A 57,671-nucleotide genomic window follows, 5' to 3' on the forward strand; every position below is an offset into this window, starting at 1 on the left:
GCCCATGCTTTGGGTAAGCCTGACTTGACTAGCTTCAGGATAGTCAGCAGCAAGTTCTACAATGGAGTAATCCACATCTGCTAAATCTATTTTGGCTTGCTCACTCTTAGCCAATGTTTCGCCGTGTATATAGTGAATATCCATAGTCACCATATACACACCAGTAATAGACCAAAACAGAAATTGTATTCCGACAAATGCCATAAGCCATTTGTGATATTTTCTAACTCTGCTAAGCATTATTCTCTAGCTCCAAGTTAGAAAGCCCTGTGTTAAAGGCATTTACTTCAGGCTTTTTAACGATTGAGTAAATCGCAGGAAGCACAATAAGAGTGAGCAGCACAGCACTTGTCATTCCGCCTACCATAGGTGCAGCAATACGACTCATAACCTCTGAGCCAGTTCCCGTACCATATAAAATAGGCATTAAGCCGATAATGATTGTGGCTACCGTCATCATTACTGGGCGCACACGTAAGCCAGCACCGTGTAATAATGCATCTTGGTACGCGTCATCTGATATAAGTTCCGCTCGCTCCTCGGCTTTTTCTTTAAGCTCAGCAAGTGCTTGATTGAGGTAGACCAGCATGATCACGCCAATCTCAACCGCAACACCAGCCAACGCAATAAAGCCCACTCCGACGGCAACTGAGAAATTAAAGCCTTCCAGATACATTAACCATAAGCCACCAATCATTGCCATCGGCAGCGTAACGATAATGATAGCCACTTCACTAAACGCTCTGAAATTTAGGTAAAGTAAAATCACAATAATGGCGAGTGTTAAAGGCAGTACATAGGTGAGCTTTTCTTTTGCTCTTTCCATATATTCGTATTGCCCAGCCCAATTAATTGAATATCCTGCTGGTAAAGTCAGGTTACTTGCTAAGTATTCCTTGGCGTTTTCAACATAAGTACCAACATCAACGCCATCGATATCAATGAAAGTCCAACCATTGATTCTGGCGTTCTCACTCTTAATACCCGGAGGACCATTTTCCACTCGAATATCAGCAACATCACCTAGTGCAATGCGTTGACCATTTGGTGTTACAACGGGTAATCGTGATAGCTGCTCAGGAGAATCTCGGTAATCTTGCGGATAACGTAAGTTAACAGGGTAACGCTCTTGACCTTCTATCGTTTGAGTTACATTCATTCCGCCAATAGCAGTAGAAACCACTTGTTGGACATCTTCGATATTTAACCCAAAGCGACTTGCCTTATCTCGTGAAATATCAACCTTGATATATCGTCCACCTGCAACTCGCTCAGAGTAAACTGACGCTGTGCCTGTCACTTCTGGCAATAGTTGTTCTATTTGTTGGCCGATTTCCTGAATTACATCAAGCTCTGGTCCGGCGACTTTTATACCCACAGGCGTTTTTATACCTGTAGCTAACATATCGATGCGGGTCTTGATTGGCATAACCCAAGCATTCGTTAAGCCCGGAAACTTAACCAACTTATCAAACTCTGCTTTTAACGACTCAGTTGTCACGCCTTCTCGCCACTGTTCTTGTGGCTTCAATTGAATAAAGGTTTCAATCATAGTTAGAGGCGCTGGGTCCGTTGCAGTTTCGGCTCGTCCTACTTTACCGAAAACATTTTCAACCTCTGGTACAGTGCGGATAAGCTTGTCCGTTTGCTGTAATAACTCTCTTGCTTTACCAATGGAAATACCGGGATAGGTAGTAGGCATATACATGAGATCGCCTTCATCCAATGGAGGAATGAATTCACTACCAATTTTATCGACAGGCCAAAAACCAACGATCGTCACTAATACTGCTGCTACTATTGTCGATTTTGGAAACTTCATGACCTGCTTTAAAACAGGCATGTAGATAGCAATCAATAATCGGTTTAACGGGTTTTTCTTTTCAGAGACGACTTTGCCTCGAATAAAGTAACCCATCAAAACAGGCACCAATGTTATTGCCAAGCCTGCTGATGCTGCCATTGCATAGGTTTTAGTATATGCAAGAGGTGAGAACATTCTGCCTTCTTGCGCTTCCAGAATAAAAACAGGCAAGAACGAAACAGTAATTATCAGTAAGCTAAAAAATAATGCAGGTCCTACTTCACTCGCAGCCTTAGCGACAATTTGCCAGCGGTTTTCATCTGTTAGCGGTGTTTTCTCCATATGTTTATGCATATTTTCAATCATCACTATTGCACCATCAGTCATCGCACCAATCGCAATAGCGATACCGCCCAACGACATAATATTGGCATTGATGCCTTGCATATACATGATGATAAACGACACCAAGATGCCTAATGGTAGAGTAACAACTGCAACAATTGATGAACGAAGATGAAATAGGAAAGCAACACAGACAATCGCAACGACTGCAAGTTCCTCAAGCAACTTACTCCAAAGGTTATCAACAGCACGATCTATTAACTTCGATCTGTCATAAACAGGGACAATCTCTACCCCCTCTGGTAGAGAAGATTTCAGTGACTCTAGCTTTTCTTTTACACCATTTATGGTTTGTTGTGCGTTTTCACCAAAGCGCATAACGACAACACCACCAACAACTTCGCCTTCACCATTTAGCTCTGCGATACCACGGCGCATTTGTGGTCCTAAATTCACGGTAGCAACATCACCAATACGCAACGGTGTACCTTGCTCGTTAATGCCAAGCGGAATTTTCTCTATGTCACCAACTGATTGAATATATCCCGTTGCAGTAACCATATACTCAGCTTCCGCCATTTCCACAACGGATGCGCCAGTTTCTTTATTGCCTCGTTTAAGTGCCATTTGAATATGACTTAACGGCACGTTATAAGCTCTGAGCTTGTCGGGATCGACTTGCACTTGATATTGCTTAACCATACCGCCAACGGCTGCAACTTCTGACACGCCCGGAACAGTTTGCAATTCATACTTTAAAAACCAATCTTGAATACTTCTTAATTGGCTTAAGTCATGGTTACCTGACTTATCTGTTAAAGCATAAATGTATACCCAGCCAACGCCTGTTGCATCAGGTCCTAATTGAGGCTTTGCTGAATCAGGTAAGCTTGATGCTACTTGGCTTAAGTATTCAAGCACTCTGCTTCTCGCCCAATACAAATCAGTATCATCATCAAAAATGATATAGACGTAGGAGTCACCAAAAAATGAGTAACCACGAACAGTTTGCGCTCCCGGTACAGACAACATGGCTGTAGTAAGAGGGAAAGTCACTTGATCTTGCACAACCTGTGGCGCTTGTCCCGGATAGCTTGTCTTAATAATGACCTGTACGTCTGAAAGGTCTGGAATTGCATCTACGGGCGTTTTTTGTAAAGAATACAAACCGCCAAAAGCAATAATTAAGGTAACCAGCAACACAAAGAAACGATTGCCGATTGACCATCTAATAATTGATTCAATCATCACTTATCTCCCAACTTAATGATTCGAATGGTCAACAGCACTTTTTTGTTCATGCTCGTGTTGATCATCAGATTCAAGGGAAATTTCAGTTATCACTAAGTCATCTCTTACCTCAAAGGTGAAAGTGACATTATCACCAACATTGAAATCAGCCATTTCTATATTGTCCGCGACGATAAAATCCATCGTCGCAGAAGGTCTATCCCATTTCTCTATTGGGCCTCTGCTAATATTTAGAATCCGTGTATCAATATCAATCGCATTGATCAAACCTGATACGGTTGCTGATGATACTTCAGGCTCACTCATGATATGAATTCCAGTAACTTCATATCCACCGTCTTCGGTTTTGCTCACTTCAAAGTGCAAAGATTGACCAGACTTCAGTGAATCAATATCTACCTTTTCACCCACATCGAAGTCCATTGTCATTTCAGGCCAACCCCAAGCCTCAGCAGGGCCATGAGTAATATTAACCATACGATGCCCCGCCATGACGCTGTTGATTTCGCCTTCCATCCAAACAGAGTTAGGCACTTGGTCATGAGTCATTCGTTTAAAATCAGAGTTTTTACTTGATTCAGAATCAATCAAGAATTGAGCAGATGTCACCACAACATCATCTTCATTAAGACCCTCTAAGATTTCGATACTATCGATATCAACCCGGCCAATTGTCACTTCGATAGACTTAAATTGCCCATCCCCCAAGGCAAGTACAACTCTGTCTTGTTTACCAGTGCGAATGACGGCTTCTTTAGGTACGAGTATGGTGCTATCAGCTTGATTAGCGTGAATAGATACTTGTGCAAACATGTTTGGTTTTAATTGATAGTCTGGGTTATCAAACTTCAGCCTCACTCTGAGAGTACGCGTTTTACTGTTTAATGTTGGATAGACATAATCAACAACACCAGCCCAGTCTTCACCCGGTAAGTAATCCAGTGTCATTGAAACTGGCAGACCTTCTTTAATCAGGGCGGCATCCCGTTCAAAAACCTCAGCTTCAACCCAAACTTGATCTAACTGACCAATGCTTAGAAGAGTATTCCCCGGTTTGACGTAGAAGCCTTCTCTAACTTTCAGGCCATCAACAACACCCGCCTGAGGGGAGTAAAAGGTGATGGTTTGCTGTACCTTTCTTGTTTTTTCTAGCTTTTGAATAAAGTCTGCTGAAAGCTGCAACGCTTTCAGACGATCTTTAGCTGCTGAAATTAAAGAACTGTTATTGCGTTTTAACGCTATTAACAGTTCTTCTTGCGCGTTAACTAACTGAGGAGAATATAGCGTGTAAAGAGGTTGCCCTTTTTCTACAGGGTTACCTGCTGCTTTAATGTAAAGCTTTTCAATCCAACCATCAACACGTGGGTGGATATGAATTAGCTTATCTTCATCATATTGAACGTAACCTACCGTTGAGATTTCAGTATGCATATTTTTTAGTTCAACAGGTGAGGTGCGAACCCCAAGGTTATTCACGACATGAGGCGCAATTTTTACTGCTCCGGGGCCAAAGTCATCACCAGATGATTCTTCCTCATACACAGGAATTAAATCCATCCCCATAGGCGACTTACCGGGCTTGTCCCGGCGGTAATTAGAGTCCATCGGTGCTACCCAATACAGCGGCTTTTTCTCTGCTGATACAGCTTCATCAGTATTACTGTTTGAACCTGTACCTTGATATAAGCTCAATGCTCCTGCACCTAGTGCTGCCCCAATAATGACGGCAACTATTAGTTTCAAATTTGGTGTTTTAGAATTCGTTGACATTATTTTTCTCCAAATTGCTGATTGGATAAGTGCTGATTAGTTTTGTGCGAAGTGTGCATAGGCTTATGTTCAGCATTTGATTTAGATTGAGAATGCGCAAAGAAATAGTTGATGCGAGCTACTGTTTTAAGTGCGTCAACGTCAATTCTTAAGGCTGATATTCTGGCGTTTAATTCTGCGATTCTTGCACGAACAACTTCGGCAAAATCACCATCATCGTTTGTGTAGGCCGTCAATGACGCTTCCGCTTGGTCATGAGTTTGTTTAAGGAGTTGTTCTTGATAGATAGATTGTCTATCAGATAAACGTTTAAGCTGCCTAAGCTCCTTTTCCACCGCACTGATCATTTGCTTTGTCAGCAATAGTTTCTCGGTTTTAACAGCCTCTGAATCTGCAATAGAAGCGGCAACTTGCTTATCTTGTCTGTTCTCGGTAAACAACGGTAAATCAAACGTTACCCCAACAGAAAATAAATCAGCTCGGCTATCACCAGAAGGCATATTGTCACGATAGGCATAGCTCGCATTAACACCCCATTGCGGCTCATATTGCTGTTTAGCTAACTCAACTCCTTTTTCTGAAGCTTTGCGTTTTACATCAATTGCAAGTATGGCTGGATGATTAGCAAGTGCCTGAGCCAATAGATTTCTTGAGTAATTAGATGCTTTTAGGACTGTTGGATTAATCAATCGAATCAAAGGCAATTCTTTTGAGACGCTAAACTCTAGTGGTTGCGCATCAAAGTTGAATGATTCATTCAATCGGTCAGCATCGTAAATATGAAGCCACTCATTAAGGCGAGCGATTGTCGTTTCTAGTTTCTGCTTTTGCGAAGTTAATCTGTCATCTAACTGTACGATTTCCAATTGAGCACGAATAACATCTTGCTGTCTGGTTTTACCAACAACGTTTGAGTAGCTAGCTTTAGCCACTTCCGCCATCTGCTCAAAAAGCGCCCAATCTGCTTCAATCAATTTAATGGTTTGTTGGGCTAAGTACGCATCTAACCAAAGCTGTGACACTTGGCTTTTCAACTTCGCTTTACGATCCTCACGTAGCAATGGAAATTTCGTGGACTCAATTTTTAACTGGTCTTGTTTGATCTCTAGGCTATCTCCTCTCGGAAACATTTGAGAGACACCAACCTTTAGCTGAGTCATTCCTTCCTGATCTAAATCCCAAGTATCTGTTGGTAAATTCATTATCCCTAGTGATACTTTCGGATCAGGCAAAGTACCTGAAGCGATACTTCTATTCTCAACCGCACTTTGTTTCAATCGACTACCATGAAGCCAAGGATCATTTTGCTGGGCTAAGGTGATGGCTTGTTCAAGCGACACTACTTTTTCAGCTTGAGCAGAGAATACTGACAAGCTGAGCATTAGCGCAGTTGAAAGTGAAGTAAGGTTTGCAGTGTTCAATTTCATTAGAATTGCTCCTCGTAGCTCTTAACTTTTGCATAGACTTTGCTCGTTCCATCTTTAAATAGAATTAACACGTTGTATGGCATAAAGCGGTCACCGACTTCCATACCGGGAGAGCCAACTGGCATTGCTGGAACTGAAAGCCCAATCGCATTGGGATGTTCTTCTGATAAGAACTGCTGAATAAATTTAGCGGGTACATGACCTTCAAAGGCAAATCCATTTCTACTCACTGCCGTGTGACAGGAGCGGTAATTAGGCTTAATACCATACTTAGTTTTGATATTGCCGATGTTTCGGAAATCTTTGGAATGCGCAACGATCCCTTCGTCTTCAATATGAGTTATCCATTTTTTACAACACCCACAAGTAGGGGTTTTATAAACGATTAACTCTAAAGGTGTTACGTCGTGATTGTCTGTATGGTTATGTTCATTAGCGTTTGCAAACGCAGGTGAAAGCAGCATTACTACTGCTATTTTTAAATACTTATTGATCATTTTTGCCCCCAGACATCGCTGGAAAATATCTATAGCGCTACTACGCTATGTTGACTAACAGAAAAATTTATTACATGTGCGCGAAATTTGGGCGCACTAATCCTGTATTAGGCAAAAATCGGTGGACGATAAAGGGAAGTGGAAATTGAATGAGGTTGTTTAGATTGCAGAGCAGCTACAGATTCACTCAATATTTGAATATCTGTCGAATCAATACTGGAACTTAGTACTGTAGTAGATGAACAAGCATTTGCCGGACAAACACATTCAACATCACAACAATCTTCTGACTGACCATTACTGCTTTTATTCATATCACCATGATTCATTCCTTCATGATGACTCATCTTGGAATGATCCATGTTCATATGTGACTCGTGAGAGCCTGAAGACATTTCGCAAGACATAGCAGAATACGCAAATGCTTGCCCTACAAAGGCAATCAGCATAAGCGCTATTACTAAGACTTTTGAAAATGCTTTAGACATAAAATTCTCTTACAAGTACACAAATCCAATACTAATGTAAATTTTCGACTAAGTAAATTGATGCTGTGTAAACATATTATGAGTATTTGACTATCATCAATTTTTTCAAAGGGGTGAGTGACACATAATAATCTCGTTAGTCTTCTTAATATTCGTTATTTAATGACTTTTATTTTGAGACTTAAGTTGCTCTCTCATTTCTAAAACTCGATCTGCCGAATAAGCTCCTACTCTCATAACAACTAGTTCAACAAACGAAATATCAATTAACTTATGGTCAGCATCAATCACATAATAACTCCCATTATGTGTGATGATTTCTAATTTATCTTCGACATCAGATTTGCTAACAATCTTTGAAGTCACGATTTGCTCAAATGGCCTAAACCTGAATGTTTCATTGTCAATAACAACTCCTGATAAAAACTCGCCGAGAAATTGTTTTTCAAATTCTTTATAGTCGTAGACAGATACTATGCAGGCATCTTTCAAATGGGTTTTATCCATTTATTAACTCCCAATTAATAGCCAGTTGGGAGAATTTCCCGAAGTTCTAAAAGTTCCTCAGGAGAGTACATACACTCATGCATTAAATTGAACTCAAATATATTTACATCAAACTGTTTGGGTTCTGTATCTAATATATAAAAATCAGCGCCAAAAGTTCGGTACTCAAGACCATTAACTTCCATAATTTTTGTGGTGAACAAAGCCTCACCTTTTTTACCGCTTTCATTATCCTCAGAAAAAATAGCGTAAAGCACCTGTTCAACCTTATCTTCTAAGTCAGATTTAATTGAAATGAGTGTTGCTTTGGTTAGTTTTACTCTTGGTCTCATGCTTGTGCTTCCTTCTTATCTTCTAAGCAAAACGGACGGAAAAAACTAAGGTACTTAACTCCATCGGCTTTTAGTAAATTGTTGTCAGCATCAAAATGTGACAGAACACTAGATTGATACAAAGAAATGTATTTTTCATAATCAATGGTGTTAAAAAAATTTGTATCGACACGGCGTGCGTGGAAAACAAGAGCTTGCTGATCAATACGAACAATGAACTTTTGATCACCATCTAGATTCTTAACCCGTAGACATAAATCAGGTTTGTGCCAATCAGATACAAAGGAAGGAACCAGCGGGAAGCCATACACCAGATAGCGCATACCTTCGATTTTAAAGGTTGTTGGATTGAACTGAGCCTTATTTACTTTGCCGCTACTGAATAATTCAAGTGTCAACACCAGCCAGTGCTCATGCTTAGAAAATGTATTTCCTTCAGAAATACAGCCTTCGAACTCACCATCATGGTTTACATGATTGATGTACATGTATTTTTTAATGTTATCCAAGGAAAGCTTTTCAAACGGAAACTTTGAAGCTATGAGCCTGAAATAACAACCATGAACTTTTAAATCTGCATATTGAACTATCAACGGATCATCAAAGGCATCAAAGTATGGTCGCCACTCTAAGCGGAAGTCTGCTCCTGTATTTACAATAAACTTGGCATCTTCAGGTAACCCTAAAACTTGGTATATCACTGAAACTAACTCTAATGTATTGATATCTACCAGCATTAGGCTTTCGATACGGTTTGCCATTGACTCAATTTCTTTATGAAGCGATTCAATAATTTCTTGATCATCATATTCGTTGATCATTAAGTATTTCAGGGAATCGTGCTTTAGAATTGAGTCTAGATTATTATCGTCAAATACTTCCTTGAGGCGGATGTGAGTTTGTGAAAAGTCAGAACAGTTATAAACACCTATTGACCATAAACGCTCTGCATACAGGTCAGGAAACTCTAACAATAATGCAAAATTCTTGGCTTGGATATTAAGCTTATTCTTTAGTTGAGGTACTGAGATCATTTAGTTCTCCAAACAACATTTGCAAACAAACAATGGCCTACGAACACATTGTTTACTTGACTGTTTGAATCACCAAATTTTCACGGATGCTCCGCTTCACTGTTCACATTTTTCAAGGCGAAAAACATGTGTAGGCGTAGGCTGTCCGCACAACCTTTCACTCATAATATCGCTAAATTTTTAAATGGCAACTTACGGATTTGTACAAAATCAGTCAGAAATTTTGGCTTTGAACTCATCAAAGCTAAGTCCGAAAAGGGATATGACTAATTCTTCATTTATATTGGAACCGGGAAATTTTTTTTCAAAACTTCCGATGATGCTATCTAGGTGGCTAGCTAATATTTTTACTAAAAATATTTCCGAGTTTGGTGAGAGAGCAGACAGTGCTATCAATGGGTTGTCAAAGGATTCAGCTTTTATTTTTACTAGTAAATCACCGTAACTGCCACAGCCGTAAAGACAAATAGCTACCCCTTCTTGGGCCTGCCCAAGGGGAATAGTTAATAATTTAGATAATCGTTTTGCCTGCCTTTTTATATTTACTAGCAGGTCTTCTTTATTAAAAGACATCAATACACCCAAAAACGGCAACGCTAGGCCACGCACCTATGTCACTCAGTTTTTATGTGAATATTTAATCTTTTAGTTCAGAGTAAATCCATTTCGTCCTGTTTTCGTGGGAACGGGCTTCTCTGAGAAGCCATCAAATATATTTTAAGACAGCTAACGGAATTTTAAAACACCATTGAAGCAGCCAACTGGTTCTATTAATTAGATCTATGAGCACCATAGGCGGTGCGCTATCAACAAGAGCCTGTGTTGTATTTATATAAGACTAAATTATCTCAGGCCCAATTGTGCCAAGTGGCTCTTCAATTGATTTAGGTGGGTTTGTGAAATATTGAGGACCACCTTCAGTAAGATAAATGCAATCTTCAATTCGAACTCCGAACTCACCGGGGATATAAATTCCCGGTTCGTTACTGAAGCACATGCCTGCCTTTAATTTTGTTTTTTCGCCATGTACAAAGTTTATCTCTTCATGAATTTCCATACCTATACCGTGCCCAGTTCGGTGCGATAATCCCGGCGTTGCATAGCCCGGCCCGAATCCCTCTGATTCATAAAAGGATCTCACAGCATCATCCACATTAGTTGCTAAAACACCAATTTGAGCTGTCTTAAATACTATGTCTTGGCCTTTCCTTACAGTATTCCAAATTTTTCTGTGCCTGTTAGACGGTTCTCCAAAAACAAAAGTACGGCTAATATCTGAACGATATTCATGCACGTTACAACCGCTGTCCATTAGGATAATAGAACCCTTTTTCAAGATCTGAGGTTTCTTTGTTCCATGCGGTAAAGCACTTGATTCATTTGATAGTGCCATTGACCAAACACCATCGCCTCCCAATTGGGTTTGTGCAGAGTTCATTAGTGATTTTATGTCTTTCCCAGTCATTCCTTCTTCAAGGTTACTATATACATAGTTGTATGCAGCTAAGGTAATCTCATTTGCTTTTCTCATGAGTTGTAACTCATTTTTGCTTTTGAACATCCTGCATCCTTGCGTCACTGGATCAGCAGAAACATGGTTCATACTCGGCAATTCATTCATTATTCCTTCAAACACGAAATATCGTACCGACTCCTCAAAACCAATATTACCTTTTACAACTCCAACACTTTTCAAATGCTGAGCTAATGCTTTATAGGGGCTTTGATGTTCATTCCATGCTACAACTGCAATATCAGAATTAATACTTTCTTGGATAGTTGGTACTTCAAATTCTGGGCACACTACAAACCAATTGCCTTCACGCGGTATAACAACGGAAGTTAGCCGTTCACTTCGCCACCATTTCAAATCACTGAAATATGTCATGGACGCCCCCGGCTCCAGAACCAAAACATTAATGTCATAAATACTCATCAACTTTTGTGCTTTCTTAATTCGCTCTAGTCTCTCGAAGCTACTAATAGGTTTTACTGACGAAGTCAGATCTCTCAAAGCATTTTGGGAACTATTGCTAGTTGACGTTGAAGAAGCTGATGCAATCGGAACTAATCCAAGTGATGCTAAGGCAACTGCCGATTGCTTTAAAAAGGTTCTTTTTGTGTTTTGCATATTGATGCCTTAATCGTTAATCGCTTTTGTAGTTTAATAGTGATGTAATTGGTAGATAATTAACAGTTAATTGCACTGTGTACTATTAATAGAAGGAAATGTTCCACCTCACAATTCGTTAATATTTACCTCAAATAGTTAGCAAATTGATATCCAAATTAAATGATAGGGGTTTAATAAATATTTCTGAAAACAAGTCATAATAAAATGATAGGGAAAAAGTGATAGGGTAATATTACAAGACTTGATTCCCCACAAGTCTTGTAATACAATAGGTCTTGAATTGAGGATTTATCAACCTATCATTTCAGATTCTATAAAGCTTAGCCAGTCAAACCAATATGAGCCATGAGCATATCTGCTCGGCTGAAAGAAATCCCATAGCGTTGGCAATGTGTACTCTTCATGCCAGTCTGCGTTCATTTCACGCATTAAATCGCGACTTGCTTCATAGATTGTCATCGTAGGGTTAATGGTAAAGTCGAGTTTTAGTAGTTCATCACGAACCTTAATCCATTGCTCAGTATCTGGCTTGGCTGCTTGATCCCATAATCTTCCTGCTTCACCAAAACGATCTTGTTCATTATTGTAGTTATACTCTGGAGAGTAATTTTGGATGGTTTGATGCTCAAATAATGCTTCAGGTAATCCGTACCAGTGCTCCATTGTTGTTAATCCAAGGCGAGCAGAGTCGATGACATTCATGCTGGTTACTTCCAATTGTGCATGGTGCATCATTGAGCCTAAGCCTTGATTCTTCGCTTCTGTTAATGCTGCTTCCATGATTGCAGGTGGAGCACCAAAAAATTTAATACCTTTAGCACCTTGTTTGGCTATGTTTTTTACCCATTTAGTTGCTTGTTTGGGTGTGGTTATGGGGGTTTTAATTCCCATACCAAAACCAACATAAGGAACGATGCGTGGCGCAGCAATTTCATTGGCATTACTGCGTTTAACATGATCCATTACCCAATCAACGCCATTAAAACTGCCCGGTTCACGCACCGTAGTAATGCCATGCGCTAACCAAAGTTTAAAAACATATTCGGCAGGAATATTATCTGCGCTGCCGCCAATATGGCCATGCATATCAATAAAACCAGGCAAGATATATTGGTTAGTAACATCAATTACTTTATCATTTGGCCCTGCTTTAGGGCGCCTATTTGGCTTGATTGGCACGCCAGGGTTACCGACATTCACCATGCGTACTATGCGATCATTTTCAATCACTATATCCATAGGGCCTTGTGCTGGTGCACCTTCACCGTTAACTACTATCCCTCCTCTCAGAATAAGACGCTCGTATGGGCCATCACCTGTTTGGCGATTTGGCGCCTTTTCGCCGGGGGCTGCATGTAATAAAGCTGAGACAAGCATCAGCGATAGGGCAAATATTTTTTTCATTTTTATGGCGTTCCCAAAGATATAGTTATTTTTGTACACATTGAGTATAGCGTGATGTTTTAGGCAAACAATTGCTTTGCGTTTGAACAGGTTGTTAGTACGATAGATAACCAATGTTAATGTTGTTTTAACAAAAGATGAGTTGATAAGGAAAGTAGGTTTTGTTTAAAGAAAGCTTTAGTCCAAGGTTTAGTGATACTGATGCCTTAGGGCACATAAATAATACGTTAGTTCCGATTTGGTTTGAAGCGGCAAGAAAGCCAATCTTTGAATTGTTTATACCTGACCTTGATCCCAAAAAGTGGAACCTCATTCTGGCAAATATTGATGTTTCGTTTAAAGCACAAATGTATTTTGGCCATGAAATGGAAGTTCGAACGTGTATCCAACATGTTGGTAACAGTTCGTTCAAGGTGTATCAAGAGCTTTGGCAGCAAAATCAATGTTGTGCATCGGGCGCTGCAACCATGGTGCATTATGATTATAGCCAGCAAAAATCTGCTACGATTCCGCAGCCAATTAAAGAAGCATTGTCGGCACATTTATACGTAGAAAATAATTAATTTTTTTAGCTAAGTTGTAGGTAAAATTTACCTACAGTGGTAGAATCTTTTTTCCAATATTTTAGAGAAAAAGATCTCAAGCGAAGATCAGTCAATGTCAAATACATTGCCAACACCATAGGATAAATACATGGCCAGTCGTGGAATCAACAAAGTCATCATCGTAGGTAACTTAGGACAAGATCCAGAAGTTCGTTTTATGCCAAACGGCGGTGCAGTTGCTAATTTTACAGTTGCTACTTCAGAAACCTGGAAAGATAAGCAAACCGGTGAACAAAAAGAAAAGACTGAGTGGCACCGTATCGTAATTTATCAACGACTTGCGGAAATTGCTGGTGAATACCTGAAAAAAGGTTCTAAAGTGTACTTAGAAGGTCGATTACAAACACGTAAGTGGCAGAATCAACAAGGCCAAGATCAGTATACAACTGAGATCGTAGTAAACGATATGCAAATGCTAGACTCGCGTGGTCAAGGCCAAGGTGGTTTCCAACAGCAAAATCAAGGTGGTTACCAACAACAAGGTCAAGGCGGCTTCAATAAACCAGCCGCACAGCCAAGTGGCTATCAAGCACCTGCACAGCAAAGTGGCGGATATCAAGCACCAGCGCAACAAAGCCAAGCACCACAAAGTGGTTACCAAGCGCCAGCCCAGCAAAGTGGTGGTTACCAAGCGCCAGCGCCACAAAGCCAAGGTCAACAAGGTGGATACCAAGCGCCTGCACAGCAAAACCAAGGTGGTTTTAACAAACCTGCTGCACAATCAAATGCACCTAAAGTAAACCCACAAGAGCCAACAATTGACTTTGACGATGATATTCCTTTTTAGGACAGATGGTTAGGTTAAACAGTTTAAAGCCTCGTTCTAGCGAGGCTTTTTTTATCAATCAGAAAATATAAAGGCGAAACTACTTTGAATAGCAAGGTGTTCAACAGCGTTACATATATACTGTAAGAATGACATTAAACTCAGCTCTATACAGTGTATTTAGTGGGTAAAAACTAAAGTCATTTGACGCTAACTAATTATAACCTAATACAAAAGTTGCATTGGCCTCAACACTCGAAAAATGGGTGCGCTTTTGCTTTGATTGCTGTTTTCGTCGATCGGGTGCTAATGCATTTTTTGTGCAAAGGAACGTTTAGTGGTTTCTTGATTTCATTGGTGCTGTTGTGTGGTTAATCACCTTTTCGCTGAGTGTTATATGGTTGTTAACTTGATGATATTATATTTAATAATTTTGCCTAGTTTAGCTGTATATAAATGTATTGTTGGGGAAAAAAGAGTTCTCGCGGGTAGAAAAAAAGAGGCTATAAAGCCTCTTTATTAAATCATGCACTGGGGAAATTAATAGTACGTATCTTCTTTATTGTGTGCTTGTGGATCATCAATAATGTCTTCAAACGGGACCTCAAAACTGTGATTGTTTTCCATATTAGACATGTAAACCGTTTTAGTAGAGCCGTCAATCCAAGTGACTGTGCCACTACCTTTCTTGCTACCACATTTCATACCTATGTGTAGATCATTAAATTGCATCGCTCCTCCTCATTTTATTGAATTGGTGCAGGTGTTTAGATTGCCATAACGTTTATAAGTTCAGTTTTGTGATGTATTACAGCAAAAATACAGCAATCACGTTGCACGTTTTTCATACGGTTGATGATCGATTATAGAGGGATTTTTATACAACGCCAGTGGTTTTTTATGCAAAAAACTCAGTACCGAGTACAAGTGCTCTGCTAGCGCCCGTGACGCTTGGGATGTTACCAAAAATATTTTTATCATAAGCATAAGCAAACCAAGCAAAAGCCATCGCTTCTAACGCATCACCGTCTACACCTATACTTGAAATGACATCAAGTTTTTGTTGTGTAAGCTCTTGTTTTAAAAGGTTAAATATTTCTGTGTTATGGGCTCCGCCGCCACATAAATATACATTGCCTGACGTTGAAATTTGTTGAATTTGTTCACTAATACTCACCGCAGTTAGCGCGCATAAAGTCGCTTGAATGTCTTGCGGTGTAAGGGTTTTTCTTGTTGGAAATTGCGCTAATTTTGATGCTAACCATGCTGCATGAAAATATTCTCTACCTGTGCTTTTAGGTGCAGGTAAAGAGAAGTAATCGTCGGCTAGCAGTAGCGTAAGTAGCGCTTGATTTACGCTACCGGAATTTGCCCACTTACCATTTTCATCATATGACTTGTCGTTGTGGTGTGCGCAATACCATTCATCAAGTAATGCGTTACCTGGGCCAGTATCAAACCCTAAGATAGCTTCATTATGATCCGAAGGAAGGTAAGTCATATTGGCAATACCACCAATATTAACGACAAAGAGTGGTTCATTGTTGCTGAGCAGGGCGCGATGAAAAGCGGGCACTAATGGCGCGCCTTGGCCACCGTATGCGATATCTTTTTTTCTAAACTGACCGATGACCCTCACTTGAGTGAGCGCTGCTAGGGTGTGATTACAGCCTATTTGTAGAGTAAAAGGGTACTGTTGCGAAGAACTAGGCGGGCGGTGTCTAATGGTTTGACCGTGATTGCCGATTGCACTTATATCGCTAGAGGTTAAATTTTGTTCCATTAAGAAGCGCTGAACAGCTGCTGCAAACAACGTTGCCAATTCAACATCGAGTGCGCCCATATGCTCAATTTCATGGCTTGAAGAGTCATACAGTTGCGTGATTTTTGCACGCGTTTTATGACAATAAGCTTGGTAAAAACTAGCGATGAGTTCAGGCTTGTCAGCCGAAAAATCAACAAGCGCTAAATCAATACCGTCAGCACTTGTTCCCGACATAATGCCAATGTAATAGTTTGGTTTCATGTCGGTGGTTGCCATTAATCCTCAGCTACTAATGTTGCTAGTAACGCTTGTTTTGAACCTGATAGTTCATCAATGCGTTGTTGGGCGATTACTGCAAAAGCAGCTTTATGCTTTTTATCAATTGGTTGAGCATCAGGTAACTTTACTGTTCGAGGATTACGGTGAACACCATTAACCAAAAATTCGTAATGTAAATGAGGTGCTTGAGACATTCCTGTTGAGCCAACATAACCAATGACTTGCCCTTGTTTTACACGTTGACCTTTTTTTACCGCTCTTTTTGAAAAGTGAAGGTATTTAGTAATAATGCCTGATCCGTGCTGGATGAAAACATAGTGGCCATTGTATTTGTTATAGGTTGAATGAGTAACTTTACCATTCCCTGCTGCAACTACTGGTGTACCTTTCGCGGCTCTATAATCGGTGCCATTGTGAGCCTTCCAGCGTTTTTGAATGGGATGAAAGCGCTTTGGTTTGAAGTTTGAGCTTATATACTTAAAATTCACTGGTGCACGCAAAAAGGCTTTGCGCATACTTCTCCCTTCCGGTGAATAATATTCTCCATCGGTAAAACGTATCGCTCTAAACTCTTCATCTTGGTTAATGAATTCAGCAGCTAAAATGGCGCCATGACCAATGAATTCACCATCAACAAATTGGTTTTCATAAACCACATGAAATTCGTCGTTTTTACGAATATCTAGGGCGAAATCGATATCCCAACTAAAGACGTTTGCTAAATTAATGATTTGATTGTCTGTTAAACCGGCAGTCACACCAGCACTCCAGAAGTTCGACTTGATAACGCCATGTGCGATAGCTTGTCGCGTTTCTATTGTCTTTTCTTCGATATCGGCTTGGTAGTCTTTACCATCACCAACGATGTGCAAGGTTTTAATACGAGAGATTGGGTAATCTAAAGCGACTAAAGTATTTGTGTCATCTATCCCCAAGCGCAAGGTGTCACCAACCCTTAACTTTTTAAGTAAATCGATGTCTTTATGTTTCGTTTTAGTGATGTTGTAAGTGGTTGTTGCATTAAAACCGTGACGTTTTAGAATTTTTGCTAACGAATCACCACTTTTTACTTTAGCTGTTTTCCAATCAATTGAAGGTTCTTCTATAACAGGGGCAACTTCGATGTCTTGAGGGATGTTAGATGCAGATTCAGCTCCATCAATTGACTTTGCACTATCATCAAGTGGGATCTCAAGATCATAACGCTTGCCTGTTTCTAAGTAGTTATCATTATTTGATGGTGCAGGGGATTCTTCACTCGGTAGTAACGTTAACGAGATCAATATAAATAAGGTCGCCTTAAGAGACCAACGATGCAATTTTGGGAGCGATAAATATAAATTCTTTATATTTTTCAAAATATTACTACTTCAAATCTAAAAAACAAAAATCATATATCAAAGCACTATAACAAAAAAAAACAAATGTATCAGCTACAGGCTGTAACCCTAGCGTTTTTTAAAGTAGAATTCGGCTTTCAAATTATAATGTTATTGCCACTGGAGCCAGATTCATGACTGAAGTCAGCCAAGCGTTTGCTGAATTAAAACGCGGTGCAGAAGAAATTTTGCTAGAAGATGAATTATTAGAGAAGTTGAAAGAAGGTAAGCCACTTAAAATTAAAGCCGGCTTTGATCCAACAGCTCCAGATTTACATTTAGGCCATACTGTTTTAATCAATAAACTTCGTCAGTTTCAACAGTTAGGTCATGAAGTTATCTTCTTAATTGGCGATTTTACCGGCATGATCGGTGATCCAACAGGTAAAAATGTTACACGTAAACCTCTTACCAAAGAAGATGTTTTAGCGAATGCTGAAACCTATAAAGAGCAAGTTTTTAAGATTCTAGATCCTGAAAAAACAACCGTAGCCTTTAACTCAACATGGATGGAAGCACTTGGCTCTGCAGGTATGTTGAAGTTGGCATCGCGTCAAACTGTTGCCCGTATGATGGAACGTGATGATTTCAAAAAACGTTATGCTAATGGCCAATCAATTGCTATTCACGAGTTCATGTATCCACTAGTACAAGGTTGGGATTCTGTCGCGTTAGAGTCAGACGTAGAATTAGGTGGCACCGATCAGAAGTTTAATTTACTTATGGGTCGCGAATTACAAAAATCAGAAGGTCAACGTCCACAAACAGTCTTAATGATGCCTTTACTTGAAGGTTTAGACGGTGTTCAAAAAATGTCTAAATCGTTAGGCAACTACATAGGCATTACTGATGCGCCAAATGATATGTTTGGCAAGGTTATGTCAATTTCTGATGATTTGATGTGGCGCTACTACGACTTACTTAGCTTCCGTCCGTTAGAAGAAATCGCACAGTTCAAACAGCAAATTGCTGACGGCGCTAACCCGCGTGATATTAAAATCACATTAGCCAAAGAGCTTATTGCACGTTTTCATGATGACGCAGCGGCACAAGCAGCACATAACGAGTTCATCAATCGTTTCCAAAAAGGAGCGATGCCAGACGATATGCCTGAGCTTGAAATTACGCCGGAAGGTGGTCAAATAGCGATTGCGAATTTGTTGAAAGAAGCTGGCCTTGTGGCAAGTACTTCAGAAGCAATGCGTATGATAAAGCAAGGCGCAGCTAAAATTGAAGGTGAAAAAGTTACCGATAATAAGTTAATTATTAGCGCTGGTACGACACAGGTATACCAAGTAGGTAAACGTAAGTTCGCGAAGGTGACTGTTTCTTAATTGTATGATTTTGAGAAGAAAGCCAGTATTTTACTGGCTTTTTTTTTACATTAATTTTAACGTTGTAAATGTGATATTCATTTTACAGGCTAATTATGCGCATCTTGGCTATTTTACTTTTATTATTTTCGATTGTTAGTTGCTCGAACACCAATAAAGCGGAAACTAAACTACTTGTTCCGTTTGATTTCGATAGTGTCAAAACCTATGGCTTTCACCCGTTAAACAGTCAATATAGTCAACAACAAAATATGTCACATGCTATGCGCAATAGTATTGAGTTGGCTATAGAGCGAAACCTAGACAAACAAGGTTTTAGCTACGCGGAATCAAACCCTGATATTTATGTTGGCTATCGCTTATATGGTGTAAATGGCACGATATTTAATGGTAGAAAAGATCAAATCTGCCGTGATTGTAAGCCAACTAAACCGAGCAAAAAAATTGGCAAAAATTCACGTTCTAGTCAGTCAACAATTGGCGCAATTATGCTTGATGTGCAATCGGGTAAAACACAGCTTTCTGTCTGGCGGTCAACATACCCGCTTTCATTAAAAGGCGATGAAAGCAGTGTTGAGTTTAATGAAGAGCTTGATATGGGGGTTGCTGAAATTATTGCTAAATACCCAAGTAACAATCGTGAACAACAAGTAATTTTGCCTCAAAGAGATAGGTAAATAGCGATAATCAATATATAATCGCCGTGCTCATACTACTGGGCAATGACTTAAACTTTAGCATGTATTATTAAGGTAAATTATGGCTGCTTTCGATGAAACCACGCAAGTCTTAGAAGAAATGAAACAGGCAGGTGTCGATCTAGATATTGCACACGACGTGGTGTTTTTTCAATTATTTGAAAAAAAAGAACAAGGCCAACAAATGCTCGATTATTTGTCGACTGAATTACCTGAAGTCAACGCTGAACTGGTACCTGATGAATCCCCTAATGTTTGGGATGTTAATGTGACAGTGAATATGCTGCCAAGCTATCAAAATATTGTCGATCAAGAAGCGTTATTTGAACAAATAGCCGCTCAGTTCAGTGGCTACAATGATGGTTGGGGTATTGAGGCGTAACCATCATTTGATAGGTGGGCGTTTATCTATAATTTCAAATGCTGGCAATGACAGCTGCCAATATATGGCGGCTAATCTTAGTGACAATGCGCCAGCTATGGCGATGATCATCGCGTATTGCTGAGGTACTTCTAGGTATATTAGTCCGCAAAAAAGTGCCCCACCTAAAAGCGCGGCTATCGCATAAATTTCTTGGCGTAATATCATCGGTATTACATTACATAAAACATCTCGAATCATGCCTCCGGCTACGCCTGTAATAACACCCATTACCATGGCAATAGCCATGGGGGTTTCAAAGCTTAACGCCTTTTGCGTGCCGAGTACGGCAAATAAGGCCAAACCAAAGGCATCAGCAATCAATAAAAACCGACGAGGAATACGGCTTGGTTGACGAACCAGTAGAATAGTTAATAGCGCGGTCATAACAATGGTGAATAGATAACTTACATCGTGAACCCAAAATACAGGAACATCTAAAATGATGTCACGTATTGTGCCGCCACCGATAGCCGTTACTGCAGAAAGTACAATAACGCCGAAAGGGTCAAGTTGATAGCGTCCTGCCATTAGTGCACCGGAAAGTGCAAAAACGGCAACACCAAACAAGTCTAACCAGTATATTAATGTCATTTGGTTATCGGTAAGTTGCTTTGTTGCCACGCTTTTATATCGCCAGTTAAGTGGCGAACTTGGCTAAAACCACTGTAGCGAAGGATTTCTTCAGCCATTGCTGCGCGGCGACCTGAACGACAATGGACAACAATTAATGTTGATTTATCGCCAGCTAACTTTTGTGATAATAACGACAGCTTATCGGTTAACTGGTCGTGGCTAATATTGACAGCGTTGGGAATATGACCTGACATGTATTCTTCGTCACTACGCACATCAAGCACAATAAATTTAGGGGCTTTAGCTGCGGCTTGTAGGCTTAATAACTGATCCTGACTAATCTCTGGTGTCGCTTTCGCTATAGCAAAAGTACAGAGAGTACATGACATGATAAGCAGGGAAATGCTGACTAAGTGTTTCATTTAAGCCTCTTGAATCAAGTGTTTTGACGCTATAAGACAACACTAGCGTAAAGTCCTATCAGCTGACAATAGTTATGGCTGTGAAAAATAAGATTATAATCGTGCTAAATAACTGTAAGGTTAGTATTTGTTTGCTGGCGTGAATAACATCGCTGCCTTCTGATGGCTTAGCTGTTTCATTGAAGGTTACACGTCTTAGTTTCGTTTCATCGTACATTGCAACCCCACCTAAAACCGTGCCTACGTTCAAAGCAAACAAATGAATAATAAAATCATTATTTAGTTTAAAAAAGTGACCTTTGGTTAGTCGCCATTTTAAGAGAAAGTTTTGACCAATACTGGTCACTAACATCATAGCACCTAAAACTCGAGACGGTAGCCAGGTGATCATATTGATACAAAAATGGATGAAAAGACCAAAATTGATAAAATTTATCTGCTTAATATTCCACTGCTGATGCATCACTAACAGTAACCTATAGCTTAGTGCAAGTAGGCCACCAGAGCAGAGAAATAAAATAATAACAACAAACTGTTGTTGCAAAAAATGCAATAACTGCGCTTCAATATTGGCTTTAGTTAAGCCCAAAGGTGATAAGTTTGCTGTTTGCCTAAGAAGCATAGTTTGGGCGAGTTGCTTGGCTAAATAATGATTTTGGCCAGCGATTGCTTTTGCCAGCTTTAACGAATTAGCTTTTATGCCAAAGCCACCGAGCGCGAAATATAACAACATCGCTTGCCATAATTCAGGAACGAGTATGAAGTCAGCAAATAACCATAATATGACAACTAATGGCGTTAGCGTTACTAATACCGCTACTGTGCCTGATATAACTTGTTGTTTGGGCGTGTTTTGATTGGGTTTACTGACTTTATTTGCCAGCAATTTGCAATAAAATGCGAAGGCGTGCAGTGGTTCAACGGCAGATACTTTAGTAACAAGAGCTTTAACGATATAAACGATAACAACCAAAAGTACTTGGTTGGCAAAAGCGGGTATCTGATCTAACCACTGCATACTGAATTAAGCCAATGTTTTATCAGTTAATTCATCTAACATATTGTTGACTAATTGCGATGAATTGACAGATGCCGTTTCTAAATATGCTTCAAATGACGTTGGCGATTCTTTACCTGCAATGTCAGACATTGAGCGAATAACAACAAATGGTGTATTGAACTGCAGGCATGTCTGCGCAATAGCAGCACCTTCCATTTCTACTGCCGCCATTGTTGGGAAGTTTGTTCTTGCTTTGGCGATATCGTCATCTGCTGTCATAAACGTATCACCTGTTGTGATCAGGCCAACTAATGCGTTTATGTTTTCTAACCTATCAATACCTTTTTGGGCTGCTTCAACTAAAACAGGATGAGGAATATAAGCAGGCGGGTTTGCTGGTAACTGACCAATTTCATATCCAAAGGCCGTTACGTCAACATCGTGATATTTTACTTCTGAACTAACAACAATATCACCTACTTTTAGGCTTTGATCAAAACCGCCAGCTGAGCCGGTATTAACAACATAATCAGGGGCAAACTTATCAATTAAAAGACAGGTAGCTAGTGCGGCTGCAACCTTGCCAATACCTGATTGCACAATAACAACCTCATGATCATTTAATTGCCCTTCAAAAAAGGTAAATCCACCGTGTGTTGTAGACCTCATATTTGCTAATTGTGATTTTAAAATAGCAACTTCTGGCTCCATAGCGCCAATAATACCTGCTTTCATGATAGTTCTCATATAACGTGATAATAATCAGCAAATTATAGCGTTAGTCGGTGACGCTGTAACTAGCAAGCAATAAAAAAGCGGACATATGTCCGCTCTTCATCTTTTAATTAGTGGGGGAGGGCAGCACGCGGAGGTGCGCTCAATTGCGCTGGGTCTGCTGCCATACTTGTAGCAGCAGGAGCTACCACACCTGTATTTTTAGGACGAGCTCTCACCATGGGTGCTGGAATAACACGGCCTTTAAAGCGAGGTTTAGGCGCTTTGTTACCAAGTAGTTTAGAATTCACACATGCGCGTATTTCATCTAATGTGTAGCTACCTTTAACTTTAATGCGAATATGCGGGATAGCGGCAGCCTCAAGAGCGCCAGAAACAAACCAATCTTTCTTTATTTTGTAACCTTTACCTTGAGTATCAACTAAATCAAGTGTGCCAAGCAACGCCATTGTTTCTCTGTCACAAATGACGAAATCTAAATATTTGCTTTTAGCATTATTTGACGCCGCTTGTGAGGCTTTGGTCGATACGCCATTTCTTACCGTAACGATATCGCTTAGTTTAACGCGATTAATGACACGGAAATCGTCGCCTAATGCCTTTTCCAATAGTAAATGGAAATGCTTCTCAGCAGGGGTAAATACTGCTGACTTTTTATCAAAGGGAAACGGGAAACTATTGTCATTGAGCTTACTCGCTAATAGCGCAACAACAACAATTAAGCTGATCATGGCAAATAGAATTAGTTCCATAGATAACTCCTACAAAATTTTGACTCTTAGTCTAGTTATCTATGGTTAAGCAGTTAGCGTGCCAGATCGATTTAGATAAATGTTAATTAAAGAAATGCTGAGTGGATTTAAAAAGCAAAAAATAATCGAAAGGTGTTTTAAGAGGAGTCAATCAAAGACACTCAAGATTAACGTAATAAAAAGCCCTAATAACGAGGATGTTTTTAAGGCTTTATTTATTAAACGTTTAAACTAACTTGGGTAGTGTGCTTTTAAGGCGTCATATACCTGTGTTTGAAAGTCAGGGTGTGTCACATCAAGTGTGTTAACCACGTCAGCCAATACTTCGTTATCTTCTTTGCCACTCCATACTTTGATGTAAGTACCTTCTTTGTAACCATGATCTTGGCGGAAGAAGTTTAAGGTGTTTTTGCCAACGTATTGACGGAATAACTCAGTTAAATCCATATCCATTAAACGCATACAGTCAGCAAAGGCTAAGCCGTTAAATGCTTTATTGGCGACTGCATCTGCAGCTAAAGATTCTAGCGCTATTTTAAAATCTTGTTCATTACTACTTAAGGCTAAATCTGATGCAAGTTGATCAGTAACGATTGAAACGTCACTTTCAGCCATTAAGCGCAGGCTTAAACCAAAATGAAAAATATCGACTAACTCTAACTGTACCTGTGCAACGTCAATCTCTTGATGCTTCCACCACTTCCAACCGTGGTGATCTAACATTTCCGCACATTCAACCCAAATAGCGCGATACCATTCGTAATTATTTTCACGCCATGTTTCGCTGACGCGCGTATTCATCGCATCTTGCATTGCAAGCATTTGGCTGATTTGTTGTTTTGCAGTTTCTAAGTTTGTCATTTTTATCTCAACATCATTTTACATAACGCTAGTGTGCACAAAGCTGTGTAGTGAGACAAGTAAGATGTCGTTTTTTTATGATAAATCTATTGCTTTTTAAAAATTTGAGCTTACACTTGTTCGCTCAAATTTCAGTGTACACGTGTTAGCTTAAAAAATGAAAAGCCTTATTAATAGATTTTCTCGATGGGGAAGCCGCAATTTACTTCATCATGATTCACTCGGTGGGTATTTTGAGCCTGTTATCCAGTTATTTAAACCTAATTGGCGTGCCGGTTTGTATAGAGCCCAAGTAAGTGATGTTTCTTTGCTATTAGAAGGTGTCGTTGCAATCAACTTACGTGTTGATGATCGCTGGCCCATTCATCAAGCAGGCCAACATATTGATTTAACGTTGGAAATAGCAGGTAAGCTTGTAACGCGAGTGTTTACTGTTGCCTCAAGTCCCAATCTGGCAAAAACTAAAAATACTATTCGGTTAGTAGTTAAAATTCAGCCAGAAGGTGGATTAACGCATCAGTTACCGGTACTCACGAGAGGTGACTGGGTGAATATCTCTGCACCGCGTGGTGAGTTTGTCTTTGAAGAGTCTAAACAATCAAGCCTGTTCTTAGCTGCGGGCTCCGGCATAACGCCTTTTATCGCTATTTTATCTTCATTGCAGAAAGAGCGAGCGATAGCGCAGCCAATTCACCTAATTTACTACGCGAAACCCGAACAACACTTATTGGTTGATGAGTTGAATGAGCTATCACAGCAATTACCTCGATTTACTTTCGAGCTGATGAGTCGTGCGGTGCATGGAGATGTCTATGAGCAACTATCTGATTACATAAATGCAAAACTATTGGTATGTGGCCCAAATAAGTTTTATCAAAGCGCTAAAGAATTTGCGAAAATCTATGATTGTGCAATCAGTGCAGAGCACTTTTCTCTAATGGGAATTACCGAGTCAACAACGTCGGAATTTGAAGTTTCACTTAATGGAAAGCAATTGTCGTTAAAGAATACCAGCCCACTCTTGAACCAACTTTTAACGTTAGGCGAGCATGTGAACTATGGCTGTAAAATAGGTATTTGCCATCAATGTCAGTGCACTAAAAAAAGTGGCGTTGTTAAAGATATTAGAACAGGGCAAGTATCAGACCGCTCTGAAGAGTTAATTCAATTATGCGTATCTCAGGTGTTAACGGATTTGGAGCTAGAAACATGAGTAAGGTTAATCAACCAAATTATGCATTGTTAGGCGAACAACTTGATCAGCTTAAAGCGGAAACCATGGCTAAAGTTGGTCAAGAAGATGCTGACCATATTAGAAAAATGATTGTTATCCATCGTGTTTTTGAATGGAGTGGGCGTATTTTATTAATGCTTGGTTTTATCAATCCGTTCTTGTGGCTAGTTGGTGTATTGTCTTTAGCGCTAGCTAAAATACTCGATAATATGGAAATTGGTCATAATGTTATGCATGGTCAGTATGATTGGATGAACGATAAACAGATTAATTCTAAAGCCTATGAATGGGATATTGCCTGCGATGGCGGTAGCTGGAATCGCGTTCATAACTATGAACACCATACCTTTACCAATATTATTGGTAAAGATCGAGACTTTGGCTATGGGTTGCTAAGGCTTTCTAATGACTTTAGATGGCGCATTAAGAACTTGTGGCAGTTCGCCACTTACATTTTACTTAGTGTGATGTTTCAGTGGGGAATTGCCTACCATGAACTCGCTGCAGAACGCGTCTTTTTTGGTAAAAAGAACGACACACGAAAAAGCCAAATATCTGCTAAGCAATTAAAAAGAAAGTTTTTCAGTAAAGGTGCTAAACAACTGGTCAAAGACTATTTGTTATTTCCGTTACTGGCAGGGCCTTTTTTCCTGTGGGTATTTGCGGGCAACTTTTTAGCAAACCTTATACGTAACTTGTGGACATCAACAATCATTTTTTGTGGCCACTTCACTGGTGATGTTAAAACATTTTCAGAGCAGGAGTGCGAGAATGAAACAAGAGGGCAGTGGTATTATCGCCAAGCTTTAGGTTCATCTAATTTAAAAGGTGGTAATCTATTTCATATTCTGACTGGGCATTTAAGTTTTCAAATAGAGCACCATCTCTTTCCTGATATGCCAGCAAAACGATATCGGGAAGTTGCACCGAAAGTACAGCTGATTTTTGCGCAGCATAGTATTCATTACAATACGGGGAGCTTTATTCGCCAATACAGCTCGGTATTAAAGCGTATCTTTCGATATTCGTTTCCGTAAAAGAGTGCCATGATAAATAACATTGCTAGCGAGATAAAATATAGGCGTGAAAGTGGGGTTTTATCACTAGGTAAATAACTGGTTTATTGCTTGTTAATAAAGGCCTAGGTAGCCGATAAATTATAGCTCAACTGCATAGTTCAGGTTTAAAAAAGCACCAGCAACGCTAGTTGCTGGTGCTTTTGAAAAGCGAGCTTTATAAGGTTTTAAGACGCTTGCGTAAATTCACAATCAAGCACAAAGTCTAAAATGCCAAGTGCAGCTTTTCGACCTTGATCAACGGCAGTTACAACTAAATCAGAGCCAAGTACCATATCACCACCTGCAAATACATTTTGTTTTGTGGTTTGTAGCGCAAAATCCGATTGTTCACTTGCTTCAACACGGCCACGGCTATCAATCGTAACGCCGGCATCTAACATCCATTTTGGTGGGCTAGGTAAGAAACCAAACGCGATAACAACAGCATCAGCAGGCATAACAAACTCTGAACCCTCAATAGCTTCAGGAGAGCGACGACCATTAGCACCTGGAACACCTAATTGCGTTTTAACAAACTTAACGCCAGATACTTTGCCTTGAGCATCAACTTCAATATCTAAAGGTTGAATGTTAAATTCAAAGTTTACACCTTCTTCTTTTGCGTTTTGTACTTCTCTAGGAGAACCAGGCATGTTAGCTTCATCACGACGGTAGGCACAAGTGACTGACTCGGCACCTTGCCTAATAGATGTGCGCACACAATCCATCGCGGTATCACCACCACCCAATACGACAACTTTCTTTTTTGCCATATCAACATAAGGTAATGCACCGTCGGTGATTTTCATGACCTTTTGAGTATTGGCAATCAGGAAATCTAAAGCTTTGTGTACACCGGCTGCCGATTCATTTTCAAACCCTGCTTCCATTGCTGTATATGTACCTAAACCTAAAAATACTGCGTCAAACTCTTCACTGATAGAAGCAAAGTCGATATCAACACCAACATGGGTATTCAACCTAAACTCAATGCCCATACCTTCGAAAATTTTTCTTCGTCTAACAATAATCTCTTTTTCTAATTTGAACGATGGAATACCAAATGTCAGTAAGCCACCAATTTCTGAATGTTTGTCATAAACAACACAGTCAACACCATTACGTGTTAAAACGTCAGCACAGGCTAAGCCAGCTGGACCTGCACCAATAATAGCTACACGTTTATTGAGTTTAACCACTTGTGATAAGTCAGGTGTCCAGCCCTGCTCAAAGGCAGTATCGGTAATGTACTTTTCAATATTGCCAATCGTAACAGCGCCAAATTCGTCATTTAGTGTACAAGCTGATTCACATAACCTATCTTGTGGGCAAACACGGCCACACATTTCTGGCAGGCTATTGGTTTCGTGACATAAATCAGCAGCTTCAAAAATTTTACCTTCTGTGACTAACTCTAACCATTGCGGGATGTAGTTATGCACAGGGCATTTCCATTCGCAGTATGGGTTACCACAGTCTAAACAACGATCAGCTTGGCCCTTACTTTGCTCAGGGCCCAAGCCTTGATATATCTCAACAAAATCGATTTTACGTTGTTCAATTGGCTTCTTTGGTGGATCGATTCTTTTAACATCAATAAATTGATAAACATTTTTACTCATTATTTTTCCTTACCAATGTTTATTGAGCTTGAACGCGCAGCTCGGCAGAGCTTCTGCTGCGATGACCTAACAGCGACTTAATATCCGCTGATTTAGGTTTAATTAGTTTAAACTTGCTAGCAAACTCATCGAAATTAGTCAGCATATGCTGTGCATGTACACTGCCTGTCTCTTCAACGTGTTGGTTTATAATGCCACGCAAATGCTCTTGATGAATGACAAGGTCTGTCATCTCAACCATTTCAATAGACTCGGTATTTAATCGAATAGCTAAATCATCAGCTTCATCTAAAATGTATGCAAAACCGCCTGTCATACCAGCACCAAAGTTCAGACCTACTTGACCGAGAATAGTGACAATACCACCTGTCATATATTCACATGCGTGATCACCTGTGCCTTCAATAACTGCGTGGGCTCCCGAGTTACGAACAGCAAAGCGTTCACCGGCACGACCACAGCCATAAAGCTTGCCGCCAGTAGCACCATATAGACAAGTATTACCCATGATCATGGCTTTATTTGACTGATACTCAACGCCTTTAGGTGGCTTAATAACTAACTGTCCACCAGTCATGCCTTTACCAACATAATCATTTGCATCGCCAGTTAATGTCATGTGCAGACCACCCGCATTCCAAACACCGAAGCTTTGACCAGCTGTACCCTGTAAATGGATATTAATCGGGTTAGCCGCCATTCCCTGATCACCATGGTGGCGTGCAATTTCGCCTGATAGTGCGGCACCCACTGAACGATCCGTATTGGCAATATTTAAACGATATTCACCACCTGAACTATGAGCAACAGCATCTTTAGTTAACTCTACAAGTTGCTGATTTAGTAACCCTTCATCAAATGGAACATTAGCTTCTGTCTGATGTAATGCAGTATTACTATCAGCAACAACCGGCGCAATAATCGGCGATAAATCAAGCTTTTGCTGCTTGGCACTGATCCCCTTTAACGGCTCTAACAGGTCAACTCGACCGATAATTGCCGTTAAACTCTCGACACCAAGTTGTGCAAGAATTTCACGCACATCTTGTGCAACAAACTTAAAGTAATTCATGACTTGTTCTGGTAAGCCTTTAAAGAACTGCTCACGTAAAACTTCGTCTTGTGTTGCGACGCCAGTAGCGCAGTTATTTAAATGACAAATACGAAGGAACTTACAGCCTAATGTCACCATAGGTGCAGTACCAAAGCCAAAGCTCTCAGCACCTAAAATAGCGGCTTTTACAATGTCAGCACCCGTTTTTAAACCGCCATCAACTTGTAAACGCACTTTGTGACGTAAGCCGTTTGCTACTAATGATTGGTGAGCTTCAGCTAAGCCTAATTCCCACGGACAACCCGCATATTTAACCGATGTTAGCGGGCTAGCACCTGTACCGCCGTCATAACCTGAAATCGTAATAAAGTCTGCATAGGCTTTGGCGACACCTGATGCGATAGTGCCGACACCTGGGCCAGATACTAATTTAACTGAAATAACCGCTTTAGGATTAACTTGTTTTAAATCGAAGATTAACTGCGCTAAATCTTCGATAGAATAAATATCGTGATGTGGAGGAGGTGAAATTAACGTAACGCCAGGTACTGAAAATCGTAGTTTTGCAATTAATGGTGTTACTTTATCACCTGGTAATTGACCACCTTCACCAGGTTTAGCGCCTTGTGCTACTTTAATTTGTAATACATCAGCATTAACAAGGTAATGAGGAGTTACGCCAAATCTACCTGAAGCTATTTGTTTGATACGTGAGTTTTTCACCGTACCAAAGCGGCGTTCATCTTCACCACCTTCACCTGAATTCGAAAAACCACCTAATCGGTTCATTGCAATAGCGAGTGCTTCATGAGCTTCAGGGCTCAAGGCACCTATCGACATCGCCGCTGAATCAAATCGTTTATATAGTTCTGTATCAGCTTCTACTTTGCTGATATCTATCGACTTTGCATCTTGTTTAAAGCCTAATAGATCACGCAATGTAGCAACTGGTCGCTCGTTAACCTCTTTAGCAAACTTTTGATATTCACTGTAATCGCCAGATCGTACAGCTGCTTGGAGGTTGCTAACAACGTCAGGGTTGTATGCATGGTACTCTCCACCGTGTACGTATTTTAACAGGCCACCATGATTGATTTTTTGGTGAGGTAAGAACGCTTTTCTGGCTAAATTAAAATTATCTTGTTCGATATCTTTGAAGTCAGCCCCTTGAATTCGACTTGGTAAATCAGGGAAACAACGCGCCATAATATTTTGGTGTAGACCAATAACTTCAAACAAACCTGCACAACGGTAACTAGCAATCGTTGAAATGCCCATTTTAGACAATATCTTTAATAAACCTTTGTTAATACCATTGCGATAGTTAATTAACGCTTGACGTGGTTCAAGGTTGATATGACCTTTTTCACATTGTTGTTCAATGGTCTCATATGCTAAGAACGGATAAATAGCCGTTGCACCTAAACCAAGTAAAACAGCAAACTGATGTGAATCACGTGCTGAAGCAGTTTCTACAATAATGTTTGAGTCGCAACGAAGTTGTGCGTCAACTAAACGTTTTTGTACTGCGCCCACTGCCATCGCAGCTGGGATTGGTAATAACCCACGATGCACTTGGCGATCAGATAATACGAGGATAACCGTGTTCTTATCGCGAACAAGTTCTTCTGCTTCATCACATAGACGAATAATGGCGTTTTCTAGGCCTTCTTCAGGATCGTAATTAAGCGTTAGGGTATCTGAACGGTAATGCTCAGGATCAAGCTCTCGTATTTGCTTTAAGCCGGTATACATCAATATAGGGGTTTCAAAAATGATGCGATCAGCATGACCTGTCGTTTCATTAAATACGTTGTGCTCACGACCTATACAGGTAGAAAGTGACATAACATATCGCTCACGCAATGGATCGATTGGTGGGTTAGTCACTTGCGCAAACTGCTGACGGAAGTAGTCATACAGTGAGCGAGGTTTAGAAGACAGCACAGCCATCGGCGTATCGTCTCCCATAGAGCCCGTCGCTTCTTGACCATTTTCAGCTAATGTTTTTATAACCTGCTGAATTTCTTCATAACTATAATTAAATAACTTATGATATTGTGAAATTTGCTCGTCTGAAAATACACGTTGACCAACTAAAGACGCTTCAAGTTTGTCGAAAGGTACAAGGCGGCGAATGTTATTTTCCAACCAATCCCGGTAAGGATGGCGAACCTTCAAATCGTTATCGATAGCGTTAGAATCAAATATTTTACCTGTATAGGTATCAACCGCTAGCATTTCACCTGGACCTACACGGCCTTTTTCAAGCACTTCATCTTCACCGTAATCCCAAATACCAACTTCTGAGGCCAGCGTGATAAAACCGTTGCGCGTAATTACGTAACGAGCTGGTCGCAAACCATTTCTATCGAGGTTGCAGGCAACATGGCGACCATTGGTCATTACCACGCCGGCTGGGCCATCCCATGGTTCCATGTGCATCGAGTTAAATTCGTAGAACGCCTTTAAATCATCGTCAATGCAAGGGTTGTTTTGCCAAGCTGGTGGCATTAGTAGACGCATAGCGCGATATAAATCCATACCGCCAGCTAAAAACAGCTCAAGCATGTTATCTAAAGAAGAAGAGTCAGAGCCCGATTCATTTACAAATGGAGCTGCATCTTTTAAATCTGGTAATAATGGGGTTTGGAATCGGTAAGTTCTTGCTCGGCTCCATTGACGGTTACCGCGAATCGTATTAATTTCGCCGTTATGCGCTAAATAACGAAATGGCTGCGCTAAATGCCACTGAGGTGATGTATTGGTAGAAAAACGTTGGTGGAATACACAAATAGCACTTTGCATTCTGATGTCTGCCAAATCTAAATAGAAATTTGGCAAATCAACAGGCATCATTAAGCCTTTATATACGGTAACTAAGCAAGACAAGCTTGCTACATAGAATACCGAATCTTCAATTCGCTTTTCAGCACGACGTCTTGCCATATAAAGACGGCGTTCTAAATCTCTATTTCGCCAGCCCGGCGGTGCGTTAATAAATACCTGCTCGATTAAAGGCAGGTTTCCGGCAGCTATTTCACCTAAAATACCTTTATCTGTAGGTACAACACGCCAACCTACAAGAGTAAGTGTTTCTTTTGTTAGTTCTTCTTCTAAAATAGCTTTTGTTTGAGCGGCAATAACAGGATCTGGATTTAAAAACAGCATACCTACGCCATACTTTTTACCTAGGCTCCACCCATTTTCGCTAGCAATAGATTGAAAAAAACTATCGGGTTTTTGGATGAGTAGACCGCAGCCATCACCAGTTTTACCGTCAGCGGCGATACCACCACGGTGTTGCATTCGATCAAGGCCCTTAATGGCCGTTTTGATAAGCTTATGGCTTGCTTCACCTTCTAAATGAGCAATTAAACCAAAACCACAATTATCTTTTTGCATTTGTGGATCATAAAGCTGCATGTCGTCTCTCCTAAAAAGTCGTCATAGCTCGGCAGGATGCATGTTTAAGAATATTTTTATGATAATAATGCATATTTACCCTGCTTTTACGCTAGAGGAACTTTTTACATTAACTAGTTATTCATCATTCGTCAATAAAAATAGAGTATTTGCTCGTAGTTTTATTACAGTTTTATTAGAGCAAATGGTACTTATTTATAAGGTAAAAAGAGAATTAGCTATTTTATCTCTATTTGTTGCTCGGATTTTCATCAGGCTAGAAGTGTTTATGTAATTAACTTTCACGAAAGGCCTGGTATGATTGTAGTCGGTTATGTTAACTATTTTGTCTATTTATGCAGTCGGTTTTAGTTGGCTGTGGAGGCGTTTTCTTGAAATAGTCTAACTTTTTGACTAGCTGTAGGAGATTAGGCAGTTGAATTTTATTTGATTTTTCATAAAAAAGGCCAGTTTCTTTGATGGAAACTGGCCTTTATCGATATTCAGTGAAAACTTACGGTTGATATCCGTCAGCGAGCCCTTTCGTTGTTACACTCACTGCATCATGTGCGTGTAGTGACTCGAGATGGTTAATACGTAACCAAAAGTCATCATATTCAGAAGCTTGTAACATCGCGTGTTGTAAACGTCTTGCAGCATCTTCACAGAACATTAAATTTTGACCGTTTAATCGGGCAAACTCTTGTTCATCTTCACGCTTAACCGCAGCTTGCACAGGCGTTTGTAATGCGCTTTCTATTAAATCTACTAAGTCAGTGATAGGAAACTCACTGACTGTTGAATTTAATTTTACTTTTACTTCAGCAACAGAGCGTTGGCTATGAGGTGTTGCAACTACACCGTCAGTGGTGCCTAACCATTCATGGACATCATTTAAGTTGACTTGTTCCTCAGAGAACTTTTCTTTAAATGCTTGTTGAATTAGTTGGCGCGCAAGTGCGGCAGAGCAAGGACAAGTTGACGAGTATCGAACATCTATTGCTAGCTCAATGTCTAATTTGCCTTGATTTAAGCGACCAGTTATTGTGGTTGGGTATGCTTTCCAGCCACGTTTACCGCTCATTAATGATTTTCTACGTAAGTGATAATCAAATTTGAATTGCACTTTGGCATTGTCGCTTAAGTCTTGATGGCTAGAGATGAAACCATCTAATAACGTTACTAATGTTTGGTAATTTAGCACGTTTTCACTTGAAAGTTGATCGAGAAGTAAATACAAGCGAGACATGTGAATGCCTTTGGCTTTTGGATCTTTAAGGTTTACGAAAGCGTCAACGTGCGCAGAGCACATTCGTTGCGTTTCACCTTTAGATGCAATCATGACTGGCATTTCAATATTGCTCATACCTACCCAGTCTAATGTGCCTTCGGTTTGGGCTGTAGACTGATTAGCAATATCAGGCATTGATGTTGGCATTACTTCTCCAATAAAAAATACAAGCGCGAAAGTATTCACTACGTTTATTTAAGGGCGCATATTTTACCCGAAAACATTAGATTTCTTTAGTACTATTTTAACTAATTCATTGCAAAATCGTACACAATGATAAAGCTTGACTAAAAAGGTCGGCTATTCTGAATGAAAAATGGTTGAAATGCAATGCCAGTAGGCGTTTTCTATAGATAGGCGTTTTTTTGGAAATTGTTAAGCGATACTCAATTTATGGTTATTATATATGCATTATGAGTATTTATTGGCATACAAAGATAAACACTATGGTAGTTAATTACTTCTATAATGCAGCTAATAACGTTAAGCATAACGAGAAGAATGCACTTTTGTTGTGAATTCTACTTCACAAACAGTTAATGTTATTTAATTTATTTGTGGCATAATAGCGCCGCAAAATCGAATTATTAGAAATTATTGAGAGTACTAATTGTGTCTGACAAACCTTTTATTGATGAAGTTTTATTAAATGGCTACATAGAGAGCCTAGGCAAAGATATTGTTAATCAGATGTTCGACTTATATAAGGAACAGTCTGTTATCTATATAGATGAAATTGCCGCGAGCTTACCTGATGGCTCTCAACAAGATTGGCATGAGAGATGTCATAAGTTTAAGGGTGCTGCAAGCAGTGTAGGCTTGTTACGTATGCATGCGTATATGGTTGAGACTGAGCATTCAAGCGTATCAAGCGATGAAAAGCAATCACTTGTTGATCAAATGAAAGCACTAAATGAAGAGTCGATCGGAGAATTTAAAAACTGGCTCGACGCGCAATAAACGCGTGAGCCACTATTCATGCTGTTGGGTTTTCGTTTACGCGTCTACCACACCAACAAAACGATAACCTTCACCATGAATGGTATTGATTAATTCTGGTGAATCGTTATCTAATTCAAAATGCTTACGTAAGCGACGAATGGTTACATCAACTGTACGATCATTTGAGCGTAACTCGCGACCTGTCATTTCTTTAATTAATTGTGCACGAGTAACAATTTGACCTGTGTTTGCAATTAACAAACGTAATGCACGGTACTCGCCACGTGGTACTGAAATCAAATCACCTTGTGGTGATGTCATCTTGCGAGAATTACCATCTAAGTGCCAACCATTAAATGTAATGATTGCATTATCAGGTTCTTTCTTGGTTTGTGTCACACGACTCAAAATGTTACGCGCACGAATGGTTAATTCACGAGGGTTAAATGGCTTCGTTAGGTAATCATCAGCGCCAATTTCTAAACCTAGTATCTTATCTATATCTGAATCACGCCCTGTTAGGAAAATTAAGCCTAAATCAGGGTTTTTAGTCAATTCACGCGCTAGTAATAAACCATTCTTACCCGGTAGATTAATGTCCATGATGACTAAACTGACAGGGTTAGCCTTTAATTCTTGCTCCATGGTTTCGCCATCGATTGCTTCAGAAACGCTGTACCCTTCTGCTTCAAATAAATTTCGAAGGTTAAAACGTGTTACGTCTTCGTCTTCAACGATTAAAATGTGGTTGTTTTGCATATCAATTTTTCCCTTTCATTTAAGGCTGTGATAGCGTGACTATCTTAAATTTGATTAAATTATAAACTATGTGAAGTTGTTTTTATGTTTGCTTATGTAATCTTATGAATTCAATTGTAAATACGAAGCAAATTTTAAAGATAGCCATTAGCGTACTATTAACGTATGGCGCTCATTTTAGTCGTTTTTTGTTAATATTTCGATAGGGAAATCGATAATAAATGTTGCACCTTTGTTTCCGTTGTCATCTAGCTGAATAGTACCTTTTAGTGCTTGTGTGACAAGATTGTATACTAAGTGCATACCTAAACCTGAGCCACCTTCTCCGCGTTTAGTCGTAGAAAAAGGCTCAAAAATTTTCTCACGCATCTCTTCACTAATACCGGCACCATTATCACTGTATATTACCGTTAAACGCTCGTCTGATGGACGAATGGTGATAGATATTTTCGCATCATCGATATGTTCAAAACCATGGATAAAACTATTGATAATTAAGTTGATAAATATTTGTGTTAGCGGACTTGGTTTACTTCGGACAAATAACGATTCTTCACATTTTAAGCACAATTGATACTGATGTTGCTTTATTTTTGGCGTTAGTGTGAGGAAAACGTCATCAATGAGTTGTTTCATATTGAATTCACGTTCATCTTCAACACTTTGGTCAACAGCTACTTGTTTGAAGCTCGAGATTAAATTCGCTGCTCTATCTAGGTTACGCACAATAATCTGCAGATTTTCTTCACTTTCTTCGATATAACGATCAAGTTGGCTAGGCTTTAATGTTTTACTTTTGAATTCATTCTTCAAGCCTTCAAGTTTATCTATCATTAATGTCGATGCGGTAACACCTAAACCAATAGGAGTATTTACCTCGTGGGCAACGCCTGCAACCAAATCACCTAGTGATGCCATTTTCTCATTTTCAACCAATTGCTCTTGATACTGATGCAGCTGCTCTAATGTTGAAAGCAACTCACTGTTCGATTCTTTAAGTGCATCAGTGCGGCTTGTTACTTTATTTTCTAAATCGGTATTCTGCTCTTTTAGTTGATTGGCAGCGTTAATATGTTTTTTGATTACTTTATCTGTTCGTTCGTAAAGTAAATTAATATTGTTGGAAAGTAATTGGGCTTCCATGTACGGCTGTTCGGGGCAGGTGAGCTTATAGTTTTTCTGTTGGGCTACAGTAATTACCGAGTCGGAAATAACCGAAAATGGATATTTCACTTTTTTTATTAAAAAGTAAGCAATGATAAAGCTTAGTAGAAGAATAGCTAGTGTGGTGGCGGTGAGTGTAATGATCACCGCTCGGTTGGCAAGTTTATAGCTGTTAATATTACCTTGCATATAAATATAGCCGATCAGCTGGCCTTTTAACTCTATTGGGTAAGCATATTCTATAATCGAGCTCGTAAACACTGTGCTGGTTAAGCTTTTGATGTGTGCAAAATCAATAGTGAAAGAAGGGGTCTCGTCTTGCTTTTTATATCGACTGAAGATGGTTTCTTCGTTGGTATACTCATTGAGTTTAAAAATGAGTATTTGATCGATAATTGGCAAGCTATCGAGGCGCTTTAAGTCTTGATCAAGCAATTCGCCATTTTCGGCGTTGAGGAAATCTAAACTTCTATCGGCAATAATTTGCGCGACTGATTCAAAAGTTCTCGCTACATGCTTTTCTTGATTTTTATTAAATAAGTGATTGGCAAAAATCAACGAGCCCAACAAGGCGGTAAAAACCAAGCCTGCTGTTGACCAAAGGATCTGTCTTGAGATCGAGATGTTATTCCTAGCCATAAACAAATGATAAAATTAAAGTTAGTGTCTCTATTAAATCTACACTATCACTTCATATTTATCATTTTTTTAACGTTTTGCCGAATATACCGTAAAACCATTGGCTTTTATCAGCTGTTTTACCGAGTTAAAGCGTTTACCCATAATAGGCTGGTACTTTAAAAAGCTATTTGCGACTATCGTCAAAGAGCCATGCTTATTAATATGGTTAACGATATTGTCTAAAAAGCTTTCAGTTGCTTGATAATGAGTTTTCAATCCTTGATGAAAAGGAGGATTGGAGATGACATGATCAAAAGCATTGGTAATATTAGACATGCTGTCGGTAGCGATGAAATTGGCTTTGATGTTTAATTGTGACAACGTTTTTTTTGCTGAAGCAAGTGCTAAGGCACTGACATCTGCCAGCGATAATGTCACATTTTTATCTTTACTCGCAATATAAGCAGCGATTACGCCTGCACCACAACCAAAGTCTAGCACCGATGCATCAGAGTAATCGGGTAAAAACTCTAACAGTACGCGTGTACCAACATCTAACTTTTCTTGGCTAAAAACACCTGGCAGGGCAAATACGTTGATGGTTTTGTCATGCACATTAACCGGATAACTCTTATACCAATCGTCGAGGTTAAATGGTTGAGTTTGATTGATATAGCAACCACTAAATAGCATGCAATGTCTCGCAGCATCATCTTTTTGGCAATGCTGAAGAAAGCCTTTAGCGAGTTTCTCAACAGATTTTACGCCGGAATTTTTCTCGCCAACAAAATAGATAAGTGTCTCATTGGTCACCACATCATTAAGCATCGCCAAGGTATAGGCGAGTTCAGCTTTGCTTTTTGGAAAGAGAATGACAACAACGTCGTGCTGCTTATTTGCTGTGTATTGATGAGAAAACTGAACGTCATGCTGTTTTTTTTGATGTGCTAAATACTCACCATAATGGTGATTATAAAAGCTCAATTGGGCATCAGGGTATGCCGCTTGATACTCTTCAACAAATAGATCTGCCGAAATATTTATAAAGAGTGGCGTTTGAGCTTTTAATAGGTCGAGGTTCTTAATTAATAACTGACTAGTATTTGCGACAGACATAATGTGAGTGAGTAATTCTAAAAAAAGCGCATTATGCCACAAACTATCGCAATGTGTGACTATAGGCGATGTTCTATTGAATATGTGTTAGCTTTAATGACATCGTAATACGGATGTTAGGCGCTATTAATTGATAAAACCCATTAAAAGGTTGGTGACGCGTTGGCTGGCAAGCGATTTATCTACAGATTGCCAGATTTATCGCAGCAAAATAAAGCAAAAGCTATTTCGCAATGAGCCAACTGCTGAAGTTTATTTAGCGCTAACCGATCCGTATAGCTATATGCTGGTTCAAGTGTTGCCGGAGCTTGAGCAACGATTTAAGCTGTCCTTTAAAATCTATTTCGTCGCTGGCACAAACCATGATATTTCAGCTAATAGTAAGCTATGGCAAGCGTGGTCAAGAAATGATGTAAATCAGCTAGCCAAACGCTATCAATTAGATGAAATTATGCAATACCCAAATGTAGATGACATAAACACAGGGCAACAAGAGTGGCAACTTCTACCAAAAACTGTTGCCAATGCGGTTAACGTTTTTCGTAAAACTTGGCGAGGGCAATATGACGACATCTATGCGTTATCTACGCCTGTTATTAATGCGTTATTAAATAATCAAGAAACACAAAAGCACAGGGGACACTACCTACCAGCAACCATTCGTTTTATGAATCAATGGTATTGGGGAATTGATCGACTAAGTCATTTTGAGACTTTATTAAATCAACAGCAACTCAATATCACTAATGACAGTTTCCGTTATCTACAAACACAATTAGTATTCGCTAATATTGGTCATAAGCAACAGGAAACGGTGACGGCCTATTTGTCGCTACGCAGCCCATATTCCTATTTAGGCCTTATTCAGGCACAGAAACTTGCAAGTCATTATCAACTTACGTTAAACATTAAACTTTTGATGCCTATGGTAATGAGGGGCTTGTCTGTATCTCGATTAAAACAAAAGTGTATATTTACCGATGCCGTCAGAGAGGCTAAAGCGAAAGATATCCCTTTTCATAAATTTGCCGACCCTATCGGCGAAGGTGTTATCAATAGCTACCAGTTTTTTTACTACGCCAAATACTGCGAGTGTGAAGTAGAATATTTATTGGCTTTGTTTCAAGCGGTGTATGTTGATGGCGTCGACTTGTCTAAATTACGCAATGTGAAGAAAATTTTACTTCACATTGGTTTAGATGTGGAAGCTGCGTTACATTTTTCAAAGCATAACCCCTGGCAAGCCAGCATAGATGAAAATGACAACCATTTATCTGAGAAAGGGTTCTGGGGAGTACCTGTTTTCGAGTACAGAGAATTGAGCGTTTGGGGGCAGGATAGACTTTGGCAAATTGAACAAGCAATAATTGACCTAAATGATAACTAAAGGTTATTGCCAATAAATTTACATCGTGTTTAAATAGCCCCGTCTTTTTTACTCGTTGACGTTTATTCAACGAGCACAAAGTCAGAAGAGGAGCGTTAACCAGGTAATTACTTCGAGGAGATCAAACTCCAATGAAGGGTAATGAGGGGGATTAACGCCGAGACAAATATATTTTTGATGATTTATTTGTCGGTTGTATAGGTTGAATCCTAGCAATTGTCACCGTAATTGGTGGAGAGCTTCTGGTTAATGTCATATTTTCAGAGGCTACCGCCTACTGTCGTATCACATGCCTTGAGCTTTAATCTCGTTAAGTTCAAGGTAGTATCTTTACTTTCTTGTCTTCTCGTAAGTTGTTTTAGATTAGAAGGTTACATCATGAATTGGCAAGAAACATTAGCTCAACTCGAGCAAGGCACATTGCGCGCTGCATACCAAGACGAGCAGGGCGAATGGCACGCAAACACACAAGTTAAACAAGCGATTTTAGAAGTATTCAAAGCAGGCGAAAACGTTGCTTTTGAAAATCAATATCATGGCTTTGTTGATAAGCACAACCTCCCAACACAATCCTACACTCCACAAGATGGCGTGCGTATGGTACCTGGTGGCTCTTCAGTGAGAGCCGGTGCACATGTCGCAAGCGGTGTTATTATTATGCCACCGGCTTATATCAATATTGGTGCATTTGTTGATTCAGGTACCATGGTTGATAGCCATGCCTTAGTTGGTTCATGCGCGCAAATTGGTAAAAACGTCCATTTATCGGCTGCGGTACAAATTGGTGGTGTTTTAGAACCTATCGGTGCCAGCCCTGTGATTATTGAAGATAATGCCTTTTTAAGCGCTGGCGTTGTCGTTGTTGAAGGTCGTGTTGTTAAAAAAGGTGCTGTTTTAGCACCCGGTGTTAGTTTGAGCGCATCTATGCCTGTATATGATTGCGTCCATGAATATCAATTAGAGCGTGGTGCTCCAATTCCTGAAAACGCAGTCGTAGTGCAAGGAACACGTCCTATAACGAGTGGCTGGGCGAAAGAGCAAGGTTTACAAATGGCATGTGCACTTATCGTGAAATATCGAGATGAAAAAAGTGATGCGGCGTTAGAACTTGAGTCGTTATTAAGGTAGTTTTATGTCGAATCAACGTTCTCAACCTCGTTTTATTGCGCCTGAATTTGTCCGTGATTTGGAAGATCACTTTCTGAGAGTACAGCCAGAAAACGGTTACTATGTTTATCACATAGAGCAATTAAAACAGCATTTAGCAAAATTGCAGCAACAAGATGTTGTTAAGCTTTGGTTCGCTGTCAAAGCTAACCCCTTATCAAGCGTTATTAAAACCATCGCTGATCAAGGTTTTAGTTTTGATGTTGCAAGCCAAGGTGAGTTAGAGCAAGTATTAGCACAAGGTGTTTCGCCACAAAATATCCTTAATACAGGCCCCGCGAAATCTAGACAACAAATCGCACGGTTTATCGATCGTGGTGTTGCTATTTTTGTTGTAGAAAGTATCAATCAACTTGTATGGCTCAATGAGGTTGCAGAACAAAAACGTGTTACGCCAAAGGTTTTATTGAGAGTACAACTTCAATGGCCAGAAGGTGAGAAAAACCCACTGGGGGGCAACGAATTGACCCCTTTTGGTTTAGCAACGCAACAATGGCAAACGCTTACTATAGCTGATTATCAACATGTTAATATCTGCGGTATTCATATTTTCCAGTGGGGTAATATGTTGAGCAACGCTAAAATGTTTGAGCTGTGGTCACAAATGATTCCACCACTGTCGCAACTTGCTGAAACATTAGGCTTTGATTTAGATATATTAGATTTAGGTGGTGGCCTCGGCATTGACTATTTACAAACTGGCCAAGCGATAAATTGGTCTACAGCAATGCAAGATCTCGCAGAAATAAAAGAAAAAGCCAACGTAAAGGAAATTTGGTTAGAGCTAGGGCGCTACGCGGTTGCGCAATCAGGGTATTACATTGCGCCTATTGTTGATAGAAAAGATAATTTTGGTAGCCAACAGCTTATTCTCGCTGGCGGTATCAATCATTTATTACGCCCTGCAATAACCAATCAACCCTTTCCTACCAGACTATTAAGAACATCAGCAAGTGAGTGTGAACATTTCCATGTTCATGGCCCGTTATGTACAAGCCTGGATAAGCTAGGGGAATTTGATTTTCCGCAAGACGTCAAAGAAGGCGATGCGTTAGTTTTTGGACTTTGTGGCGCTTATGGCTTTACTGAAAGTATGCCGTTCTTTTTGTGTCATGATATAGCCGCAGAATATATTTTCGTTGATCAAAACTTTGAGCTAATAAGAGAGCCACAAGCGCCTCAGTGGTATTTACGATGAAACAAGATACACATATTGAAAAGTCAGTGCTTGATATGGGCGAAATGGCCTCTGGCGCTAAGTTAACTGTGCCTGTCTATTTTATTAAGGGCCAAGGTAAGGGGCCTAATGTTTATATTCAAGCGAATATGCATGGCGCTGAAGTGCAAGGCAACGCGGTGATTTATCAGTTGCTTGAACAACTCAAGCAGCTAACTTTATTGGGTGATATTACTTTAGTGCCCTACGCGAACCCTGTCGGGGCAAATCATAAGAATGGCGAGTACACATTAGGCCGTTTCGATCCAATAACAGGCGTTAATTGGAATCGCATGTATCATTTCGATCAAGAAAGCATTGATCATTATGTTGAGCAGGTAGATGGGTTATCGCAGGCGCAGATCGATGAAGGTTTTCAGCAACTATTATTGCGCAATGTTGAGCAGAAACTCGATCACAACCAATATGGTTTAACAACTGGGCAGCGTATTGCTTATCAATTGCAAAAAATGGCACATCAAGCAGATCTCGTACTCGACTTACATACTGGCCCTATTTCATCTAAACATTTGTATTGTCCTGAATACGCACAAAACAGTGCTAAATATTTTGATATTGAACATACGGTTTTAATCCCCAATAGTTTTGACGGTGCAATGGATGAAGCCACTTTTTGCCCATGGTGGACCTTGGCGAAATCATTAAATGCAAAAGGGATTGATTACACGCTTGAGCGTGAAAGTTTTACGGTAGAGCTGGGTTCACAAGAATTGATCGATTTAGATGTGGCTCATCAAGATGCATTAAGTATTTTAAGTTACTTACAATATAAAAAGGTTATTCAAACGACGGAATTTACCCCAAAAAAAATTACCCGTTACGGCTGTATGTTGAGTGATTACAAGGCATTTTATTCGCCGATGGGCGGTATGGTTGATTATTTAGCTGATTTTGGTGAAGTATTAAAAGCAGGACAGCCGCTTGCTCGTATTCTTCGCATGGATAATTACGGTGATGGCGACGCACTGCATTATATTAGTTTAGATCATGATGTTATTCCGATTTTGCACTTTGCTTCTGCGAGCGTGAATCAAGGTACTGAACTATATAAAGTGTTTAGTAAATTCTTTCAAATAACGTAAAAAGTGTACCATTTGACGAAAAAATCACATAGAGTATTTTTAATTGTTAGCTTTTGATATATTATAACATCATAATATTCATCTGACTGATTTGGTTCATGGCGCCACATTTTCGTTCCTTTGAGAATGACAAATATTCCAAACGTGTAGTCAACATATTTTTATGTGTTGTCTTTGCATTGCTATGGGCTAATGTCGCTCATAGTGCCCATGTCGGTTTTGTTGATGATCATCTTGTTGAAGTCGACTGCAGTGTTTGTCATTTTGGCGGGCACCCACCACCTGAAACGTTATCAATTCCTGCTACAATTTCTGTCTTTGAATTTGTCGTATCTAATTACCAATCTATTCATTTACTTGAGAGTCCAATTAACCTTAACGCACCGTTAAGGGCACCTCCTCACTCGTAAACACATCAATCGAAAAACACATTTAAATCTAATAATATTTTTGGGAGAAGAGCAATGAGCTCGCGTTTTACTTCGGGTCCTCGCTGGACGCGTTCGTTGTTGTCAGCTGCAGTAATTTCTGCATTTGCTGCACCAGCATTAGCAAACACCATTTCAGGTAAAATTGTAGATAAAAACGGTCAACCGATTGCAAATGCAACGATTGAACTAAATGAATCTAAAATGGTGAAGACTGATACATCAGGTAACTTTAGCTTTGATAAAGTCAGTATTGGCAAATCAGAACTGCATATAAAGGCAGATTCGTTTAGTCACGTTACGCAAAATGTAACGGTAACTGAGCAAGGTTTGAACAACTTGAATGTAACTTTATCACCTACTGTATTAGAAGTTATCGACGTTTACGCTACACCGTTACATGCTTCTTCAATTGAGTCGGCATTGCCAATTAATGTATTGGCGGGAGATGAATTGGCATCAAAACAAGCTGCAACATTAGGCGAAACGTTAAAGTATGAAGTTGGTGTTCACTCATCATATTTTGGCCCTAATTCAAGTAGTCCAATTATTCGTGGTTTAGATGGCCCACGTGTTATGATTACGCAAAATGGTTTAGATGTATCTGACGTATCTCGTGTTGGTGCAGACCATGTTGTGACGACAGAAACAGCAACCGCTACCCAAGTTGAAGTATTGCGTGGCCCTGCAACGTTATTTTACGGTAGTGGTGCTATCGGTGGTGTGGTGAACGTCGTAGATACTCGTGTACCGACATCAAGTGAAACACAATTAGATTACCGCTACTCATTTAACAGTGTTGCTGATGAAAATGCTGGCTCAATTAATTTTAACACCGGTACTGAAAACTTTGCTTTTCATGTAGATGGTTACTTACGTGATTCTGACGATTACGATATTCCAACAGATGAAGAAGTACTTGAAAACAGTTCGGCTGAAGCAGATGGTTTTACAATTGGCTCAAGTTACCTGTTAGACAATGGCTTTATTGGTTTCTCATACGGTGAAATGAACAATACTTATGGGATCCCAGGCCACTCTCACGGTGAAGAGCATCATGACGAAGATGAAGATCACGATGACGAAGATGAAGAGCATCATGAAGAAGATGAGCATCACGATGATGAAGAGCATGAAGAGGAGACTGTTTTTGCTGACATGAAGCAAAAACGTTTTCAGTTATTATCTGAGCTTTCATTTGATGAGCAGTTCATTAATCGTTTAGCCGCTAAGTTTGCTTACACAGATTATCAACATGTAGAGCTAGAAAACGGTGAAGTAGGTACAACCTTTAAGAGCGACTCAACTGAAGCTCGTGTTGATCTATACCACAGAGAAGTAAATGGCTTTAAAGGTGCATGGACAATCCATTATAAATCAACAGATTTTGAAGCGTCTGGCGAAGAAGCATTCACACCACCTTCTAAAACAGATACCTTTGCTGTTGCATGGTTAGAAGAAAAACACTTAAATCATGATGTATTAATGCAACTAGGTTTACGTGCAGAGCGTGTTGATATTGAAGCTGAACATGGCGATGAAATTCCAAGTTACGACTTTACACCACTAAGCGCATCACTTGGTTTTGTCTGGGATTATCAACCTGGCTATAACCTTGGTTTTTCAATGTCGGTATCACAACGTGCTCCATCAGCCGCTGAACTTTATTCAAATGGTCCACATATTGGTACAGGTACTTATGAAGTAGGTGCAATTTATGACGTGGAGATGCACGATGATCATATTGATGTCGAGCTAAGTGGCGTTGAACCTGATATTGAAACATCAAAAAATATTGATGTTACATGGCGTAAATTTGAAGGTGATTTTGGATTTGTTATCTCTGGTTTTTACAACCAAATAGATAACTATTACTACCTAGATAACACGGGCCTATTTGCTGAATTTGCACATGATGATCACGATGAAGACGAACATCATGAAGATGAAGAGCATCATGATGAAGATGAGCACCATGAAGATGAAGAAGGCCATGAAGAACAGCACGGTGAAGAGTTGCCGGTTTATGCTTATCGTCAAGCTGATGTCACTTTATTAGGTTTCGAATCTGAGTTTATTTACCGAATCAACGACTCATTGATGTCTAAATTCTTTGCTGATTATATTCATGCATCATTTGACGACCGTGAAGTAGGTAAATACTTACCACGTATTCCACCTATGCGTGCAGGTTTGGTGTTTGATTATCAATCAGAACGTTTTGATACGAAGTTGGGCATTACCCATTACTTTGAACAAGATAACGTTGCTGAGCTAGAAACAACTACTGATGCATACACATTGGTAGACGTAAACTTCAATTACTACATTGAAGGTGTAGGTAACGACCTTGTCTTATTTGCTAAAGGTGAGAACTTGTTAGATGAAGAAGCGCGAGTTCATTCATCGTTCATTAAAGAAGAAGCACCTTTACCAGGTCGCGGCTTTGTTCTGGGTGTTCGTGGTAGCTTCTAGTAAAAAACTAGCACTAAAAAAGGCGCTTTGAGCGCCTTTTTTATTACCTAAAATATTTTACTGTTAGTTAAGGCGAATACCATTGGCTTCAATGGTAATTTTGCCTTGTTTTAACAAATGTCCAACCGTTGCTTTAAATGCTTTTTTACTTACTCCAAATGTCTTTTGGATAAGCGCTGGCGAGCTTTTGTCGTGGATATCACAAAAACCATCGTGCTGATTTAAATAGTCAATTAACTGGTCTTTAAAGTCGATAACTTTGCCTTTGCCTGCACGACTGAGCATCAAATCAATGCGACCATCTTCTCGCATTTGCTTGATATAGCCTTTCATTTTCTGACCAGTACGCAGTGGTTTAAAAATATCACTTTGGAAGATAAGCCCCCAATGCTGATTATTAACAATCGCTTTGAAACCTAAGTCTGTTTTGCCTGCAATAATTAAATCTACCGCTTCGCCTTGTTCATATTCTGCTGGCCAAACGTCGAGAAATCTATCGAGTTTGCTTGACGCAACAATGCGCTCGGTGCGCTCATCATTCAATACACGCACTAAGTAAAATTTACCCACTTCCATTGGTCGATGTTGGTGGTTAAATGGCACGAGTAAATCTTTTGGTAAGCCCCAATCAAGAAAGGCACCAATTTTATTTGATTGAACAACTTTCAAACTCGCAAACTCACCGCTTTGTGCTTTGGGCTTTTGTGTTGTCGCTACTAAGCGATCTTGAGAATCGGCGTAGATAAATACATCAACTACATCGCCTGCTTGGCATTGCTCGGGTACATAGCGGTTCGGTAATAAAATTTCTCCTTTATCACCACCGTCTAAAACAGCTCCGTGAGCAATTATATCAATGACAGTAAGTTGGTTGAATGCGCCTATTTGTGCCATGGTCTTCAATCTTTAAAATTAAAAACGTTATTTTACCTTAATTCGCCCAGCTAAGTAGATTTATTTTGTCGTCAGCGCGTTAGTTTTTGCTGATATATATTCGTGATGGCGAAGGTGAAGTAAATCAGCAATTTTACGAATAATATGGTGTTCTATACTTGCTATTTCACCGTCTGAATACGCGAGTTGCCACAGTAATTCTACAATATGGATTTTCTGCGCAATGTCACATTGGTTATTAATTTTTGACGTGAAAAAGTAAAGATCATTAGCGTTGTCACTATGGCTCATCGCCTGCTCAATAATATCGTCGACCTCTTGGTCATCGAGGTGAAAGTGAGCCGAGAGCAACTCTTTAATGGCAATCCGTTCTGAATCGTCAATATGGTGATCTGCTCTCATCACTTCACAAAGTAAAACTGCGCAAGCAACTTCTAATGAAATCGTATTTTTTTCCGCATCGTCATTGCTCGTATCGAGTTGTTCAAAAAACGCTTTAATCTTTGCAATCATATAATATCGCCTTACTGCTGATACTTAATCTATAACGTGTTTTGACCGCATCTTCTAGTTTTAGTTTTTAATAATTAATTATTATTTTCACTAAATATTGGTAAATAATACTAACTTGTTTTTTTTGACGTGTGCTTTGTTGATAGGTTTTTGAATGGATTATTAACGAAGTTTCTTCTTAACGCTTTGTTTTTAATGGTTTTAAAAAATAATTTTGTCGGCTTTAAACTTTTTCCTTAAAACGGCACACCTATTGTAATAGACAGTTACACATTGTTGGGTCTTGGTTACGAATTTTAACGTAGAATGTAACGCATAGTCGCCAATTGCTTTTAAAATTTTGAGGAATTCACCGTGACACGGAAAAAACAAATTATCGTACCTGTTGTCGTACTTGTTATGGGCGTTGCCATTTATGGCGCATTTGCGAGCATGAAAAAGCCGCCAGAAGAAAAGCCTAAAGTTGACAATACCCCTATTGTTTCTGTTACCCCTATTAATGTTGAATCTAAACAATTACGTGTTGAGTCATATGGTGTAGTCATGCCTAAATACGAAACAGAGTTAGTTGCGCAAGTAGGTGGTCAAATTGTTGAATTATCTGATGCTTTCGTAAAAGGCGGATTTGTTCGTCAAGGGCAATTGCTAGCACGTATTGACCCTAGCGATTATGAAGCTGCCTTGATTGAAGCCGATGCTAACTTAGCAAATGCTAAAGCTGCCCTTGAGCAGGAAGTTGCACATGGTAAAGTTGCTGAGCGAGAATGGAAGCGAATTACTGACACAATGCCAACGGAATTAAGCTTACGTAAACCGCAATTAGCTAAAGAGCTTGCTAGTGTAAAAGCAGCACAAGCCAGCGTGTTAAGAGCAAAGCGTAACCTTGAACGCACTGAAATCAAAGCACCGTACGATGCAATGATTGCAAGTCGAGAAATCGGTTTAGGTGCCTATGTATCAACTGGTCGAAACCTTGGTAAGTTATTAGGCACAGATATCGCTGAAGTTCGCTTACCTGTTGCTGACAACCAGCTAGAATTCTTAATTGAAGGCGGTGAAAATGCGCAAGTGGTTTTATCTGGCACCTATGCAGGTAAAAAACACGAATGGACTGCAGGTATTGCACGCAGTGAAGGTGTTATTGACGCTAATTCTCGCATGAGCTATCTCGTAGCAGAAATTAAAGACCCGTATGGCTTAAACCATAATGAACAACCTATTCGATTTGGTGCTTATGTTAATGCCGACATTATTGGCTTAAACGTTGAATCTGCTGCCGCAGTACCTCGTTATTTAGTGGTTGATAATAAAGTTGCCATTCTCGATGAAGAAATGAAATTACGTTATGTTGAGGTTGAAATTGTTCGTCAAGAAGGCGCTCAAGTGATTATCTCTCATGGCTTACAGCAAGGTGATCAGTTAATTACCTCTGCATTAGATTACCCTGTCGACGGTATGCAGCTTTCTTTACCTAAAGTACTTTCTGAGCCTGAAGAAGCTGGTGATACGCAAATCGCAAGTATCAAGGAGTAAGTCATGGATCCGACTAAAAAAGGCATAATTGCTTGGTTTGCAAGAAACTCTGTTGCAGCCAACTTATTAATGATATTTATTCTTGTTGGTGGTTTGCTTACGGCAAATACCATCAACAAGCAAATGTTCCCACAAATACAGATTAACTGGTTAGAATTTCGCGCGATATACCCTGGCGCTGCTCCGCAAGAAGTAGAAGAAGGGATCACCATTAAAATTGAAGAAGCACTAGAAACAATACAGGGTTTAGAGCGAGTAATTACTTACTCAAACCGTAACTCTTCAAGTGGTTACTTTCGTGTTGATGACGATTACGATCCTCAAATAGTTTTAGAGGAAGTGAAGTCACAAATTGATTCGATTTCATCTTTCCCTGATGGTATGGAACGTCCAACCGTCGAGCGTATTAAGATTCGCCAAGAAGTTATGTGGATGAGTTTATATGGTGATTTATCGCCTAGAGAGCTTAAAGTTCTTGGGAAAAAAATTCATGATGAAATTCAGCAATTACCACTCATAAACATCTCTGAATATTACTCTGGTTTAGGGTATGAAATTTCTATTGAAGTCAGCAAAGATAAGTTACGTGAATATAACCTTACGTTCCAAGACGTAGCGCGTGCGGTGCGAGGATACTCTCGCAACATGTCAGCAGGTCAAATACGTAGTGCTAACGGTTACATTAGTCTGCGTGTTGAAAACCAAGCTTACCGTGGCCATGAATTTGAACGTATTCCCTTAATTACGTTGCAAGACGGCACAAAGGTAATGTTAGGTGACGTAGCAACTGTTATTGATGGTTTCCAAGAAGGTTTACATTACCAAAAATTCAACGGTAAAAACTCGGTAACTTTCTTTATCGGTGCAGCTGAAGATCAAGATATTACAGCAGTTGCTAAAGTTATTAATCAGTTCGTTGAAGAAAAACAGAAAGTACTTCCTGAAGGGGTAAGCATCGAGCCATGGGTTGATTTAACCTATTACCTTGAAGGTCGCTTAAACATGATGTTAGACAACATGAAAAGCGGTGCGGTGCTTGTCTTCTTGATGCTAGCTTTATTCCTACGAATTCGTTTAGCGTTTTGGGTCATGATGGGGTTGCCTGTTTGTTTCTTAGGTACGCTGTTAATGATGCCGTTAGAATGGGTTAACGTCACGATTAACATCACCAGTTTATTCGCCTTTATCTTAGTACTCGGTATTGTGGTTGATGATGCGATAGTTATGGGGGAAAGTGCCCATGCTGAAATTGAAGAGTCAGGCCACAGTGCAGAAAGTGTTATTCGCGGTGTACAACGAGTTGCTATGCCGGCTACGTTCGGTGTACTAACAACTATCGCAGCATTCTTTCCGCTAATTCTTGGTGATGGCCCAGAATCAGCGTGGAGTAAATCGATAGGTTTCGTTGTTATTTTCTGTTTAATTTTCTCGTTGATAGAGTCAAAATTAATTTTACCGGCGCATTTAATCTCAATGAAGGTGAAGCCGTTTAATCCTAAGAACCCGTTAGATCGTGCACGAGCTGCGGTTGATCGTGGTATGAAGCATGTTATTGAGAATGTATATCGCCCTAGCTTAAAAGTTTTTCTTAACTATCGTTACGGCGTGATGATGTTTTTCGTCAGCATATTATTTATCAGTGCAGGCTTATTTGAAGGTGGTTTAATTCGTTATGTTGGTCAGCCTAAAGTGCCACATGATTTCCCGCGTATCGAATTGCAAATGAATACCGATACAGCTGAACAAGCGACACTAGACACGCTGCTTACCATTGAAAAGATTCTGTACCAAGTTGACGACAATATTAAAGCTGAATACGGTGCTGGCATGATTGAAGATATGGATGTTAGCCTTCGTAGCCGAACACGCGCTAACCTGATGGTTAAATTAGTTGAGCCTGAGCAGCGAGTAATGAATACCTTTGAACTTGCTGAATTATGGCGCCAAGCAATCCCAACTCTTCCGGGCGTAAAAGAATTTAGAATTGGTGATAACTTATTTGGTGGTGATCGTGAAGATGGTGACATCAGCTTTAGACTTGAAAGTCAGGACGATGCACAGCTGCTTGCTGCGGCCAAAGAACTTAAAGCTAAATTGAATAGTTTAAAAGGTGTTGGTGATGTTAACGATAGTCGTCAAACAAGCGCGAAAGAAGTTCAATTTAGCCTTAAACCATTAGCTTATACCGTTGGCTTAACGTTATCAGATATTGCTTCTCAAGTTGGTTATAGTTTTTACGGACTAGAAGCTCAGCGTATTTTACGTGATAGTGAAGAAGTTAAAGTGATGATTCGCTACCCATTAGCGCAACGCAGTGCTGTTGGCCATGTTGAAGATGTATTGATTCAAACGCCAACGGGTGCAGAACTACCGTTGTCGCAATTAGCAGAGATTAAACTGACAGACGGTGTGACTCGTATTCGCCGTGAAAATGGTAATAGAACGATTAACGTTTGGGGTAAGGTTGACGCCGACCAAGTTGAGCCATTTAAAGTAGCAAACGATATTCGAGAGAACTTTATTCCTGAATTGTTGCGCAAGTACCCAACGGTGCAGAGTGAAATTTCAGGTCGTATTCAGCAGGAAATGGAAGGTCAAGCTAAGCAATTAAGAGATTTTGCTTTGTCTATGATGGTTATCTTTACCTTACTTGCGATTCCGTTGAAGTCATACTCTCAGCCGTTAATGATTATGACGGTGATCCCGTTCGGTATTGTTGGTGCGATGATTGGTCATATGATACTAGGGATGGATCTTAACGTCTTATCGATGTTCGGTATTATCGCTGCTGCGGGGGTAGTAATAAATGACTCGCTGGTTATGGTTGATTATGTCAATAAGACCCGAGCTCAAGGGGTTCCTCTGTACGACGCTGTGGTGTGGTCTGGCTGTAAACGTTTTCGCGCTATCATGCTAACGTCATTTACCACCTTTATTGGCCTAGTACCTATTATGATGGAAACCAGTATGCAAGCCAAAATGGTTATTCCTATGGCTGTGTCATTAGCATTTGGCGTATTATTTGCGACGATAGTAACACTGGTCATGATCCCATCACTGTACTTAGTCATTGAAGACATTAAAAACCTTATTAGGCGTAAAAAGAATAAATCGCCAGAGCAGGTTGATGTGGATATTGATGACCCGCAGGTAGCTTCAAAAACTACCTGATAAAAAAACGGAGCGTAAGCTCCGTTTTTTCTTTTAAGTACTCATACTTAAGCGCTAGATTATTTCACGCCAAGTTCTTTAAGTCGTTCTAGCAAGTAACTTGCTTGTGTATGACGTTCGGATAATTTTACTTCACTACGCGGGTGTAAAAATAATGGTAGTGAGATACGAGACTTATCACTCGCTTTACCCGTAGGATTAATCACTCGGTGACTGGTTGAAGGGAAGTACCCTTGCGACGCCTCTTGCAGCATGTCACCGATATTGATAATTAAATTACCAAAATCAGAAGGTACGTCCATCCAGCTGTCATCTTTACGCTGAACTTGTAAACCTGGCTCGTTAGCTGCTGGTAAAATTGTCAGTAAGTTAATATCTTCATGGGCAGCTGCGCGAATAGCGCCTGGCTCTTCATCACCTTGTAAAGGCGGATAGTGCAAAACGCGTAATAATGTGTTTGGCGTATCTTTAATCATATTTGATAGCCTTTCACTGTAATGTTGAGAAACATCAGCAGGACTATGCTCTTCTACCCAGTCTAAAAGCTCAGCAGCTAAATTGGAGGCGAGATTATAGTAAGACAGAATCTCGTCATGAAGTTGTTTAGGGATACGACCCCATGGGTATACGTGATAATATTCTTTAATATCTTTTTTTGTATGACCCTTCGCTGTTTCAGATACGTCAGCAGAGAAAAAACCATCTTGCTTTTCAGGATCGAAAGCAAAGTCGTGCTTTTCTTCAGAACAGAAAAATTCATACCAATTCTTATAAATTGATTCGACTAACTCTTGTTTTATTGGGTGATTGATTAATACACCAAAACCAGTTTCTCTTAAGCTTTTAACGAACTTTTCTGGCGCGTCATCAGCGAGATAATCAACAACTTGTACTTGCATATCTATTTTATCCTCAAAATTTTCATGGATATTTTAATGGAAATATAGTGAATACCAAAGAATTTACGAGTTTTTTTAAGCTTTTTTCGTTTTCTGCTATCAACACTCTAAACTAATAGATAACATAAAGTGGTTAATAAGAAGTAAAAAAGAAAGGAAGAGTATGAAACATATTATCGCTTTATGTGTAACTACAGCAGTTTTAGCGGGCTGTTCAGCAACTAAAGGTGGTTGTGAGGACGTTAGTGAAGTAAACAAGCAAATTCAGCAATGTAAACTATTACATAAGCAAATGAGCGAAGCAAAAGGGCAACCTATGCGTTTACAAGAGTTAGAGCGTCGCTATCAAACAGATTGTGTTGAGTCTAGATTCTATAAAGATGATTATAAAACTAAGTCATGTGGTGAGAAGAGAAATCAATAAAAGGCGATTGTAGTAACCTCTCTTATCGATGTTGTTAACAGACTGTAATATGGGATTGAAAGAGTGGATATTTACATGAAAAAAGTACATTATGGTTGGAATTTAATGCTAACTTATTCAATTTGGTAGTATGACTAAGCCGCAAAATCTAACCCAATTAGTTGAGCAAAATAAAAAGGTTCAGCAAGAACTTGATAGCCTTAAAAAGGAATATCAATACCTTGCCGATCGCCACGATGCATTATTTAAGCTCAATAGCCTATTGAGTGAATGTAAAGACATTCATGATTTCTACTTCCAGGTTCACAATGTTGTTGCATCTTTGATGGTTGCATACAACTTTTATATTGTACTTTATGATCAAACCTTTGAAGAGCTAGAGTTTGTCTATCACGTAGATGAATATGATAAAACGCCTATCGGTAAAATTCCATTTGAAAACTTCAATGGTTCCTTAACTAATTATGTTATTCGCTCTGGTAAGGCTCTGCTAGCAACGCCTGAACGCTTAGCTGAACTGAAACAGCAAGATGAAATATCTAATGTAGGTTCCGACAGTATTGATTGGTTAGGTGTGCCGCTTATCGATGATGGTTATATAGTAGGTGTTATTGCCGTACAAAGTTATACGGAATCAACTCGTTACCAGCAAGATGATTTAGATATGTTGAACTTTGCGGCTCAGCATATTGTTTCTGCACTGACCTATGTGCAAGACACCGAGCGCTTACAAAAAGCAGTTTCCGCACGTACTACCGAGCTCATGGAGCAAATCAGAGAACGTGAGAAGTCTGAGCTATTGCAAGAATCTCTGTTTAGAATTTCTGAATTGGCTTCTGAAAGTACTGTAGATTTAGATCATTTCTATTCCCAAGTACACAATATTGTCGGTCAGCTTATTAATGCATCTAACTTCTTCGTCGCTAAATATCAAAAAGAAAGTGATACCCTCAGTTTCTTATATTTCGTCGACCAGCTCTCTGAAAATGAGGTTCAAGATTTCAAACCTCGTAAAATGTCTAATCACTATACTGAGTTGGTCATTCGTTCTGGCAAAGAGGTCTTGCTTGATCGAGATAAAATGTATGCGCTTTATCAGCAAAACGTAACGTCAAAACCTCAAGGGAATTCGCGATCTTGGTTAGGTGTTCCGTTAAAAATTGATGATCAAATTATTGGTGCCATGGTTATTCAAAGTTACCAATCTGATGTCTTGTATACAGAATCAGATTCAGAGCTATTGAACTTCGTTGCACAACACGTTGCCAATGCGATTAAACGCCGTGAGTCAATCGACTATGAGCGACGCACTCATGAGTTACTTGAAGAACAAGTACAAATTCGTACGCAAGCATTAGAAGAAGAAATTAAGCAAAGAAAACAAGCCGAGTCATTATTAAAGCATTCTGCTGCACATGATGCTTTAACAGGGTTGCCTAATCGAACGGTATTTATCGACCTTGTTGACCATGCGATTGCTTGCCAAAAGCGTCGCAATGACATGCAGTTTGCTGTGTTGTTCCTCGACTTAGATAGGTTCAAAGTGGTCAATGATAGCCTTGGCCATCATGCCGGTGATTTACTACTTAAAATTATCGCCAAAGAGCTGAAATATATCATTCGTGAAAAAGATACTGTTGCTCGTCTTGGTGGTGATGAATTTGTTATCTTGATTGAAGATCTAGATGATCATGATGAAGCTTATGAAATAGCGCAACGTATCACTGAAATGTTAGAGCGCCCATTTGATATTGAGAAACAGCCAGTATTTATCGGGGCAAGTATTGGTGTCTTGTTTAGTGATGATCGCTACGCAAGTGCTGATATTATGTTGCGTGATGCCGATACAGCCATGTATCACGCGAAAGATAAAGGTAAAGGCCGCTTTGAAGTGTTTGATGCATCAATGCACCAAAAAGTACAAAACGCACTTACCTTAGAAACCGATATGCGCGAAGCGATTGATCGTTCAGAGTTTCTCCCTTATTTCCAACCAATTGTAAATTTAGACAATGAGGCGGTTGTTGGTTTTGAAGCGCTAGCGCGTTGGCAAAGTGATAAACGTGGCTTTGTCTATCCTAGTGAATTTATTTCGTTAGCCGAAGAAACAGGCTTGGTCATGCAAATTGATTTACAGATCTTGGAAAAGTGCTGTAAGCAATTACAAACGTGGAAATCACTAGGTTCAGCCAGTGGGCTTTATGTCAGTTGTAACCTGTACTGCAACCACTTTTTCAATCCGACATTACCTGATGAAATTCTTAAGATCACTGAGGCCTATGGCATTGAGCCAACGCAAATCAGACTAGAAATTACCGAACGTGCGCTATTAGAAAATAACCATATCGTTTTAGCAAATATGAATGCGTTACAGCAGCTAGGTTTCAAAATTTTGCTTGATGATTTTGGCACAGGCTATTCGAGTTTAAGTTATTTACATCGCTTCCCAATTGACGTTTTAAAAATCGATCGTTCGTTTATTACAAACTTGCAAGAGCATGAGAGTAACCGAGCCATTATCAAAACGATTATTGATTTAGCGACCAACCTACAAATGGCGACGGTAGGTGAGGGTATTGAGCATGAACAAGAGGCTAAGTTATTACAGCGGATGGATTGTAATTATGGTCAAGGCTTCTATTTTGCAAAACCGATGTCTGCTGACGACGTGATTAAGACATTAGAATTGACATAATTTAAATTGAGGACTAAGGATTAAGGATGAAGTATCTAGTTATCATGTTAAGCGTGTTGGCGCTAACTGCCTGTCAGCAAACAGAGCCAGAAAAAAATACCAGCGCGAAGATTAAAGAACAAAATACAACTATGATCACAGTAACAGTGAAATATCTTGAGTTTGAAGGTGGCTTTTATGGTCTTGTTACGCAAGATGGAAAGAAGTTATTGCCAATGAATTTAGCACCTGAATATAGAAAAGCAGGAACTGTAATAAAAGTATCAGGTAAGCAGTTAACAGATGTGATGACAATCCAGCAATGGGGCACGCCTTATCAAATATCTGATGTTGAATTAGTTAAAAAGGGGCGTTCGGCTCAAGAATAAAAAAAGCGCCTTGGCGCTTTTTTTATTTTTTACATTCAAGGGGCTGTTTAAGCACGGTGATGTCTCTATCATCACCATCAATTGTGATTTGAAAAAGCAATTGGTACTCATTTTCATCAATCATCTCTAACTCTTCACCCGTTAAAAAACTTGCTAAGGCTGGTGTTGTATTACTATGACCAACCACTAAAGCATTTTCCTTTTCTTTTAGCAAAGTAATGGCAAATTGCTCTAGAGCTTTTGGTGAATACTGCTTTATTCCTAAACCGAGAGCCTTTGCAGTAGGTGCTGCCGTTTCTAATGTACGATTATACGGCGTACTATAAACATACTTAATTTCTGCAAGCGAAAGCATTTCAGCTAAATGCTGCGCTCTTAGGCTTCCACAACTTGTTAAGTTTGGATTTTTTTGTTCCGGCTGTTTTTCCGCATGACGTGTTAAATATAGCGTAAACTCTTGCGCTGATATTGCTGGCGCAAGTAGCAATGAAACCAATAATAAGTATTTTTGCATCGTAACTAGTATCTATTTAATTAAAATAATCG

The 57,671-nt window shown here is 39.7% G+C and carries 50 protein-coding genes, 1 pseudogene and 1 riboswitch (2 of these 52 running past the window's edge); of the genes and pseudogenes, 19 read left to right on the top strand and 32 right to left on the bottom strand.

Annotation, left to right across the window (positions count from 1 at the left end; genetic code table 11):
• From QQK02_RS12880 to QQK02_RS12935, 12 genes and pseudogenes are all read right to left on the bottom strand, one after another.
• Positions 1-144, bottom strand: the beginning of a protein-coding gene (locus QQK02_RS12880; protein WP_284208465.1) for a PepSY domain-containing protein. Its footprint begins 468 nt before the window's first position; 144 of the gene's 612 nt are visible here — the first part of the coding sequence; the start codon lies at positions 142-144; its stop codon lies off the left edge, out of view.
• Positions 145-232: 88 nt separating this feature from the next.
• Positions 233-3,397, bottom strand: a complete 3,165-nt coding sequence (locus tag QQK02_RS12885) for an efflux RND transporter permease subunit (protein WP_284208466.1) — start codon at positions 3,395-3,397, stop codon at positions 233-235.
• A gap of 15 nt (positions 3,398-3,412) precedes the next feature.
• The gene (locus QQK02_RS12890) at positions 3,413-5,170 is read right to left on the bottom strand and encodes an efflux RND transporter periplasmic adaptor subunit (RefSeq protein ID WP_284208467.1); all 1,758 of its coding nucleotides are present in this window, start codon (positions 5,168-5,170) and stop codon (positions 3,413-3,415) included.
• Complete coding sequence (locus QQK02_RS12895) at positions 5,170-6,597, bottom strand: TolC family protein (RefSeq protein ID WP_284208469.1); 1,428 nt, start codon at positions 6,595-6,597, stop codon at positions 5,170-5,172. The genes QQK02_RS12890 and QQK02_RS12895 overlap by 1 nt, the downstream gene beginning before the upstream one ends.
• The gene (locus tag QQK02_RS12900) at positions 6,597-7,094 is read right to left on the bottom strand and encodes a DUF411 domain-containing protein (RefSeq protein ID WP_284208470.1); all 498 of its coding nucleotides are present in this window, start codon (positions 7,092-7,094) and stop codon (positions 6,597-6,599) included. The genes QQK02_RS12895 and QQK02_RS12900 overlap by 1 nt, the downstream gene beginning before the upstream one ends.
• Before the next feature lie 107 nt (positions 7,095-7,201).
• Positions 7,202-7,582: a hypothetical protein gene (locus QQK02_RS12905; RefSeq protein WP_284208472.1), complete on the bottom strand. Its 381-nt coding sequence runs from the start codon at positions 7,580-7,582 to the stop codon at positions 7,202-7,204.
• A gap of 159 nt (positions 7,583-7,741) precedes the next feature.
• Complete coding sequence (locus tag QQK02_RS12910) at positions 7,742-8,089, bottom strand: hypothetical protein (RefSeq protein WP_284208473.1); 348 nt, start codon at positions 8,087-8,089, stop codon at positions 7,742-7,744.
• A 14-nt stretch (positions 8,090-8,103) separates the two neighbouring features.
• Positions 8,104-8,421 (bottom strand): hypothetical protein, encoded by a 318-nt coding sequence (locus QQK02_RS12915; protein WP_284208474.1) that lies wholly within the window; start codon positions 8,419-8,421, stop codon positions 8,104-8,106.
• Entirely contained in the window at positions 8,418-9,455 is a 1,038-nt protein-coding gene (locus tag QQK02_RS12920; RefSeq protein WP_284208475.1) for a hypothetical protein, read from the bottom strand. The genes QQK02_RS12915 and QQK02_RS12920 overlap by 4 nt, the downstream gene beginning before the upstream one ends.
• 210 nt (positions 9,456-9,665) lie before the next feature.
• On the bottom strand, positions 9,666-10,028 hold the full coding sequence (locus QQK02_RS12925; RefSeq protein WP_284208476.1) for a hypothetical protein: 363 nt from the start codon (positions 10,026-10,028) through the stop codon (positions 9,666-9,668).
• 265 nt (positions 10,029-10,293) lie between these two features.
• The gene (locus QQK02_RS12930; RefSeq protein ID WP_284208477.1) at positions 10,294-11,586 is read right to left on the bottom strand and encodes a M24 family metallopeptidase; all 1,293 of its coding nucleotides are present in this window, start codon (positions 11,584-11,586) and stop codon (positions 10,294-10,296) included.
• A gap of 327 nt (positions 11,587-11,913) precedes the next feature.
• A pseudogene (locus QQK02_RS12935) lies at positions 11,914-12,966 on the bottom strand (amidohydrolase family protein); the annotation flags it as partial.
• A gap of 188 nt (positions 12,967-13,154) precedes the next feature.
• Here QQK02_RS12935 and QQK02_RS12940 point away from each other — a divergent pair.
• Positions 13,155-13,556: an acyl-CoA thioesterase gene (locus tag QQK02_RS12940; RefSeq protein ID WP_284208478.1), complete on the top strand. Its 402-nt coding sequence runs from the start codon at positions 13,155-13,157 to the stop codon at positions 13,554-13,556.
• Between the two features lie 130 nt (positions 13,557-13,686).
• On the top strand, positions 13,687-14,385 hold the full coding sequence (gene ssb, locus QQK02_RS12945) for a single-stranded DNA-binding protein (RefSeq protein ID WP_284208479.1): 699 nt from the start codon (positions 13,687-13,689) through the stop codon (positions 14,383-14,385).
• A 519-nt stretch (positions 14,386-14,904) separates the two neighbouring features.
• Here the strand turns inward: ssb and QQK02_RS12950 are convergent.
• The 3 genes from QQK02_RS12950 to QQK02_RS12960 form a co-directional block, all read right to left on the bottom strand.
• Positions 14,905-15,096, bottom strand: coding sequence for a hypothetical protein (locus QQK02_RS12950; protein ID WP_284208480.1), 192 nt, complete (start codon positions 15,094-15,096; stop codon positions 14,905-14,907).
• Between the two features lie 166 nt (positions 15,097-15,262).
• Positions 15,263-16,405, bottom strand: a complete 1,143-nt coding sequence (locus tag QQK02_RS12955) for an anhydro-N-acetylmuramic acid kinase (RefSeq protein ID WP_284208481.1) — start codon at positions 16,403-16,405, stop codon at positions 15,263-15,265.
• A complete protein-coding gene (locus QQK02_RS12960; protein ID WP_284208482.1) occupies positions 16,405-17,691 on the bottom strand; it encodes a peptidoglycan DD-metalloendopeptidase family protein in 1,287 nt (428 codons plus the stop codon). The genes QQK02_RS12955 and QQK02_RS12960 overlap by 1 nt, the downstream gene beginning before the upstream one ends.
• Before the next feature lie 230 nt (positions 17,692-17,921).
• Between QQK02_RS12960 and tyrS the strand changes: the two genes are divergently transcribed.
• The 3 genes from tyrS to QQK02_RS12975 all read left to right on the top strand — a co-directional run bounded on the left by tyrS (position 17,922) and on the right by QQK02_RS12975 (position 20,201).
• Positions 17,922-19,121: a tyrosine--tRNA ligase gene (gene tyrS / locus QQK02_RS12965; RefSeq protein ID WP_284208483.1), complete on the top strand. Its 1,200-nt coding sequence runs from the start codon at positions 17,922-17,924 to the stop codon at positions 19,119-19,121.
• Positions 19,122-19,225: 104 nt separating this feature from the next.
• The gene (locus tag QQK02_RS12970; protein WP_284208484.1) at positions 19,226-19,798 is read left to right on the top strand and encodes a DUF4136 domain-containing protein; all 573 of its coding nucleotides are present in this window, start codon (positions 19,226-19,228) and stop codon (positions 19,796-19,798) included.
• Between the two features lie 82 nt (positions 19,799-19,880).
• Complete coding sequence (locus QQK02_RS12975; RefSeq protein WP_284208485.1) at positions 19,881-20,201, top strand: ribonuclease E inhibitor RraB; 321 nt, start codon at positions 19,881-19,883, stop codon at positions 20,199-20,201.
• A gap of 3 nt (positions 20,202-20,204) precedes the next feature.
• Here QQK02_RS12975 and QQK02_RS12980 read toward each other — a convergent pair whose 3' ends face one another.
• From QQK02_RS12980 to QQK02_RS13005, 6 genes are all read right to left on the bottom strand, one after another.
• Positions 20,205-20,834 carry a trimeric intracellular cation channel family protein gene (locus tag QQK02_RS12980; protein WP_284208523.1) on the bottom strand — a complete coding sequence of 210 codons (630 nt, stop codon included), beginning with the start codon at positions 20,832-20,834 and terminating at the stop codon, positions 20,205-20,207.
• Positions 20,831-21,238, bottom strand: a complete 408-nt coding sequence (locus QQK02_RS12985) for a rhodanese-like domain-containing protein (protein ID WP_284208486.1) — start codon at positions 21,236-21,238, stop codon at positions 20,831-20,833. The genes QQK02_RS12980 and QQK02_RS12985 overlap by 4 nt, the downstream gene beginning before the upstream one ends.
• A gap of 58 nt (positions 21,239-21,296) precedes the next feature.
• On the bottom strand, positions 21,297-22,256 hold the full coding sequence (locus QQK02_RS12990) for a cobalamin biosynthesis protein (protein WP_284208487.1): 960 nt from the start codon (positions 22,254-22,256) through the stop codon (positions 21,297-21,299).
• A 6-nt stretch (positions 22,257-22,262) separates the two neighbouring features.
• Positions 22,263-22,973: a 5'-methylthioadenosine/S-adenosylhomocysteine nucleosidase gene (mtnN, locus tag QQK02_RS12995; RefSeq protein ID WP_284208488.1), complete on the bottom strand. Its 711-nt coding sequence runs from the start codon at positions 22,971-22,973 to the stop codon at positions 22,263-22,265.
• A 110-nt stretch (positions 22,974-23,083) separates the two neighbouring features.
• On the bottom strand, positions 23,084-23,725 hold the full coding sequence (locus QQK02_RS13000) for a DUF2726 domain-containing protein (RefSeq protein WP_284208489.1): 642 nt from the start codon (positions 23,723-23,725) through the stop codon (positions 23,084-23,086).
• A gap of 231 nt (positions 23,726-23,956) precedes the next feature.
• Positions 23,957-24,586 (bottom strand): dUTP diphosphatase, encoded by a 630-nt coding sequence (locus QQK02_RS13005; protein WP_284208490.1) that lies wholly within the window; start codon positions 24,584-24,586, stop codon positions 23,957-23,959.
• Positions 24,587-24,743: 157 nt separating this feature from the next.
• Here QQK02_RS13005 and QQK02_RS13010 point away from each other — a divergent pair, with 157 nt between their 5' ends.
• Positions 24,744-25,799 (top strand): flavin reductase family protein, encoded by a 1,056-nt coding sequence (locus QQK02_RS13010; RefSeq protein ID WP_284208491.1) that lies wholly within the window; start codon positions 24,744-24,746, stop codon positions 25,797-25,799.
• On the top strand, positions 25,796-26,857 hold the full coding sequence (locus QQK02_RS13015) for a fatty acid desaturase family protein (RefSeq protein WP_284208492.1): 1,062 nt from the start codon (positions 25,796-25,798) through the stop codon (positions 26,855-26,857). Before QQK02_RS13010 ends, QQK02_RS13015 begins: the two co-directional genes overlap by 4 nt.
• A gap of 206 nt (positions 26,858-27,063) precedes the next feature.
• Here the strand turns inward: QQK02_RS13015 and QQK02_RS13020 are convergent, their stop codons facing one another.
• The 3 genes from QQK02_RS13020 to folE2 all read right to left on the bottom strand — a co-directional run bounded on the left by QQK02_RS13020 (position 27,064) and on the right by folE2 (position 34,397).
• Entirely contained in the window at positions 27,064-28,500 is a 1,437-nt protein-coding gene (locus tag QQK02_RS13020; RefSeq protein ID WP_284208493.1) for an FAD-dependent oxidoreductase, read from the bottom strand.
• Between the two features lie 19 nt (positions 28,501-28,519).
• Positions 28,520-32,980, bottom strand: coding sequence for a glutamate synthase large subunit (gene gltB / locus QQK02_RS13025; RefSeq protein WP_284208495.1), 4,461 nt, complete (start codon positions 32,978-32,980; stop codon positions 28,520-28,522).
• A gap of 493 nt (positions 32,981-33,473) precedes the next feature.
• Positions 33,474-34,397, bottom strand: a complete 924-nt coding sequence (gene folE2, locus QQK02_RS13030) for a GTP cyclohydrolase FolE2 (RefSeq protein WP_284208496.1) — start codon at positions 34,395-34,397, stop codon at positions 33,474-33,476.
• A 465-nt stretch (positions 34,398-34,862) separates the two neighbouring features.
• On the opposite strand from folE2, the gene QQK02_RS13035 reads away from it, so the two are divergent.
• Positions 34,863-35,210, top strand: coding sequence for an Hpt domain-containing protein (locus QQK02_RS13035; RefSeq protein WP_284208497.1), 348 nt, complete (start codon positions 34,863-34,865; stop codon positions 35,208-35,210).
• A gap of 36 nt (positions 35,211-35,246) precedes the next feature.
• On the opposite strand, the gene arcA is transcribed toward QQK02_RS13035, so the two are convergent.
• The 3 genes from arcA to QQK02_RS13050 form a co-directional block, all read right to left on the bottom strand.
• Complete coding sequence (arcA, locus tag QQK02_RS13040; RefSeq protein WP_284208499.1) at positions 35,247-35,951, bottom strand: two-component system response regulator ArcA; 705 nt, start codon at positions 35,949-35,951, stop codon at positions 35,247-35,249.
• A 177-nt stretch (positions 35,952-36,128) separates the two neighbouring features.
• A complete protein-coding gene (locus tag QQK02_RS13045) occupies positions 36,129-37,754 on the bottom strand; it encodes a sensor histidine kinase (protein WP_284208500.1) in 1,626 nt (541 codons plus the stop codon).
• Positions 37,755-37,823: 69 nt separating this feature from the next.
• Positions 37,824-38,852: a methyltransferase gene (locus QQK02_RS13050; RefSeq protein WP_284208501.1), complete on the bottom strand. Its 1,029-nt coding sequence runs from the start codon at positions 38,850-38,852 to the stop codon at positions 37,824-37,826.
• Between the two features lie 130 nt (positions 38,853-38,982).
• Between QQK02_RS13050 and QQK02_RS13055 the strand changes: the two genes are divergently transcribed.
• The 6 genes from QQK02_RS13055 (at position 38,983) to QQK02_RS13080 (ending at position 46,628) form a co-directional block, all read left to right on the top strand.
• On the top strand, positions 38,983-40,239 hold the full coding sequence (locus tag QQK02_RS13055; protein ID WP_284208502.1) for a DsbA family protein: 1,257 nt from the start codon (positions 38,983-38,985) through the stop codon (positions 40,237-40,239).
• 77 nt (positions 40,240-40,316) lie between these two features.
• Positions 40,317-40,489, top strand: a riboswitch (Lysine riboswitch).
• 128 nt (positions 40,490-40,617) lie between these two features.
• Entirely contained in the window at positions 40,618-41,367 is a 750-nt protein-coding gene (locus QQK02_RS13060) for a 2,3,4,5-tetrahydropyridine-2,6-dicarboxylate N-succinyltransferase (RefSeq protein ID WP_284208503.1), read from the top strand.
• Between the two features lie 4 nt (positions 41,368-41,371).
• Positions 41,372-42,604 (top strand): PLP-dependent decarboxylase, encoded by a 1,233-nt coding sequence (locus QQK02_RS13065; protein WP_284208504.1) that lies wholly within the window; start codon positions 41,372-41,374, stop codon positions 42,602-42,604.
• Positions 42,601-43,725 (top strand): succinylglutamate desuccinylase/aspartoacylase family protein, encoded by a 1,125-nt coding sequence (locus QQK02_RS13070; protein ID WP_284208505.1) that lies wholly within the window; start codon positions 42,601-42,603, stop codon positions 43,723-43,725. The genes QQK02_RS13065 and QQK02_RS13070 overlap by 4 nt, the downstream gene beginning before the upstream one ends.
• Positions 43,726-43,823: 98 nt before the next feature.
• A complete protein-coding gene (locus QQK02_RS13075; RefSeq protein ID WP_284208506.1) occupies positions 43,824-44,135 on the top strand; it encodes a hypothetical protein in 312 nt (103 codons plus the stop codon).
• 54 nt (positions 44,136-44,189) lie between these two features.
• Positions 44,190-46,628 carry a TonB-dependent receptor gene (locus QQK02_RS13080; protein ID WP_284208507.1) on the top strand — a complete coding sequence of 813 codons (2,439 nt, stop codon included), beginning with the start codon at positions 44,190-44,192 and terminating at the stop codon, positions 46,626-46,628.
• A gap of 63 nt (positions 46,629-46,691) precedes the next feature.
• Here QQK02_RS13080 and QQK02_RS13085 read toward each other — a convergent pair whose 3' ends face one another.
• Both QQK02_RS13085 and QQK02_RS13090 read right to left on the bottom strand, forming a co-directional pair.
• Positions 46,692-47,522 carry a CvfB family protein gene (locus tag QQK02_RS13085; protein ID WP_284208508.1) on the bottom strand — a complete coding sequence of 277 codons (831 nt, stop codon included), beginning with the start codon at positions 47,520-47,522 and terminating at the stop codon, positions 46,692-46,694.
• A gap of 60 nt (positions 47,523-47,582) precedes the next feature.
• Positions 47,583-48,035 (bottom strand): tellurite resistance TerB family protein, encoded by a 453-nt coding sequence (locus QQK02_RS13090; RefSeq protein ID WP_284208509.1) that lies wholly within the window; start codon positions 48,033-48,035, stop codon positions 47,583-47,585.
• Between the two features lie 354 nt (positions 48,036-48,389).
• Here QQK02_RS13090 and QQK02_RS13095 point away from each other — a divergent pair, with 354 nt between their 5' ends.
• Together QQK02_RS13095 and QQK02_RS13100 are read left to right on the top strand one after the other, a co-directional pair.
• On the top strand, positions 48,390-49,568 hold the full coding sequence (locus QQK02_RS13095; RefSeq protein WP_284208510.1) for an efflux RND transporter periplasmic adaptor subunit: 1,179 nt from the start codon (positions 48,390-48,392) through the stop codon (positions 49,566-49,568).
• 3 nt (positions 49,569-49,571) lie between these two features.
• Positions 49,572-52,739 (top strand): efflux RND transporter permease subunit, encoded by a 3,168-nt coding sequence (locus QQK02_RS13100; protein WP_284208511.1) that lies wholly within the window; start codon positions 49,572-49,574, stop codon positions 52,737-52,739.
• 59 nt (positions 52,740-52,798) lie between these two features.
• Here the strand turns inward: QQK02_RS13100 and QQK02_RS13105 are convergent, their stop codons facing one another.
• Entirely contained in the window at positions 52,799-53,638 is an 840-nt protein-coding gene (locus QQK02_RS13105; protein ID WP_284208512.1) for a 2OG-Fe(II) oxygenase family protein, read from the bottom strand.
• Positions 53,639-53,801: 163 nt separating this feature from the next.
• Here QQK02_RS13105 and QQK02_RS13110 point away from each other — a divergent pair, with 163 nt between their 5' ends.
• From QQK02_RS13110 to QQK02_RS13120, 3 genes are all read left to right on the top strand, one after another.
• Positions 53,802-54,062 (top strand): hypothetical protein, encoded by a 261-nt coding sequence (locus tag QQK02_RS13110; protein WP_284208513.1) that lies wholly within the window; start codon positions 53,802-53,804, stop codon positions 54,060-54,062.
• Positions 54,063-54,192: 130 nt separating this feature from the next.
• The gene (locus tag QQK02_RS13115; RefSeq protein ID WP_284208514.1) at positions 54,193-56,757 is read left to right on the top strand and encodes a sensor domain-containing phosphodiesterase; all 2,565 of its coding nucleotides are present in this window, start codon (positions 54,193-54,195) and stop codon (positions 56,755-56,757) included.
• 26 nt (positions 56,758-56,783) lie between these two features.
• Complete coding sequence (locus QQK02_RS13120; RefSeq protein WP_284208515.1) at positions 56,784-57,125, top strand: hypothetical protein; 342 nt, start codon at positions 56,784-56,786, stop codon at positions 57,123-57,125.
• 22 nt (positions 57,126-57,147) lie between these two features.
• Here the strand turns inward: QQK02_RS13120 and QQK02_RS13125 are convergent, their stop codons facing one another.
• Together QQK02_RS13125 and sthA are read right to left on the bottom strand one after the other, a co-directional pair.
• Complete coding sequence (locus tag QQK02_RS13125; protein WP_284208516.1) at positions 57,148-57,639, bottom strand: SixA phosphatase family protein; 492 nt, start codon at positions 57,637-57,639, stop codon at positions 57,148-57,150.
• A gap of 20 nt (positions 57,640-57,659) precedes the next feature.
• Positions 57,660-57,671: the 3' portion of a Si-specific NAD(P)(+) transhydrogenase gene (sthA, locus tag QQK02_RS13130; RefSeq protein ID WP_284208517.1), read on the bottom strand. It continues 1,425 nt past the right edge of the window; the window shows 12 of its 1,437 coding nt (coding positions 1,426-1,437); its start codon lies beyond the right edge, outside the window; it ends in the stop codon at positions 57,660-57,662.

The organism is Thalassotalea eurytherma (assembly GCF_030161415.1).
Taxonomy (GTDB): Bacteria; Pseudomonadota; Gammaproteobacteria; order Enterobacterales; family Alteromonadaceae; genus Thalassotalea_G; species Thalassotalea_G eurytherma.

Bases quoted from the DNA above. Each gene is read 5' to 3' on its own strand.
- QQK02_RS13020 (WP_284208493.1), bottom strand. From the start codon at position 28,500: ATGAGTAAAAATGTTTATCAATTTATTGATGTTAAAAGAATCGATCCA.
- QQK02_RS12895 (WP_284208469.1), bottom strand. From the start codon at position 6,597: ATGAAATTGAACACTGCAAACCTTACTTCACTTTCAACTGCGCTAATG.
- QQK02_RS12950 (WP_284208480.1), bottom strand. From the start codon at position 15,096: ATGCAATTTAATGATCTACACATAGGTATGAAATGTGGTAGCAAGAAA.
- QQK02_RS12885 (WP_284208466.1), bottom strand. From the start codon at position 3,397: ATGATTGAATCAATTATTAGATGGTCAATCGGCAATCGTTTCTTTGTG.
- arcA (WP_284208499.1), bottom strand. From the start codon at position 35,951: ATGCAAAACAACCACATTTTAATCGTTGAAGACGAAGACGTAACACGT.
- QQK02_RS13070 (WP_284208505.1), top strand. From the start codon at position 42,601: ATGAAACAAGATACACATATTGAAAAGTCAGTGCTTGATATGGGCGAA.
- QQK02_RS13085 (WP_284208508.1), bottom strand. From the start codon at position 47,522: ATGGCACAAATAGGCGCATTCAACCAACTTACTGTCATTGATATAATT.
- QQK02_RS13010 (WP_284208491.1), top strand. From the start codon at position 24,744: ATGAAAAGCCTTATTAATAGATTTTCTCGATGGGGAAGCCGCAATTTA.
- QQK02_RS12905 (WP_284208472.1), bottom strand. From the start codon at position 7,582: ATGTCTAAAGCATTTTCAAAAGTCTTAGTAATAGCGCTTATGCTGATT.
- QQK02_RS12920 (WP_284208475.1), bottom strand. From the start codon at position 9,455: ATGATCTCAGTACCTCAACTAAAGAATAAGCTTAATATCCAAGCCAAG.
- QQK02_RS12980 (WP_284208523.1), bottom strand. From the start codon at position 20,834: ATGACATTAATATACTGGTTAGACTTGTTTGGTGTTGCCGTTTTTGCA.
- QQK02_RS13060 (WP_284208503.1), top strand. From the start codon at position 40,618: ATGAATTGGCAAGAAACATTAGCTCAACTCGAGCAAGGCACATTGCGC.
- QQK02_RS13065 (WP_284208504.1), top strand. From the start codon at position 41,372: ATGTCGAATCAACGTTCTCAACCTCGTTTTATTGCGCCTGAATTTGTC.
- QQK02_RS12910 (WP_284208473.1), bottom strand. From the start codon at position 8,089: ATGGATAAAACCCATTTGAAAGATGCCTGCATAGTATCTGTCTACGAC.
- QQK02_RS12930 (WP_284208477.1), bottom strand. From the start codon at position 11,586: ATGCAAAACACAAAAAGAACCTTTTTAAAGCAATCGGCAGTTGCCTTA.
- QQK02_RS13125 (WP_284208516.1), bottom strand. From the start codon at position 57,639: ATGCAAAAATACTTATTATTGGTTTCATTGCTACTTGCGCCAGCAATA.
- QQK02_RS13005 (WP_284208490.1), bottom strand. From the start codon at position 24,586: ATGACAAACTTAGAAACTGCAAAACAACAAATCAGCCAAATGCTTGCA.
- ssb (WP_284208479.1), top strand. From the start codon at position 13,687: ATGGCCAGTCGTGGAATCAACAAAGTCATCATCGTAGGTAACTTAGGA.
- QQK02_RS12975 (WP_284208485.1), top strand. From the start codon at position 19,881: ATGGCTGCTTTCGATGAAACCACGCAAGTCTTAGAAGAAATGAAACAG.
- QQK02_RS12925 (WP_284208476.1), bottom strand. From the start codon at position 10,028: ATGTCTTTTAATAAAGAAGACCTGCTAGTAAATATAAAAAGGCAGGCA.
- QQK02_RS13110 (WP_284208513.1), top strand. From the start codon at position 53,802: ATGAAACATATTATCGCTTTATGTGTAACTACAGCAGTTTTAGCGGGC.
- tyrS (WP_284208483.1), top strand. From the start codon at position 17,922: ATGACTGAAGTCAGCCAAGCGTTTGCTGAATTAAAACGCGGTGCAGAA.
- QQK02_RS13000 (WP_284208489.1), bottom strand. From the start codon at position 23,725: ATGGAACTAATTCTATTTGCCATGATCAGCTTAATTGTTGTTGTTGCG.
- QQK02_RS12900 (WP_284208470.1), bottom strand. From the start codon at position 7,094: ATGATCAATAAGTATTTAAAAATAGCAGTAGTAATGCTGCTTTCACCT.
- QQK02_RS13080 (WP_284208507.1), top strand. From the start codon at position 44,190: ATGAGCTCGCGTTTTACTTCGGGTCCTCGCTGGACGCGTTCGTTGTTG.
- gltB (WP_284208495.1), bottom strand. From the start codon at position 32,980: ATGCAGCTTTATGATCCACAAATGCAAAAAGATAATTGTGGTTTTGGT.
- QQK02_RS13115 (WP_284208514.1), top strand. From the start codon at position 54,193: ATGACTAAGCCGCAAAATCTAACCCAATTAGTTGAGCAAAATAAAAAG.
- QQK02_RS13050 (WP_284208501.1), bottom strand. From the start codon at position 38,852: ATGTCTGTCGCAAATACTAGTCAGTTATTAATTAAGAACCTCGACCTA.
- QQK02_RS13090 (WP_284208509.1), bottom strand. From the start codon at position 48,035: ATGATTGCAAAGATTAAAGCGTTTTTTGAACAACTCGATACGAGCAAT.
- QQK02_RS13100 (WP_284208511.1), top strand. From the start codon at position 49,572: ATGGATCCGACTAAAAAAGGCATAATTGCTTGGTTTGCAAGAAACTCT.
- QQK02_RS13105 (WP_284208512.1), bottom strand. From the start codon at position 53,638: ATGCAAGTACAAGTTGTTGATTATCTCGCTGATGACGCGCCAGAAAAG.
- QQK02_RS12915 (WP_284208474.1), bottom strand. From the start codon at position 8,421: ATGAGACCAAGAGTAAAACTAACCAAAGCAACACTCATTTCAATTAAA.
- QQK02_RS13120 (WP_284208515.1), top strand. From the start codon at position 56,784: ATGAAGTATCTAGTTATCATGTTAAGCGTGTTGGCGCTAACTGCCTGT.
- QQK02_RS13015 (WP_284208492.1), top strand. From the start codon at position 25,796: ATGAGTAAGGTTAATCAACCAAATTATGCATTGTTAGGCGAACAACTT.
- QQK02_RS12955 (WP_284208481.1), bottom strand. From the start codon at position 16,405: ATGGCAACCACCGACATGAAACCAAACTATTACATTGGCATTATGTCG.
- mtnN (WP_284208488.1), bottom strand. From the start codon at position 22,973: ATGAAAGCAGGTATTATTGGCGCTATGGAGCCAGAAGTTGCTATTTTA.
- QQK02_RS12985 (WP_284208486.1), bottom strand. From the start codon at position 21,238: ATGAAACACTTAGTCAGCATTTCCCTGCTTATCATGTCATGTACTCTC.
- folE2 (WP_284208496.1), bottom strand. From the start codon at position 34,397: ATGCCAACATCAATGCCTGATATTGCTAATCAGTCTACAGCCCAAACC.
- QQK02_RS12890 (WP_284208467.1), bottom strand. From the start codon at position 5,170: ATGTCAACGAATTCTAAAACACCAAATTTGAAACTAATAGTTGCCGTC.
- QQK02_RS13045 (WP_284208500.1), bottom strand. From the start codon at position 37,754: ATGGCTAGGAATAACATCTCGATCTCAAGACAGATCCTTTGGTCAACA.
- QQK02_RS12990 (WP_284208487.1), bottom strand. From the start codon at position 22,256: ATGCAGTGGTTAGATCAGATACCCGCTTTTGCCAACCAAGTACTTTTG.
- QQK02_RS13075 (WP_284208506.1), top strand. From the start codon at position 43,824: ATGGCGCCACATTTTCGTTCCTTTGAGAATGACAAATATTCCAAACGT.